This window comes from Streptomyces sp. NPDC059582 (genome assembly GCF_042735715.1).
Lineage (GTDB): Bacteria > Actinomycetota > Actinomycetes > Streptomycetales > Streptomycetaceae > Streptomyces.
This window is the reverse complement of the sequence record NZ_JBHWCC010000027.1, coordinates 1-57,671: the sequence shown is the minus strand read 5'-3', so window position 1 is coordinate 57,671 and position 57,671 is coordinate 1. Positions and strand designations below refer to the sequence as shown.

Below are 57,671 nucleotides of genomic sequence, written 5' to 3'. Positions count from 1 at the left end.
CCGCGCGCCTTCGCCGAGGACGGACCAGCAGCAGTTGGAGAGGCCGCCGAGGCTCTCCCAGTGCCGGGCCTCCAGGCCGAGGAGGCGGCCGATGGTGGTACGGATCGTGCCGCCGTGGCTGACCACGACCAGGGTGCCGTCGTCGGGGAGCTTCTCGGCGTGGTCGAGGACCACCGGAGCGGCGCGGTCGGCGACCTCGCTCTCCAGTTCGCCGCCGCCGCGGCGGACCGGCTCACCGCGCTTCCACGCGGCGTACTCCGCGCCGTGCCGGGCGAGGATCTCGTCGTGCGTCAACCCCTGCCAGACGCCCGCGTAGGTCTCGCGCAGGGCCTCGTCGTGGGTGACCTCAAGGCGGGTCAGCGCGGCGAGCTCGGCGGCCGTGTCGGCGGCCCGCCGGAGGTCGGAGGCGATGATCGCGTGGGGCTGCAGGGAGGCCAGCAGCCGGGCGGCGCGGCGGGCCTGCGCCACGCCGGTCTCGGTGAGCTCGACGTCCGTGGTGCCCTGGAAGCGGCGCTCCACGTTCCAGGCGGTCTGGCCGTGCCGCCAGAGGATGACGCGGCGGCCTCGGCCGGGCTCACGCCCGGCCGCGGAACCGGTCGCACCCGGCGTGGTCATCGCCACTCACCGTCCGGCTCGGCCTCCTCCTCGGCTGCCGCCAGCTTGGCGTGCTCCTCGGCCTTGCCGCGGGTCGCCTGCGCGTCGGCGGGCAGCTCCAGCTCGGGGCAGTCCTTCCACAGACGCTCCAGGGCGTAGAAGACGCGCTCCTCGCTGTGCTGGACGTGGACGACGATGTCGACGTAGTCGAGCAGGATCCAGCGGGCCTCGCGGTCGCCCTCGCGGCGCACCGGCTTGACGCCGAGCTCCTTGCTGAGCCGCTCCTCGATCTCGTCCACGATGGACTTGACCTGGCGGTCGTTGGGGGCGGAGGCCAGCAGGAAGGCGTCCGTGATGGACAGCACGTCGCTGACGTCGTAGGCGATGATGTCGTGCGCGAGCTTGTCGGCAGCCGCCTGGGCGGCTGTGCTGATGAGCTCGATGGAGCGGTCAGTGGCGGTCACTACATGGCTTTCCGTCGGCGGTCACTTGTCCTCAAGGGTCTCACGGACCGCCGACGCGCCCCACGTGATGACCGGATCACGTGGGGCTTCGCCCCCTGTCTAGGACGACGACGGCTTGTAGTCCTGGCCCAGGACCACCACGACGGTCGCGTTCGCGGAGACCTTGCCCTTGGTCACGGCGTCGGCGGGCAGTCCCAGGGTCTTGGCGACCTCGGTGGCGTTCTCCTTGTCGGCGGCGTCCGCGTAGGTGACCTCGGAGGTGGCCTCGGAGGTGGCCGCGGCGCCGCCGTCCAGGAAGGTGAAGCCGCCGTTGAGGAGCACGACCCGGGCCTTCTCGGTGTTGCCCTTGGTGCCGCTGGCGTTGCGGACGGAGACGCGGACCGCGGATCCCTGGTCGGGGCTCTTGGCGGTGCCGCCGAGCACGTCCTTGACAACGCTGTCGCTCGTCTCCGCGCTCAGCGTGCCGTCGGACTGGACGGGCAGCAGCGCCGTCTTGTAGTCGCCGCCCTTGGCGAGGTCGGCGAGCTTGGCGAGGAAGGTCCCGAGGTCCTTGTCGGTCAGCGACGGGTCGAGGATCTGCGCCAGCGTCTGCACCGTGACCGTCGCGCCCTGGGCGTCGGAGGACACCTTGCGCAGTACGCCCTGCATGACCTGGCCGAACCGCTCCAGCTGGGCGTTCTGGGCCTCGCCTGAGGCACTGTAGGTGGCGTACGCGACGGCCATCTTGCCGCTGAGGGTCTGGTCCTTGCCCTTGTGTACGAGGGGGGCGGCGCTCTTCTTGCCGGCGTCGGGGTCGGGAACGTCCGCGTCGGTGTCGACCTCGATGTTGCCGACGAGGTCGACGAGGTTCTGGAGGTAGGGGGTGTCCAGGCGCCAGGTGCCCTCGATGTCGGTCCCGAGAACCGTGTCCAGCGCGTCGCGCGTCCCGGAGGAGCCGTCGTCGTCGACCGACTTGGCGAGCGTCGTGGAGGAGCCGTCGTCGTCGGTCACCGCGAGGGAGTTCGGCAGCAGGACGGTGGAACCCTGCTTGGTGGTGGTGTTGTCGACGAGCAGCGCCGTGGAGGTGCCGCCCTTCTTGGTGTTGTGCAGGTGGACCACGATCACGTCGCGGTTCTGGGCGCCCGAGGCGGTCGTACCGCCGGTCTTGGAGTCCGACTTCGACAGGCCGGGCAGCTTCCCCGCGTGCCAGAGGTAGCCGACCCCGCCGGCCGCGACCAGGGCGAGGACCACCACGAGGGCGACGACGCGGCTGCGGGCGCGGCGGCGGGCCTCCTCGCGGCGCTCGGTGCGGTTCTCGGTGAACGCCATCCAGTCGATGACGTCCTCGGAGTCGCCGTCCGGCTCCTCGACGAAGGCGAACTGCTCGGTGCGGTAGTCCCGTTGCGACGGATCGGCGGCGTCGGACGGCTCCTGCCTCGGTGCCCCCGTGTCCTGGGCCGGGCCGGCCTGCTGCGGGATGTAGGCGGTCTGCTCGGCAACCCGGGACTGCTGCGCACCGGCGGCGGTCTGCCCGTAGGGGTCGTACGGCGCCCTGGTCCCGCCGGGCGCGCCCGCGCCGGGGCGCGTCGCGGTGCCGTAGGGGTCGTAGGCGTCGTAGGGGGGCACCGGGGGCTGCTGACCGGTGTCATAAGGGGACACCGGCTGCTGCTGACCGGTGTCGTAAGGAGGCACCGGTGGCTGCTGACCGGTGTCATAAGGAGGCACCGGCTGCTGCTGACCGGTGTCGTAGGGGTCGTACGGGGGCGCGGGCTGCCGGCCACCCGTGGCGTACGGGTCGTAGCCGTAGCCCTGCTGCTGCGGGTACGGGTCGTACGCCTGCCGCGCGGGCCGCGGCGCCTGTTGCGCCTGGACCTGCTGGTAGATCGGCCGGCCGTACTCGTCGTAACCGACGATCTCGTACTGGTCGCCGCCGTATTCCGCGTCGTATCGGTCGTTCACCGGTGCCCCTCTCGGCTCACTCGCCGCGGTACAGCTCGCGCTTGTCGATGTAGCGCACTACTCCGTCCGGCACCAGATACCAGACGGGATCGCCCTTGGCGACTCTCGCACGGCAGTCTGTGGAGGAGATGGACAGGGCGGGAACCTCGACCAGCGAGACGCCGCCCTCGGGGAGACCGGGGTCGGAGAGCTGGTGGCCCGGTCGGGTGACCCCGATGAAGTGCGCCAGGGAGATCAGTTCCTCGGTGTCCCGCCAGGTCAGAAGCTGGGCGAGGGCGTCGGCGCCGGTGATGAAGAACAGGTCGGTGTCGGGGTTGAGCGCGCGCAGGTCGCGCAGCGTGTCGACGGTGTACGTCGGACCGCCGCGGTCGATGTCGATGCGGCTCACCGAGAACTGCGGGTTCTCGGCGGTCGCGATGACCGTCATCAGATAGCGGTCCTCGGCCGGGGAGACCGCGCGGTGGGCCTTCTGCCACGGCTGGCCGGTCGGGACGAACACCACCTCGTCCAGGTGGAACTGGGCGGCGACCTCGCTGGCCGCCACGAGGTGCCCGTGGTGGATCGGGTCGAAGGTTCCGCCCATGACGCCGAGGCGGCGCTTGCCCGAGTGAGACGGCCCGTGGCCGGAGCCGCCGACCCGCAAGTACGCCGGGCGGGGCTGCGTCCCGCGCACGGTGCCGTGTTCCGTGTCGGACGTGTCGGTTGTGTCGGACGCGTCGGCCGTGCCGTTCGCCGGACCGGTAGGCATGTCCTGCTCTCCCATGCGTGCAGACCCTACCGGCCCGGTCTGAGTGCCTCGGCCGTGAGATCCCCGGGACGGCCCCGGGAGGGCGTCTGCCGGATTCAGCGGTCGCGGTTGAAGCGGGTGGTGATCCACAGCAGGAGCAGCAGGATGAGGAACGCGCTGCCGCCCGTGACCAGGGGGTCGAGACTGTTGTGGTTGCCGCCGTGCTCCTCGCCCTCGGCGGCGAGAGTGACCAACTGGGCTGCGGCGCTGTGGAAGCTCATCTTCAGCAGGACCTATCCGATGGGTGTCCCCCCGCTCGAGCGGAGCCGAGAGTGGGGAAGGGCGGGATAAAGACTTCGGCCCATCGTAAGCGGGCGACTCGGCGGCGATCACGCCGACTCCGCCGTTGGGGAACCTTCGGCGGCGCTCAGTCGTCGTTCCGTTTGTAGCCCCGCAACAGGAACCACGCCGTCAGTACACAGCCCAGGATCATCACGACCAGGATGATCCGGAGCAGATTGCCCGCTCCTTGCTGGCCGGCCGCGCTCGCGGCCTCGGTGAGCCGGGCGGCTGCGGGAATGTGCTGCATGGCGTTGGACTCCTTCGCTGTACTGCCCGTCCACGGTAACTCCGCCTAGGCTGGGCTCAGCCTCGGGGGCAGGCAGGGGCACCGCGCACGGCGGCACAGCACATCGTGCACCACCCACAGGGGACTCAGACGTACATGGGGGAAGACATGTCCGACGACGGCCGCCAGCACAACGGGCACGAGCAGGTGCCGAGCAGGCAGCGCAGGCGTTTCCCGGGGATCTCCTCGCGGGCGTACGAACACCCGGCCGACCGCTCCGCCCTGGTGGCGCTGCGCAAGCTCAGCGGCTTCGACACGGTCTTCAAGGCGCTCAGCGGGCTGCTGCCCGAGCGGAGCCTGCGGCTGCTGTTCCTCTCCGACTCGGTGCGGGTGTCGGACCAGCAGTTCAGCCACCTCAACGACATGTTGCGGGACGCCTGTTACATCCTGGACCTGGAGAAGGTCCCGCCGATGTACGTCACCCAGGACCCGCAGCCGAACGCGATGTGCATCGGCCTGGACGAGCCGATCATCGTGGTCACCACCGGCCTGGTCGAGCTGCTCGACGAGGAGGAGATGCGGGCGGTCGTCGGCCACGAGGTCGGCCACGCGCTGTCCGGGCACTCCGTCTACCGCACGATCCTCCTGTTCCTGACCAGCCTGGCCCTGAAGGTCGCCTGGATCCCGCTGGGCAACCTCGCGATCATGGCGATCGTGACGGCGCTGCGGGAGTGGTTCCGCAAGTCGGAGCTGTCCGCCGACCGCGCGGGTCTGCTGGTGGGCCAGGATCTGCGGGCCTCGATGCGCGGCCTGATGAAGATCGCGGGCGGCAACCACCTGCACGAGATGAACGTGGACGCGTTCCTCCAGCAGGCCGAGGAGTACGAGGCGGGCGGCGATCTGCGCGACTCCGTGCTGAAGATCCTCAACGTGCTGCCCCGCACCCACCCCTTCACCACCGTGCGCGCGGCCGAGCTGAAGAAGTGGGCCGAGTCCCGCGACTACCAGCGGATCATGGACGGGCACTACCCGCGGCGCACCGAGGACAAGGACACCTCGGTCACGGACTCGTTCCGTGAGTCGGCCGCCAGCTATGCCGGCACGGTCAAGAGCTCCAAGGACCCGCTGATGAAGCTGGTCACGGACATAGCGGGCGGGGCGGGCGACCTGGGCGGCAGGGTGCGGCGCGGCTTCGGCGGCTTCACCAGCGCGCCTCCGCCGAAGGACCGCCCGTCGAACGATCAGTCGTCGAAGGAGGGGGCGCCGAAGGACGGGTCCTCTTCCGACCGGCCGCACTCGGACGAACCGCCCACGGACACCCCGCCGCGCGGCGAGGACTGACGCGAGGAGAGGCGCAGGGCCGAGGCCGGCCGACGCGACGAGGACCTCGCGAGGAAAGTCCCAGGCGGCGAGGGCCGGCGCGACGACCGACGCGGGCGACGCCCGGACACAGCGAGGACCGGCGGGCGACGACCGGCGTGAGGGGACCGAGTCGGCACCGGCCGACGGCCGGGGTTCACACCCTCGGTTCGGCGCTCGGTGCCAGCGCCCCGCACAGCGCGGTCGCACTGTCCGTGGCGTACGGATCGGTGCCGGCCGGGCCGCCGCTCTTCGCGGTCTGGTCCGCGAGCAGCGGGTGCAGTCGGTTCGCGGAGTCCTCGGCGCAGGAGAGCGGGCCGGCCTGGACGGAGGCGACCACGAGCTGGGCCTGGTGCAGGCGCAGGTCCTCGCGGTCGAAGCGGAAGCGCAGCTGGCGCCGGACGGTGAACAGCGAGGCCTCGGCCTTGCCCGCGGAACCGGTCGGCCGTAGCGCGTACACGAACGTGTGGTCCGCGATGACCTCGAGGGTCGACGAGTCCGTCTCGGCGGCCGACAGCGAGCCCTGTGCCCGGATCTTGAGGTCGGCCAGCTCGACCTGGGCGGGGTCGAAGCGAACCAGCCATCCGGTCGGAGCGTGCCGTCCGTCCGCGGTGGGGCGGTCGAAGCTCTCGTCGAACTGGTCGAGTTGGGCCGGGTCGAGGAGGACGCGCACGGGACGGACCTGCTGCCCGGTGAGCACCTCGGGATAGAGGGAGGAGCGGACGATGTAGTCCTTCGCGGTGGTCAGGGCGGTGACGACCTGGCTGTCCGAGAAGTGCGCGGTGCGCCGGGCGGCGGGCAGCGGTATGCCCTCGGCGCCGACGCGGAACTGCGCGGCGGGGCTGTGCGCGTACAGGTACTCGGGGTCGGTCGCGCCGGGCACCTTGCCCTGCGGGGAGAGCGGGATCACGGTCATCCGCAGCGGCTCGGCGGGGTGCAGGGCAGCGGGGGTCTGATACGGGTTCCGTACGCCCATGTAGATCGCGGTGCCGAAGGCTACGGCGATCAGCAGGACCAGGATCAGCGCCTGCCGGGACAGGCCGCGGTGCAGGGGCGGGCGGCGGCGCACGGCGGGCGTGTGGTCGGTCATGCGCTCCTGCGCGGAGTACTCCTGGATGCGGGCAGCGCGGACGAACGACTCGTCGAAGACGACGGATCGGTACTCGTCCTCTCCACCCCCGGGAGCGCCCTCGGGTGCCCCCTCAGGTGGGTTCTCAGGCCCGCCCATACTTTCAGGGTAGGTCTCGCGGGGCCCCGGTAAACGCCCTGGTACACGACAAGTTCTGACAGGTTCTCACCAGGGCCGCCGACGGTGTCAGGGAGTGCGCGGGATCACCGGGACCGCTGGCTGGGAGTAGTCGGCGGAAGCGGAGGGCGCGGCCGCGCTGCCCTGTTCCAGGCCGGTCGAGGCGGGCGGCGGGACCCGGTCGCGGTTGCTGGAGGAGGCGCCGCGGTAGACCGCGGTGAAGGCCAGCGCGACCATGCCGATCCCCATCACCAGGGCCAGCATCCAGGCGACGGGACGGTGCCAGCGGACCTGCTTGCCGTGGCCCCAGATGGCGCCGTGGCGGCGGTCGAGGGCATCGGGATCGTCGGGGTCGGCCAGGTCGTCGAGATCCGGATCATGGCCGAAATCGCCGGGTCCGTCGGGGCCGTACCCGTCGTCGTAGCGCTCGCCGCGGGCGTGGGCGCGGCGGGTCTCGGCCTCGGAGGCCTCCGCTCGTGCCTGCGCGGCGGCCAGGAGGCGTTCGACGGCGGTCGGCTCGTGCACCACGGCCGCCCGTACGAAGGCCTCGTCGAAGACCACGGAGGCGAACTCTTCGTCCGACACCCCGCGGTCGTGGTCGTCGTCGGGCTCCCAGCCGTCAGGGAACGGCGAACCCCCCACGTCCTCCGGCACGGATCCAGAGTAGACCTGGGGGGTCAATTTGGGCAGACGGTATGGAAATTCGTCTGTCTGCCGGAGTCTCCGGGCCGTGGCACGAAGGTAGGCCGGGCGCACATGGCAGCCGCATATGCCCCGCCGTGCGCCTGCCCGCTCAGTGCCGGATGTGCCCGTCCCCGGTGACGATGTACTTCGTGCTGGTGAGCTCCGGCAGGCCCATCGGGCCGCGCGCGTGCAGCTTCTGCGTGGAGATGCCGATCTCGGCGCCGAAGCCGAACTCGCCGCCGTCCGTGAAGCGCGTGGAGGCGTTGACGGCCACGGTCGTGGAGTCGACCAACTGGGTGAAGCGGCGGGCGGCCTGCTGCGAGGTGGTGACGATGGCCTCGGTGTGCCCGGAGGTCCACAGCCGGATGTGCTCGACGGCCCGGTCCAGGGAGTCGACGACGGCGGCGGCGATGTCGTACGAGAGGTACTCGGTCTCCCAGTCCTCCGGCGTGGCCTCCACGACGGTCGCCTTGGAGTCCTTGGCGTGGGCCAGCACCCGTTCGTCGGCGTGGACGGTGACGCCGGCCTCGGCGAGGGCGTCCAGCGCGCGGGGCAGGAACTCGGCGGCGATGTCCTGGTGGACCAGGAGGGTCTCGGCGGAGTTGCAGACGCTGACCCGCTGTGCCTTGGAGTTGATCAGGATGTCGATCGCCATGTCCAGGTCGGCCTGGGCATCGACGTAGACGTGGCAGTTGCCGGTGCCGGTCTCGATGACCGGGACGATGGACTCCGTGACGACGGTCCGGATCAGGGAGGCGCCGCCACGCGGGATGAGGACGTCGACCAGGCCGCGGGCGCGCATCAGCTCGCGGACGCTCTCGCGGTTCTCGCCGGGCACGAGCTGTACGGCGTCGGCGGGCAGTCCGGCGCCGCCCACGGCGTCCCTGAGGACGCGTACGAGGGCGGTGTTCGACTCGTAGGCGGAGGCCGAGCCGCGCAGCAGCACCGCGTTGCCGGACTTCAGGCAGAGGGCGGCGGCGTCCACGGTGACGTTGGGGCGGGCCTCGTAGATGATCCCGACGACGCCGAGCGGGACCCGGACCTGCCGCAGGTCGATGCCGTTGGGGAGGGTGGAGCCGCGGACGACCTCGCCGACCGGGTCGGGCAGGGCCACGACGTCCCGCACGTCGGAGGCGATGGCGCGCACCCGTTCCGGGGTGAGCGTGAGCCGGTCGATGATCGCCTCGCTGGTGCCGGCCTCACGGGCCTTGGCGACGTCCTTGGCGTTGGCCTCGACGATCTCGCTCGTACGGACTTCCAGCGCGTCCGCGACGGCGAGCAGCGCGTCGTCCTTCACAGCCCGCGGCAGCGGCGCGAGATCGGCGGCGGCGGCCTTGGCCCGGTAGGCGGCCTGGGTGACCGGTGACATGGAGTCGTACGGGGAGAGCGTGGTCATGAGGGAAGGGTAGTGCGCGGGGCGGGGCAGTCCGGCGGTCATCCCACACCCCGAGACATCACCCGAAGGGTCCGCAGGGCGCCCAGTGCCGCAACAGGCAACGTGCGCCCCGTCGCGACGCCCGGCACGCACTCCCCGCCGCACCGGCCGAAAGCCCGAGTACGCCCAGTACGAGGACTTCCGGCCGGCCCGCCGGGAGCACGCACCGGACGCCGCTCCTGCACGGGCGAACGTTGCCTGCCACGGCACTAGAAAGGGTGCACGCCGACCGGGGTCGCCGGGAGCGGGCCGTAGCCCTCTGCGACGCGCTGGTGGTAGGTCTCGCGGTCGATGACCTCCAGGCCGACGATCTCCCAGGGCGGCAGGCCCGCCGTCTGGCGGTGCTCGCCCCACAGCCGCAGGGCGACGGCGGCGGCGTCGTGCAGGTCGCGGGCCTCTTCCCAGTAACGGATCTCCGCGTGGTCCTGCGCGTAGCGGCTGGTCAGCAGAAAGGGGTGGTCGTGGGCCAGCTGTTCGAGGGCCCGGCGGACCTCCTTGATCGGGGCCACGGCGCCGGAGAGACTCAGGGTGATGTGCCACAGGCGGGGCGGGTCCACCGGCTGCTCGCCCTCGTACCGGTCGCCGGCCGCGACGCTCGTCAGGGCGCGCTCCTCGCCGGGCGCGCGGGAGGAGGCGCCGCGGGTGCCACGGGCGCCGTCGGCGCCACCACGGGACGCCGTCGCCCCTGGGCGCACTCGTCTCACCACGGCCTCCTTCACGCCTGCGCACCGCTCCTGCGGATTGTGTCCCTGAGTCAAAGTTGAGCAGGCCGGACGGCTTCGCGTGGCGGTTTTCCGGAACGTCCCCCACCGGGAGTGGCCGTTCGACCCGGTTTACGGGTGCAGGATCACCAGGTCGTCCCTGTGTACGACCTCGCGCTCGTACTCCGGGCCCAGCTCGCGCGCCAGCTCGTGGGTCGAGCGGCCGATCAGCAGGGGGATCTCCCTGGCGTCGAAGTTGACCAGTCCGCGCGCCACCGCACGCCCGGTGGCGTCGCGCAGCTCGACGGGGTCGCCCGCGGTGAACTCGCCCTCGACGGCGGCGATACCGGCCGGCAGCAGCGAGGTGCGGCGCTCGACGACCGCGCGCACCGCGCCGTCGTCCAGGGTCAGCGAGCCCTGCGGGGTGGACGCGTGCTGGAGCCACAGCAGCCGGTCGGCGGAGCGCTTCCCCGCGGGGTGGAAGTAGGTGCCGGTGTCGCCGCCGGAGAGGGCCTCGGCGGCGTGGACGGTGCTGGTGAGCACCACGGGGATGCCGGCCGCGGCCGCGATCCGGGCCGCCTCCACCTTGGTGACCATGCCGCCGGTGCCCACGCCCGCCTTGCCCGCGCTGCCGATCTCGACGCCCGCGAGGTCGGCCGGCTCGCGCACCTCCGCTATCCGGGAGGTGCCGGGCCTGCCGGGGTCGCCGTCGTACACGCCGTCGACGTCGGAGAGCAGCACCAGCAGGTCGGCGTGGACGAGGTGGGCGACGAGGGCGGCGAGGCGGTCGTTGTCGCCGAAGCGGATCTCGTCCGTGGCGACGGTGTCGTTCTCGTTGACGACCGGGAAGGCGCCCATGGCGAGGAGCTTGTCGAGGGTGCGGGAGGCGTTGCGGTGGTGGGCGCGGCGGCTCATGTCGTCCGAGGTGAGCAGCACCTGGCCGACGCGGACGCCGTAGCGGGCGAAGGAGGCGGTGTAGCGGGCCACGAGCAGGCCCTGGCCGACGCTGGCGGCGGCCTGCTGGCGGGCCAGGTCCCGGGGGCGGCGGCGCAGGCCCAGCGGGGCGAGGCCGGCGGCGATGGCGCCGGAGGAGACGAGGACGACCTCCCGCTCTCCCCCGCTGCGGCTCTTGGCGAGGACGTCCACGAGCGCGTCGACCCGGTCGGCGTCCAGTCCGCCCGAGGCTGTGGTCAGCGACGAGGAACCCACCTTGACGACGATCCTGCGGGCCTCGCCCACGGCCTGCCTTGCCCCTGCCACCTTGCTCGACGTCCCCTCGCGTAGGTCCGGCGTCCCGCCTGGCAATCTACGCGAAGCGGGTCGGGCCTCGCGCATCGGTCCAGTCCCCGGACGGGCGCACCGTAGCCGTTCGCTCACGCTTTGCGTACGGCGAAAAGGTTGCATGAGTTGCTCATAGAAATTAAAGACAACCCAAATTTAATGTGAACTCCGTGCCACCTAAAGTTCACGCCGTGAAGCGTATTCTCCTGAGGTCAGGGAAGAGCCCCTACGACGTCGTCCCGTTGGAGGAAGCCCTCCACCGCGACGTGATCGCCACCAACTCCGGCAACCTGATCTTCAGCGACGCCGCCCACAAGATCCTCGAGACACCGGGCACCGAGGTGGTGTCCCACGGGATGCGGGCCGAGGTCGCCGCGGCCGGACGGATCAACGAGGAGTACGACGCCTTCGTCGTGCCGCTCGCCAACGCCTTCCGGCCGTCGTTCGAGTCCGGTCTGCAACGGCTGACCCGGCTCATCGGCAAGCTGCGGATCCCGGTGGTGGTGCTCGGGGTGGGCGCGCAGACCGGGGTGACCTACGACCCGGCGCGGCTGAAGTCCATCGAGCCCGCGGTGCGCGACTTCTGCGCGGCCGTGCTGGAGCGCAGTGCCTCCATCGGGGTGCGGGGCGAGTTCACCGAGACGTACCTGAAGGGGCTGGGGTTCCGGGACGTCGAGGTCATCGGCTGCCCGTCGCTGTTCATGTACGGCAAGGAACTCGCCGTGGACAAGCGGGTGGAGGCGCTGACGACGGACTCCCGGATCGCGGTCAACGGCTCGCACAGCGCGGTGCGGTCGCAGGGCCTGGACCGGGTCATCGACCACGCCCACGCCCGCTATCCGCGGCTGCGCTTCATCGGCCAGAACACCAGTGACGCACGGCAGTTGCACTGGCGGGACCTGACGCACCCGAACGCCCGGGTGACGACGATCCCGACCCACCCCGACCACCCGATGTACCGGGAGGACAAGGTCCGCGTGTACGTCGACCCGGTCACCTGGATCGACGACCTGCGGGCGTTCGACTTCTCGTTCGGCTCCCGTATCCACGGCAACATCGCGGCACTGCTGGCGGGCACGCCGGCGACCGTGCTGTGCGGGGACTCGCGGACGCTGGAGCTGTGCCGCTACTTCGGCATCCCGCACCGACTGCTGGACGGGCTGCCGCAGGACATCGACCCCGCACAGCTCTACGAGGAGGCCGACTTCGGTGAGCTGACCGGCGGCCACCAGGAGCGTTTCGAGCGCTTCACCGGCTTCCTGGACCGGAACGGGCTGGAGAACACGTTCACGCACGGCGACGGCGGCGCGGCCTTCGAGGCGCGGATGCGGTCGCTGGACTTCCCGGCGGGCGTGCGCCCCTGGAACGACGCGGACCTCGTCTCGCTCACCTCGCGGTTCGGCTGGCTCCAGCACCGTATGACCGAACTGGCTTCGGACAACGCCCAGTTGAAGCGGGACCTGGCGCGTGCCAAGGCCGCCGGGAAGCCCGCCGCGGCCTCGTCCGGCTCCTCGGTCTACCGCCGGGCCCGGCGCGCCGTGGGCGGACCGCTCCGGCGGGCGCTGCAATCCGGACGGCAGTAGCGCACCCGGGAACCCGACCCGCGAGAACCGACCGAGCCCGGCCTCCCCAGAAGGCCGGGCTCGGTTCGTGCGGACGGGCCGTGCCGGGACTGTCCGGGGTCAGACCGCCGCCGCGGGTCCCCCCGGCGGAACGGGACGGGACGGCAGGGCGCGGCGGACCTTGCGCAGGGCCCGGCGGAGGAAGGAGGCGGCCACGCCCTCGCGCCAGCCCAGGAAGGCCTCGGCCTCGCGGGGCTCGGCGAGGTAGACGCGGTCGGGTATCCCGGCCTTCCTGGAGCGGAAGTGGGGGTAGACCAGGTAGACCCGGGTGCCCCGCTTCTCCAGGATGGCAGCGGCCTGCCGCTTGGCCTTGACGAACTCGATGACGTCCTTGAGCAGGTCGGGGCGCTGCTGGGCGACCAGGTGCAGGCGCAGCCGCTCGTGGACCTTGAGCCGGTGGGCGACGCCCTCGTTCCAGTAGGCGTCCATCAGCGGCTTGGCCAGCTCGAACTTGTTCCGGCGGACCTCCTCGTCGTCCCTGAGGAACACCGGACCGAACTGCGGCAGCAGTGTGACCTGGAACGGGCGGACCATGAGCACGTCACGCTTGGAGCCGGCCGGGACCATGTCCGCGATCAGTTTCATCAGCGCCCGCGCCGAGTCGAAGCGGAGCGTGTAGCTCCCGCTCTTCGTCACGTGCTTGCCGTCGTCGCGGCCCACCAGGTAGTAGCAGGTGTGGTCGGCGACGACGGAGACGCCGTCGGCGCGCAGGTACGCCTCCATCGTGAACAGCGCGTCCTCGCCGGTCCACAGGGACTCGTCGAAGCGCATCCCGTGCCGTTCCAGCAGCGCGCGACGGAAGAGCTTCTGCGCGCTGAGCGTGAACTTGATGTTGGAGGAGTAGACGTCGGTGCGCTTGAGGGACTTGCCCCACATCGACTTGGGCGCGTTGCGGTTGACGCCCTCGACCTTGCCGAGCACGACGTCGGTGCCGTTCTCGTCGGCCATGGCGACCATGCGCTCCAGCGCCTCGGGGCCGAGCCGGTCGTCGGCGTCGAGGAAGAAGACGTAGCGTCCGGCGGCCTTGCCGAGGCCGACGTTGCGGGGGCCGCTGGGGCCGCCCGAGTTCTCCTGGCGGATCACCGTGACGGACATGGGGGCACGGGCGGCGAACTCCTCCAGGTAGTCGCCGGTGCCGTCGGCGGAACCGTCGTCGACCGCGATGACCTCGACGCGTGCCGGGTCGATGGTCTGCGCCTCGACCGAAGCCAGGCACTGGACCAGATACGGCATCGCCTCGTACGCCCCGATGATCACGCTCACATCAGGCTGCGCCACGGTCACATTTCCCCCTTGTCACGGAAAATTTCCCCCTATTGAGCTAATTGGCTACCCGGTAGACGATCGAAGGCGGCGGGTGGTTGCCTCACCCTCCTGTACTAGTGATGCACATCACAGGAATACAAGCCAGCCATCAGGTTAATACGCGACGGTAAGAGCGCGGGTAAAAACGCTTCGGCCCCCGGGGAGTCCCCGGGGGCCGAAGCGTCGCGTACGTGGGCCGGTCAGCCGGCCGCCGTCACGCCGTCCGCCTCACCGGCCGCCGCCACCCGCTGGCCGGGCACGGCCGGCGCCGGCCGCGCCTCGTCGAGCGCGACGTGCGAACGCTGGCCGACGTTGCGGGCCTCGGCCTTCCGCGCGAGGTTCGCGACCGCGGTGTTGAACTGCTCGATGGACGTCGGTTCGTCCGGCCCGAGCAGGTACCGCTTGAGCTCCGCCCGGTCCGCGGCCAGCGGGTCCGCGGCCGGATCGCGTACGGCGTCCAGCAGCTCGTCCAGCTCGGCCGCGCCGTTGGAAAGGATCACCGCGGCGCGCACCGCGGTGTTCTGCCGCTTGAACTCGTCCACGCCCAGCTCGGCGGAGTCCGTCACCGCGTACGGCTTGCCGCTGGCGATGAAGTCGGAGACCACGCTGGAGATGTCGGAGACCATCGCGTCGGAGACGTTGAAGCAGTCGTACAGGCGCGGCTCGGTGCCCTTGATCACCCGGTGCTCGGCGGTGCCGAAGGAACGCCAGTAGGCGTCGTCCCACTCGGCGCGCAGCCGGGCGATCTCCTCGTGCCTCCTGAGGTCGACCAGGCCGTCGCGAGCGGCCTCCGCCTCGTCGCCCCGGACGCTGCCAGCCCCGGACAGCGCGTCGAGCCGCGCCGCGATCCGGACCAGCTCGGCCTTCGCCCCGGCCTGGGCGGCCGGGTCGGCCTTGAAGCGCGGATCGGCGGCGCGCTCGGCGGCGGCCTTCTCCACCAGGGCGGTGATACGCCGGTGCGCGGCGCCGGCCTTGGCGCTGCGGGTGCCGGTGAACGGGTGCGGCTTGTACAGGACGCGGACCGGAGGATCGGCCGCGATCAGCTTCTTCACGATGTTCTCGCCGGCCAGGAGGAGCGAGGTGTTGCCGGGGCTGTCGTCCCAGCCCTCCCAGGTCGGCGCGTACAGGACCGTCGGGCAGCGGCCGGCGGCGGCCTCGCCCTGCCAGGTGCGGATCGGCGCCAGCTGCGGGCGGCCGACCTCCACGATGTCCTCGTCGCGTACGCCGACGTCGGCGATGGCGTAGCGGTCGCGGCCCGCGCGGCCCGCGGTCCACACCTCGTCGTACACCTTGCTGAACGGGTTGACGCTGGCGAGCTTGTCGCTGTCGCCGTGGCCGATGAAGACGTGCTTCATGGTGGGCACGCGCAGCATGTGGATGTTCTTGCCGACGTTCGCCGCGTAGAGCGTGACGCGCACGGTGGACAGGTCCAGGTTCATCAGGTGCACCCCTCCGGGCACGCAGATGACGGGGACCGTGGAGGGGGCCAGGTTCTCCAGGATGACGCGCTCGCGCAGGATGATCAGCGGCCGGCTGTCCAGCCGCTCCATCGTCTCCAGCCACATGTTGAGCTGGTAGGCGGAGTCCTTGGAGCCGGAGAAGTACAGCACCGTCTGCGGCCGGTACTCGCGCAGCCAGGCACTGATGGCGCCCAGCACCTTGTCGGCCTTCGGCGGGATCCGCGTGCCGCGCAGGTACGGCAGCAGCGCGGCGACGTACAGCGCGGCCAGGACCACGGTGACGCCGATGCCGACGGCGCCGGCCACGGCCGAGCCGGTGACCGCGGAGACCAGCAGACCGACGACCGCCGCGATGTCGAGGTGGAGCATCTTCTCGGCGGAGCGGTCCAGCAGGAAGCGCGGCGGGGCGTCCGGGATGCGCACGCGGGAGACCAGGTCGACGTTGCGGGTGACGACCGGCATACGGCGGCGGTTGCTGATCAGGGTCGCCAGCGCGCCGTGCGGGGCCTGGAGGCCGTAGAACACGATGAAGCAGGCGATGGCGCCGTAGAAGACCAGGTCTTCCGCGAGGTCCAGGCGGGCCAGCAGCAGGACCAGGAGCAGCTGCCGGATCAGGAAGCGGATCGACAGACCGGCCCGCACCTTGCTCAGGCGGCTGACGAGATAGCTGCCCTTGTGGTGCAGATAGTGGTCCGCCAGGTACGTCACGGCGGCCGCGGCCGCGAAGGCGGGCACGCTCGGGACGAGCGCGGCCAGCATGAGGCAGGGGAAGCCCAGCATCATGAGGGCCGCCGCGGCCAGCTCGGCCACGCTGCCCACCCGGGCGACGCGAATAGCTGTGGATATCACGGAGGAACCTGCTCTGGGAGGGGTGCTGGTTGTCTGGACCGAATCAGGAGTCCGGAAGGTACCGGAAATTCACCTTGTGAAGGATATGGGAGTTTTACAGATTCAGGCCTCTGCGAATGCCGGGTGAACGGGCAACCACAGAGGCCTGAATGGCAGAAGACTAATTGCCGCCAATTATGCCACGCCGTCCTGACGGTCCAGGACACTGGCCAACGCCTGCTCGAACCCGGACGCCTTGCCGGCCGGCGCCGTCGGGTCCTGCTGGCGGACGTCGATGACGTGTCCGGTCAGCTCGGACAGCAGTACATCGAGCGAGGTGCGGGCGACCGCCTCGGAGGAGAGCAGGGTGCCCGAGGGCTCCTGGCCGAAGGCCTTGGTGCGCATCGGGGTGGCGGTGCGCTCGGGGTTGACGCAGTTGACGCGGATGCCGTCGCCGGCCCACTCGTCGGACAGGGCCTGGGTGAGGTTCACCATCGCGGCCTTGGTGGAGGAGTAGAGGCTGTACTCGGCGCGGCCGCGGGTGTAGCTGCTGGAGGTGTACAGCAGCAGCTGGCCCTTGGTCTCGGAGAGGTACTTGTACGAGGAGCGGGCGATCTGCACCGGCGCCAGGTAGTTGACCTTCAGCGCCTCCTCGATGGTGGCGTTGTCGGTCTCGGCCAGCTTGCCGATGCGCAGCACGCCCGCGGTGTTGACGACGTAGTCGATGCGCCCGGTCTCGGCGTACGCCTTGGACAGCGCGTCGTCGACCTCCTCCGGGTTCTCCACATGGGTGCCGGTGGTGGAACGGCCCAGCGCGTACACGTGCGCGCCGTAGGCCCCGGCGAGTTCGGCGATGTCCTTGCCGATGCCGTAGGAGCCGCCGAAGATGACGATCGTCCGGCCGGTGAGCAGCTCGCGGTAGGCGTCCTCGTCCCGCTGCTCCGGCGCGGCGGTGGAGCCGAGCTGGAACAGCTTGTCGGCGATGAAGACGTCGACCGGCTGGGTCACCTTCATGTTGTACTCGTCACCCGCGACGACGTGGATCGGCACGTCCGGCAGGTACTTGAGCACGACGGAGCAGTCGTCGGTGGCCTGGAAGTTCGGGTCACCGGCCGCGACCTCGTAGGCCCGGCGGATGGTGGACAGCTTGAAGGCCTGCGGGGTCTGACCGCGGCGCAGCCGGGAGCGGTCCGGGATCTCGGTGATGAACTCGCCGTCCTCGCCGTGCGTGCGCGTGACGATGATGGTGTCCGCGGACGGGATGGCGACGTCGACGGCCTGGTAACGCTCCAGCGCCGCAACGCAGTCGTCGATCACGCGCTGCGACAGCAGCGGCCGGACGGCGTCGTGGAACAGGACGTTGGCGTCCTCGCCCTCGGCCAGTCCCTCGCCCAGGGCCGCGATGGCCCTTTCGGTGGTCTCGTTCCGCGTCGCGCCGCCCTCGATGATCCGCGAGACCTTCTTCAGGCCCGCCTTGGCGACGATCTTCTCGACGTCCTCGACGAAGCCCGGCGCCATCAGCACGATGACGTCGTCGACGGAATCGGCGTCCTCGAAGGTGGTCAGGGTGTGCTCGATGACTGCCTTGCCGGCGATCTTCAGCAGCTGCTTGGGGATCGACAGACCCACCCGCTGACCGGTGCCACCGGCCAGGATCACTGCGGTGGTACGGGGCTTGGCTATGTGCTGGGACACAGGTGACCTACCTTGGGGCGACAGGGAACTTCGAAATGGTCCCACTTTTGGTTACCGCAGTGCAAGGTGACCGACCACCGCTGCATATGTGCGCGCAACCTGTCATTCACCTTGCGCCCCTGGTGATTGGCGAGGTGCGGCGAAGGTTCCGTGATCCCTCTGGAATTGCTGTGAGTAACTCCACAGGGTACGGAACATTGCCGAGAGTGACCGGATCGAGGGTGCAGCGTCGCCGCAGCCGCTCGGGGAAGCACTGCCCGACCACCCGTACGAGCTCCTCCGACGAGGCCTGGCGCACGGTACGCGACCGGTCGGCGGCGGCCTCGGCGGCCCGGCGCGCGGTCGCAGTCTTCACTCCCCGTGGCGTCGGACTGCACGTGTTCTTCATATGCATGACGGCGCCGTTACGAACAAGCTTCGAATACGGTTCGGCGGCCAGGCCCATTACCGCGGAATTCCTAATGGAGATGCCGCAGCATCTCGGTCCGGTCGAGGATGAGCGACCGATTCGCGGTGTCCGGAACCATTTGCAGAAGATTTACCGGCAGCCCGGGCGGTGCCTCGAAGGTGCGCGTCCGCCGCAGTGCCGAAGCCGCCCTGTCGGCCGGCAGTCAGTTCCGGGCCCGGTCGTCGGCCACGACCACGGTCAGCGGCCCCGCTCATCCGGAGGAAGCCCTCTTACCGTCCGTCTCCATGGTCGACGGACGGTAAGAGGGCTTCCTGAGGTGCTGCCTGGAGGAGCCTGAAGGGGATGAGTCCCGGTCCTTTCCCCCTCACGTCACCCGCGGTGCGCGCTCACGACCGTGCGTGCTCGCGACCGTGACAGTGGCCGTCACGGTGGCCGCGACCGTGACAGGGTCCGCGATCACGACGTGTCTCACACGCGCCGCACGCCGGGCTTGCCGTCCTCGACCCGCAGCCGGGCCAGCGTCCTGGGCGCCGCCTGCTTGCGCAGGACCGTGTCCACCACCCTGACCTGTGCGTCGATGCGGTCGCGGCGGATGTCGAAGAGGTGGTAGCCGCGGTGCGCGTCGATCAGCTTCCAGTGCGGGTTGTCCGCCTTGCGCGGGTCCCAGTCGGCGTGGAACGCGGCCTGGTCCTGGTCGCCGCCGCTGGAGATGGAGGTGCCGACGAACTCGGCGCCGACGACCGCCGAGCGCGGGTCGGCGAAGTCCTTCTTCAGATCGCTGATCATCGTCAGATGCCGGTCGCCGCTGAGCACGACCGGATTGCGCACGCCCGCGAACTCCCCGAGCAGCGCGTTGCGTTCGACCTGGTAGCCGTCCCAGGCGTCGTAGTACCAGAGCTTGCCCTCGCCGAGCTGGAGATCGGTCTCGGCCATCATGATCTGCGAGGCGATGAGGTTCCAGCGCGCCGGGGAGCCGTGCAGCCCGTCGAGGAGCCACTTCTTCTGGGCGGCGCCGAGCATGGTGCGCGAGGGGCTCTGGGCACCCTCCTGGCTGGTCGCCTGGTCGGTGCGGAACTGCCGGGTGTCCAGCACGTTGAGCCGGGCCAGGAGGCCGAAGTCCAGCCGGCGGTGCATCCGGATGTGCGGACCGTTCGGAACGGCGCTCGCCCGCACCGGCATGTGCTCGTAGTACGCCTGGTAGGCCGCGGTCAGCCGGGCGACGAACACGTCGTGCGACTGCTTGTCGGGGTCCTGCGGGACCTCGCCGGCGAAGTCGTTGTCGACCTCGTGGTCGTCGAAGGTGACCACCCAGGGGGCGGCGGCGTGCATCGCCTGGAGGTCCGGGTCGGAGCGGTACTGGGCGTACCGGTTGCGGTACTGCGCCAGGGTGTACGGCTCCCCCGTGCCCTCGTGCCGCCGTACGGCCGTGGTGGCCGGCGCGGACTCGTAGATGTAGTCGCCGACGAAGACGACGAGGTCCGGGTCCTGCGCGCGCATGTCGGCGTACGGCGTGAAGTAGCCCTGTTGCCAGTTCTGGCAGGAGGCGAGCGCCACACGCAGGCCACGGGCGGTCCAGTTGGGTGCGGTGCGGGTGCGGCCGCGGGGCGAGATCTGCCCGCCGGCGCGGAAGCGGTACCAGTACGTGCGCCCCGGGCGCAGCCCCCGCACATCCACGTGAACGCTGTGCCCGTACTCGGGCCGTGCTTGGGCGGTGCCCCGACGCACGCCGGTGGCGAACCGGCCGTCCTCCGAGATCTCCCACTCCACCGGGACCGCACGGGCGGGCATGCCGCCGCCGTGCAGCGGGTCGGGGGCGAGCCGCGTCCACAGCACGATCCCGTCGGGCAGTGGATCACCGGAGGCGACACCGAGCCGGAACAGTCCTGCGGGCAGTGGGGGTTGGGCGGCGCTGGCGGTGGCCGGAAGCCACAGCTGCGCGGCGGCCGCGGCACCGAGCGCGGCGGCTCCGGCCGTCAACAGGCGGCGACGGTCGGGCGATACGGGTCCGGTCACATCGGTCATCGGGCGAACTCCCCTGCCTCGCCGGCCTCTTGGACATTCGGAAGCTCCCACGGGCGGCAGGTCGGTCCGCTGAACAGCGCACTGCACGTGCATGACAAGTAGGCAGACAAGAAGGACCCCGTTGCGGGGCGGCGAAGGCGAGACGAACGTGATCTTGCCGCAACGGGTCCTGCGGACCGTCGGTGGACAGTCCGGAGCGTGCTGTCAGCTCAGGCCGGACCCGACCGGCGCACGCAGGAGCCGTTCCGGAGGGACTCCGGAACGGCTCCTTGAACTTCTGGGAAGGCCTGGTGGGTGAAGCCGGGCCCGGGGGGTCTAGAACGGCTCGAAGTCGTCGAACTCCCTGGACGCCTCGTCCCGCTCCGCGTCCCGGTCCCGGCGCCGCTGCGCCGCGGGCCGCGGCTCCTCGAGGCGGTGGTCCTCACCGCGTCGGCCGAGCATCTCCGCGCCCGCGGTGACCGAGGGCTCCCAGTCGAAGACGACCGCGTTGTCCTCGGGGCCGATGGCGACGCCGTCGCCGGAGCGGGCGCCCGCCTTCATCAGCTCCGCCTCCACACCGAGGCGGTTGAGCCGGTCGGCGAGGTAGCCCACGGCCTCGTCGTTGTTGAAGTCGGTCTGCCGCACCCAGCGCTCGGGCTTCTCGCCCCGCACGCGGAACAGGCCGTCCTCCTCCAGGCTGACGGTGAAGCCGGCGTCGTCGACGGCCTTGGGCCGGATGACGATCCGCGTGGCCTCTTCCTGCGGGCGGGCGGCACGCGCCTGCCCCACCAGTTCGGCGAGCCCGAACGACAGCTCCTTGAGCCCCATGTGCGCCACCGCGGACACCTCGAAGACGCGGTAACCACGCGCTTCGAGCTCCGGGCGCACCATGTCGGCGAGGTCCTTGCCGTCCGGTACGTCGATCTTGTTCAGGACGACGATGCGCGGACGGTCGCCGAGGCCGCCGTACTGCCGCAGCTCCTCCTCGATGATGTCGAGGTCGGAGACCGGGTCGCGCTCGGACTCCAGGGTGGCCGTGTCCAGCACGTGCACGAGCACGCTGCACCGCTCCACGTGCCGCAGGAACTCCAGGCCGAGCCCCTTGCCCTGGCTGGCGCCGGGGATGAGCCCCGGGACGTCGGCGATGGTGTAGACGGTCGAGCCGGCGGTCACGACGCCCAGGTTCGGGACGAGGGTGGTGAACGGGTAGTCGGCGATCTTGGGCTTGGCGGCGCTCAGCACGGAGATCAGCGAGGACTTGCCCGCGCTCGGGTAGCCGACCAGCGCCACGTCGGCGACGGTCTTCAGCTCCAGGACGATGTCCCCGAGGTCCCCGGGCTCCCCGAGCAGCGCGAATCCGGGCGCCTTGCGGCGGGCGGAGGACAGCGCCGCGTTGCCGAGGCCGCCCCGGCCGCCCTGGGAGGCGATGTAGGACGTCCCGTGCCCGATCAGGTCGGCGAGCACGTTGCCCGCCTTGTCCAGGACGACCGTGCCGTCCGGGACCGGCAGGACCAGGTCCTGTCCGTCCTTGCCGGAGCGGTTGCCGCCCTCGCCGGGCTTGCCGTTGGTGGCCTTGCGGTGCGGGGAGTGATGGTAGTCGAGGAGGGTGGTCACGGACTGGTCGACGGTGAGGATGACATCCCCGCCGCGTCCGCCGTTGCCGCCGTCCGGGCCGCCGAGCGGCTTGAACTTCTCCCGGTGTACGGAGGCACAGCCGTGGCCTCCGTTACCCGCGGCGACATGCAGTTCGACGCGGTCCACGAAGGTGGTCATGGTGGGGTGCCTCCAGCACTTCGGTCATACGTACGGTCTTTTTCGGCGCCGGCCCGATGACGGCCGGCCTCTCTCCTGCGTAACACGCGAAAGGCGGACCCGCCTTCCCGAACGGGAAGTGAGGTCCGCCTCGCGAAAGCTTCCGATCAGGCGACCGGAACGATGTTCACGACCTTGCGGCCACGGAACGTCCCGAACTCCACCGCACCGGGGAGCAGCGCGAACAGCGTGTCGTCGCCGCCACGGCCGACGCCCGCGCCCGGGTGGAAGTGGGTGCCGCGCTGGCGGACCAGGATCTCACCCGCGTTGACGACCTGACCGCCGAAGCGCTTCACGCCGAGCCGCTGGGCATTGGAGTCGCGACCGTTCCGGGTGGACGATGCGCCCTTCTTGTGTGCCATGTCTCCTCAGTCCCTTACTTCGCAGCCGCGGGGATCTCAGTGACCTTGATCGCCGTGTACTGCTGGCGGTGGCCCTGACGACGGCGGTAGCCGGTCTTGTTCTTGTAGCGAAGGATGTCGATCTTCACACCCTTGTGGTGGTCCACGACCTCGGCCTGGACCTTGATGCCGGCCAGCACCCACGGGTCGCTGGTCACAGCGTCGCCGTCGACAACGAGCAGGGTCGAGAGCTCGACCGTGTCGCCAACCTTGGCAGTGGAAATCTTGTCAACCTCAACGATGTCGCCGACAGCAACCTTGTGCTGGCGACCACCGCTGCGCACGATGGCGTACACGCGGATCTCACTCTCTCGCTCGGGAACGGCACCCCCGCAGTCCAGTCACCCGGGAACGAACACGGACGACCTCTCCCGGCCACCTAGGTACCGGTACCCGGGAGGAAGAGGGTTTACGGGGATGTGGCGGGCCAGTCGACACGCCGACGGTCTAGGTTACGGGGCCCGGCTTGAGGGGTCAAACCGGGCCCCGTGGGGTATCAGTCTCAGCCGGTCGGTCCCGGCCTGTCGGTTCAGTTCAGCGCATCAGACGCGAAGGCACCGATGTCGTCCATCGCGTCCTCCGCCCGGCCGCCGAGCAGGGGATCTCGCAGCAGCTCCCGTACACGAGCGACCAGACGCGGGCCGATGTGGCCATGCAGCCGGGCGACGTGCCCCGCACAGGTCACCGCCAGCGCGGTCACCTGTGGGTCGACCGCGGGACCCGCGGGGTCGAGACACTCCAGGAGGAGCGCCTCGACCGAATCCCGGTCCGGATCGTCGTAGGTGAGAGCAAGCAACGCCCTGGTGGCCCGGCCGACGTCGGCTCCTGTGACGTCGGCAGTGAGGGCCGTGCGCCACGCGGAGGAGCCAGGCTTGGTCGGACCGGTCGGTGTCGACTGTCCGGAGTCGTCGTGCCTACTCAGTTTTGATGTCTCCGTTCTTGATTCCCCGGCGTAGTGCGCTCTTGGCCTTGGCCATACCCGGCTCCGTGTTGATGTCCGTCCGCACGTGGCCGTGGAAGACCTCGTTGGTTCCGCCCTTCACGGTGCAGCCGCACGGGACCTCACCGGTACGGTCGAGCACCACGCTATCGCCGGTGGTCCGGTCAATGCCCACACGGCGGGGCGACGTGTCCTTGATCTGCACAGAGTTGTCGAGCGCGTCCTGGCCGTTGGCCGGTTCGGCGCTGTTCTCGCCCCGAGAACTGCCACGCGCTTCACTGCCGTGCTTGCCGCCCGCCTCATAGATCCGCTCGCCACAGTTGTGGACGAGCAGTGGGGAGTCGCCCGCCAGGACGTAGTAGGTGTGGACGTCCTCGACCGTCAGGTCGTGCGTTCGCTGACGCCGGTCGAAGGACCGGACGGCCGTGATCTCGGCCGAGTCGCCATCAGCAGTGTGCAGTTGCATGCCCTGCACGAGGTCACCGGCTTCGACCCACTTCTTCTCGGAATCCGCCCAGAAGGGGTGGGTCGTCGTGGAGACGAGGGACTCGACCTTGCCCGACCTGCTCTTGACCGTGAGATCGACGAAGTGCTTGTCGGCCTCGGTGACGATCGTCCCGACGACTTCGCGAACCGTCGTTCTGCCCGTCTTCGGGTCGGTGACGATGATCTTGTCGCCGAGCTTCACCCGCTCGATCGGCTTGGTCTTGCCACCCGCGAGCAGTACCTTCGTACCGGGCAGGAAGCTGTGCTTCCCCTCGATCGGGCAGGAACCGCCGATGTCATCCTCGGCGCCCTTCCTCTTGCGGGCTGCCGCGGCCTTCTTTCTGACCTCCGCCAGCTTCTCCGCAGCCTTGGAAAGCCCGAGTTTCGCCCGGCCCACCGCCTTATTCGCGTTCCACAGGCCCTTGACGCCGCCGATCAGGTCGCCTACCAGGCCGGTCACCCGCTTGGCGAGCTTGATGCCCTTGGCCCACTTCCACGGCGCGCCGTACTTGGCGAGGATCTTGCCCGCCAGGCCGCCCGCGAAGCTGCCCGCGATGTTGAGCAGCGTCTCGCCGCACGAGCCGACGTCACCGGTGGAGATGCAGTCCAGGGCCGCGTCCACACCCAGGATGTCCCGGGCGATCTTGACCAGTGCCTTGCCCGCGGACTTGATGCGCTGCCTGGCGGACGCCTGCTGCTGCTGCGCCGCCGCCACGTCTCCGGACGCCTTGCTGACGTCCGACTGTGCCTTCGAGACCTCCGGGTCCGCGTTGGTGACGGGGATGCCACCGCGGCACTCGATCAGGCCTTCCCGGCACTCCGGGACGATCATTCCGCTGGGGTCTGCGTGAGTGACCGGGGAGTTGTTGGCGTAGGCGTAGCCGTTGATCTGCTGGGGTTGGGTGTAGTCGATGATCGGGTCGACCGAGATGAACTTGCCGATGGTCGCGTCGTACTCCCGCGCGCCCAGGTGGGTCAGGCCGGTCGAGGTGTCGATCGTGCCGCCGACATAGCCCTTCTCCCCAGGCCAGGTGCCGGACTTCTCGCCGCGCTCGACACCGAAGGGGTCGTAGCGCCGCTGGGAGATGGCCCCAGTCACGGAGTCGATCGCCAGCTCGCCCGTCCCGTGGTGGTCGGCGGCGATGAAGGAGAGCTTCGCCGCGGTACGGACCGCGACGGTCTGTCCGGCGTACTCGTAGTAGCGAGTGGCCTCCGTCCTGGTGCCGTCGGCCGACAGCTTCAGCTCGGTGCCAGGCAGGTAGACGGTCGTACCGGACGGGTCCTTGCGCTGTACGCGTTGGCCGTAGGCGTCGTAAAGGAAACTCGTCTCGGAACCACCGGCCTCGGTGGCCTTGGCCAGCGCACTGGTGTCGTCCCAGGCCAGGACCTGGGCGTTGCCGCCGAGGACGCGCTTGGTGGTGTTGCCCGCGTCGTCGTACTCGTACGTCGACTGCCTGTCCCCGGTCGGGGTCTTCTCGGTCACCTTGGTGACCTGGTGCGGTCCGTCACCGAGGGCGCCCGCCCCGCCGTACTCGTAGCTGCGGGTGATGTTGTTCGCCGCGTTCAAGCCGGTGTCGTGGCTGACGTCGGTCAGACGGTTGCCGATGGCGTCGGTCTCGTACGACTTCCAGTACGGGGCGGGACCGCCGAGCGCGCTCGAACCGGCGGCGGAGTCACAGGCCGTGGGGCCGGTGCCGTCCACCGGCGCGGTGGAGCCTCGGGTGCCGGAGCCTGCCGCAGTCGTCGCGGTGGCCGTGGGGGTCCAGGCGTCCTGGAGTCGCTGCCGGCTGTCGTAGGCGAAGCACTGCACGTCCGGCGCGGCGGAGTTCGCGGTGTCCGCGATGGACAGGACGTTGCCCGCCTGGTCGTAGGAGTAGTTCGACTCCTTGGCCGGGGCGGTCGCGCCGGAGACGTCCACCACCGAGCGGGTCAGCCGATCGGAACCCGTCTCGTAGCCAAACGTCTGCCAGACCTTCTTGCCACTGCCTGTGGACAGCTCCAGTTGCTGGAGCAGGCTGTTCTTGGAGTAGACGGTGTTGGTGACGTACGAGGTACTGCCCGTCATGGTCGTCGCGCGCTGCAACGCGTCGTACGTGTAAGTCACCGCCTCCGCCGGGAGGTCGGCGATGGCGGGCAGCCCGGAGCTCTGGAGGGTGCCGTCCCGGTTATACGTCGAGGTGTAGACGTACGTGCCGGCAAGCGCCCCCTGCGATGCAGGGACCTGGTACCCGGTCTTCAGCGGACGGTAGAACTCGTCCATCGACTGCACCGCGGTGGCGAAGTACTCGGTCGCCGAGGTGTAGCTCAGGTGGCCGTAGACCTGCCCCAGCCAGCCCGCCTTGTCGTACTTCGTCTCCGTCAGCTTGGTGCCGGAGACGGCGTCACCCAGCCAGGTCGTGGTGACTCGGCCGAGCTTGTCGTAGACCGTTGTCGCCTTCTTGTTCCGGCCGTCGTACGTGACCACCGGCCGGTCCAGTTCGTCGTACTCCGTGCGCGAGGTGCCCGCGTCCGGGTCGACCGACTTCGTCTTGCGGCCCAGCAGGTCGTACTCGTACCGCCACACGTTGCTCTTGGCGTCGGTGACCGTCTCCAGCAGGCCGGCCGTGTTGTAGGTGTACTTCGTCGAGTCGTAGGGCACACCCGCGTTCGGAGACGCACCGCGGTGGTGACGGATCTCGGAGACGTTGCCCTGGTCGTCGGTGATCGTCGTGGTGGGCACACCGCCGGCCGGCGGGTCGACGCGGGTGACCTCGCCGTCGTAGCTGGTCGTGGTGCGCCACTGCTCGGCGCCGCCGACCGCGAAGATCTGGGCGGTGGCACGGCCCAGGCCGTCGTACTCGAACAAGCTCTGCTGGCCGACCTGGCCGTTGCTCACGAGCTGAAGCTCGTCCGAGGCGGCGCCGGCCGCGTTGTAGGTCGCGTTGGTCTTCTTGACGTTGCCCGTGCCGTCGTACCAGGTGTCGGCGGCCATGTGCGTGCCGTCCGGGCCCTCGGTCTGGATCTGGCGGGGCCGCAGCATGCTGTCGTAGAGCTGGTACTCGGCCCCGTAGGAGCCGTCGTTCTCGATCTTCTCGGTCTTGATCGAGGTGACCTTGTCCTTGCGGACGTTGTAGGAGTACTTGATGCTCGGCGTCTGGGTCGAGGCCCGGTCCGCCAGCCAGACGGAGGTCAGCCGGCCCAGCGCGTCGTACGCGAGGTCCGTGCGCTTGCCGTTCGGGTCGGTCTGGCCCGCCGACATGCCCCAGGCCGGGACGTAGTCGGTGGTGGTGACGTGGCCGAGGGCGTTGGTGACGGTCGCCTTCGTCAGCAGGCCGTTGGTCTCGGTGTAGACGGTCTTCGTCTGGTCCGAGGTCCCGTACTGCTTGGCGTCCTTCTGGGTCAGCGGGCGGCCGTAGGTGTCGTAGGTCGTGGCGCCCGTGATCTGGTACGTCGCCGTGGTGCCGTCGTGCGCGGTCAGCCGCTCGGTCCTGGTCGCGTCGCCCTTGGTGGGCGCCGCGCCGAACGCGCCGTTGTCGTAGGAGGTGCGTTCGTCCGCCAGGACCTGGGTCTTACGGTCGGGCGTGGTGGCGCACTTGACCGACACGACCTCGCTGCGTGCGGGCAGCGACAGGATGTTCTTCGCCGTGCTGTCCGCGTACGTGGTGCGGGTGCAGGTGTCGTCCTTGGTGGTGGAGACATCGCCCTGGTCGTCGACGTTCAGCACCCGGCCGGTGCCGTTGGAGGTGTCGTACGTCGTCGTCGACTTCGTCTCGCTCCAGGTGCCGTCCGACTTCAGGCTGAAGCCGCGGCCGGTCTGGGTGCGCACGATGGCCGCGCGGGTGGTGCCCCAGCTGCGGGTCTGGGTGGCGGTGTAGTACTTCCACGGGGTGCTGATCGTCCTGCCGACGAGCTTGTCGCCGTCGTAGGTGGCGACCTCCAGCTGCTGGCCGGTGAACTCCTCCTCGTCGGTGTACGAGGTTCCCGTGGAGTCCTTGACGGTCACCGATCGGGTGTTGCCCGCCGAGTCCTTGTCGCCGTCCATTCCCTGGAGGAACGTGTAGTCGACGCGGGTGGTCTGCCGGTCGCCGGTGCCGCTGGTGACCTCGACCTTCCCGTAGCCCTGCCAGCCGCCCCAGGTGAGGTACTTGTCGTCGGAGATGCCGTCCGGCTTCGCCTTACGCCAGCCGGCGTCGCCCTGGTAGTCGTAGCGGGTGACCATGCCGTCGCTGCCGCCGGTGCGGTCGGTCTCGATGATCGCCGACACCACGTACTTGTGGAACCAGTCGGTGATCGGGTCGGTGTAGCCCGGCGGGGCCCACTTCACCGGGTAGCAGCGCTTGGTCGACTCGCCCGGCTTGGGCAGCGTGGCCTTGGTGCAGTCGGTGGGGGCGTAGTTGACGTCGAGCTGGGCGCCGGTCTCGCTGAGCACCATCGACAGGCGGAAGCGGTAGAACGGCGCGATGTTGTCGCCGATCGCGTCGACGCGGTTGGCGAGCTGCTCGCCGAAGAGGTCCACGGACGGCAGCTTGACCGCCGTGCCGACCCGGCCCTCGTTCTCGATCTTGGACAGCCACAGCGTCTTGGAGTCGTCGCCGTTGTCGGTGAACAGGTGCGTGAACGTCCAGGCGTCCACGTCCTGGTAGTTCGTGGCGTCCTTGCGCATCTGCGTGACGACCGACGTCAGCCGCTTGGTGGTGAAGAAGGTCGGCACGGGCGAGGTGCACTTCGTGCCCGACTTGCACTCCTGGTCGACCGGGACGTCCGGCCAGTGGGAGGCGTTCGCCTTGGTCCGCTTGCTCTCCGCGCAGTCGAAGTCGGCGGTGGGCAGGCAGCGTTCGGCCGTGTTGAAGACGACGCGGGCCGGCGCCTTCGCCGCATAGGCCTTGGTGTCCTGCTGGCCGTAGTCGATGCGCTTGAGGTAGCCGCCGCGGTGGTACGCGGTGCCGTTGACGTCCGTCTTCCCGTTGAGCGCGTAGTAGTTGGTCTCGCGGTCGTAGAAGTAGGACATCACGTTGCCGTGCGTGTCCTTGACGTAGTCGAGGCTCCAGCGCCAGGCCTGCTGGCAGTACGCGCTGGTGAAGGTGGCGTTGTAGCAGGGCTCACCGGAGTCGTCGCCGAAGACCGGGGCGGTCCAGACGGAGTTGGTCTCCTCGTTGCCCGTAGCCCAGCCCGGAAGGCGGTTGAGGCCGAAGTAGTACTCGGTGCCCTCGGGCGTGGTGACCTTCCAGTGCTCGCCCTTGTCGCCGGTGCTGCCGTCGTCGCCGTTGGTGGCTCCGGTCAGCTTCTCGACCTTGGTGCCGTCGTCGGCCGACATGTGCCACTCGCCGGTGGTGTCGTCCTTGACCAGCTCACCGGACGAGCCGTTGAGCATGATCGTGGCGTTGTCGAACGCCCAGCACTGTTCCGCGGAGCCGGCGTGGCCGTCGTCGGCGCACGGCTTGTAGCGGCGCTCGATGTAGCCGGGGTCGTACGAGAAACCCTCACCGACCCAGGAACCCTGGTTGTTGGTGGCCGAGGTACGACCGTCCGCCGACTGGGAGGAGTAGCCGAGACCTACGGTGGGGACCAGGCCGCCCGGGGTCGGCACCGTACGCAGCGGGTAGTTCCAGTTGAACCCGCCGGAGGAGGTGGCGACGCTCCAACTGGCCGACGGGGACAGGGCGGTCGCCTTGTACGTGCCCTGCGCGCTCGACGGGCCCGCGGCCACGGCCACGAGGGAGGTCGAGGTGGCCGCCATGGTGGAGACACCCTCGGCCGGGGCCGGTGCGGCGGTCACGTCGGCGGAGACCGTGCCCGTCTTCACGTCGTTCACCGTGGGCAGCGCCTTGGGCTGCTCGGGGCAGGCCTTGCTGCCGGGCAGGGCGACGGTGGCGCAGGCGGGGAGCTGGACGAGCTGAAGGCGGGAAGCGTAGGAGCCGCCGAAGCCCTCGGCGAACTCCGAGTAGTCGACGGTCAGCCGTACCTTCGCGGCCTGGTCCGAGCCGTCGGCGCGCTCGACGCCGAGCAGGACGCCGGCGCCGAGCTTCGCGGCGCGGGCCGGGTCGAGCACGTCGACGCGGACCTTACCGGCCGACTGCGCGGCCTTGACCTTGGCCTTCGCCTTGGTGACCTTGACCGGCAGGCCGCCCGCCTCCGCGGTGGCACCGAGCTTCACCTCGGCGCCGCCCCGCTTGGGCCACACCGCCTGGTCGAGCCCCTTGACCGCGGCCTTGCGCGCCGGGTCGGAAGGGCGGGACTTCGCTTTCGCGTCGGATCCCTTGGCGGGATCGCCGTCGTCCTGGACGCCGGGGCGGCTGGTGCGGCCCCGGTTCCCGTCGTCGAGCGCCAATGCCTGGACCGACGACGCGGACAGCGCGAGCGTGAGCCCGAGCACGGTCGCGACGACGGTCGGTCTGGGCATGCGGCGGCTCAGTGAGCGGCCACGGAAAAACATCGGTCTGCTTCCTGTTGAGAGGGACCGGACAGGTGTGCCGGGCCCGAAACGGAGCCCGGCACACAAAGGGATTGGCGGTCTGTCACATATCAGGCAGCGCTGTCAGCGCGGCCATCTGCTGCACCGCGACCGGGTCGGCCGCACCGCCGTAGACGCGGACCTCGTCGATGGCGCCGGCGAAGTACTCGCTCGCCCCGCGCAGCGAACGACCCACCTGCAGGCCGCCGGTGGCGGACCACAGGGTGTTGTCCGTGCCGTAGGCGCCGGCGACGAGCTGGCCCTCGACGTACAGCCGGATCGAGTTGGCGAAGGCGTCGTAGACGACCGCGAGGTGCTGGCCGGAGCCGCCGGTGTCGGGCAGTTCCTGGTCGTCGGTGAAGGTGACGACCTCGGGCGCGGCCACGTCGGTCTTCGCGACGGCCAGCTCCCACTGGCCGGTGGCCGCCTGGTAACGGACCTGGACGCGGTTGGCGTTGGTGCCGGGCAGGGACAGCACCGTCTGCGACTTCTCCGGGTCCAGCGAGGTGAGCTGGGCGCGGGCGGTCACGGTGAAGCTGGTGTTGCCGGTGACCGGGGCGGTGGCGGTGGACGCGTAGTCCCCGTCGCCGTCCAGGACCAGGTTGCCGTCGCCGACCAGGGCCGCGACGTCGAACAGCGGGTCGGCCGGCCGGTAGACGGAGGCGTTGCCCGCGAGGGTCAGCACCTGGCCGCCACCGGTCTCGGTGGAGGTGTTGCCGGTGGCGGTGTCGAGCTGCCAGTAGGCCTTGCGCTCCGGCTTGACGGTCATCAGCTCGGCGACCTGGGTGGCGGGCAGGACACGGTCGAAGACGCGGACCTCGGCGAGGTCACCCGTGAAGTGGTCGCGGTAACCGCTCTTGGCCGTGGCGCGGCCGATCTGCAACGGGCCGTACGACTTCCAGGTCGAACGGCGCTGGGAGACGCCCTTCGAGTCCTTGTTGATGTAGAGCCTGAGCTCGGGGCCGCCGGTCTTCTGCGCGTCGTACACACCGGTCAGCAGCACCCACTGGTCCTTGACCACGGACACCCCGGTGGAGACGGCCTTCCACTCGCCGAGCGAGTCCACGTCGTTGACCGGGACGGCGAACTTCCAGGTCGTCGCGGACGCGTCGTAGCCGAGAGTGAAGCCGGGCTCGCCGGTGCCGTCCTGGCTGACGACCGTCATGTCCCGGTCCAGCGCGGTGGGCCGTACCCAGGCGCTGACGCTGAAGCTCTTGGCGGTGTCGAGCACGGTCTCGCTGGCGTCGAGGTACCCGTCCACGCTGCCGTCGAAGCGGGCCGCCTTGTCGGCCTTGCCGCCCGGTCCGTCCACGCCGAAGGTGACGGCGCTGCCGGCCGTCGCCGAGAACTCGCCGCTCTCGTCGTGGGCTTCGGTGTCGCCCGCCTGGTCGGCGAGGTTCCACTGGCCGACGACCGGCGTGCCCTCGCTCACCAGGAATTCGTAGTGCGCCTTGCTGCTGCCGTGCTCGGCCTTGTCCACGGCGACCACGTCGACCCAGTGCCGCCCGGAGCGGGTCGGCATCCACGACACGGAGGCGGAGCCACCCGCCGCGGTCGGGGCGATGGTGGTCGTCGGGGTGGCGTCGCTGTCGAAGGCGTACCGGTACTTGACGACGTCGGTGTCCGGGATGGAGTCGTTCGGGTTGGGCGCGAAGGTGAAGGTGCCGTAGGTGCCCACGCCGTCGTGGTAGACGGTGTCGGACGGGTACTGCTTGGACAGCACGTTCGGCTTGCCGGGCCAGGTCTTGTCGTAGGTGAACTCGCAGCGCTGGGCGGGGTCGCCCTCCGAGCTCCACGGGCCCCAGCCGTCACCGTCGTAGGCCCGCGCACTCCAGTAGATGGTGGTGTTCTGCGGAATCGACGACTTGACGGTGTGCGTGAACTTGGTGTTCGCCGTCGGGGAGAGCCAGTCCGGGGTGGTGTACGAGTACGAGCCGGGGCTGGTACCGCCCCACTCCACCTTGAACTCGACCTTCACCTTGTCGGTCTGGCCGTTGCCGTGGTCGGGGTCGCTCGCGATGGCCTGGAGCTTCGGCGGGACGTCGGTGTACTCGCGGCCCGAACCCCACTTGCACAGGCCACCGGGGTCGGTGAACATGTCGGACGTCTTGATCTGGCGCGGCAGGTTGTTGTACTTGATCGACAGGTAGGCGTTGCCGCAGATCCGCTTCCACTCGGCGAAGCGGGACTCGTCGGCCGCGCGCAGGCCCAGCGTCATCGAGTTCCAGTCGCCTGCGGCGGCCGTCTTGATCTCGCTGGTCAGCTCGCCGGTCGCGCCGCTCTCGAAGTGCAGGTTGGCCTGGCTGGAGCAGGAGGTCGGGGAGATCGCCTTGTCGACGGTCTGGAGGTAGTCGTCCCAGTCGTCCGAGGTGTTGGACCAGTTGCTGGACGAGTTGATCGTGTAGTTCTTGCCGCCGATCCGGTAGAGCTGGATGGGCTCCGCGGTCGGGGAGGCGCTGTAGATGTGCTCGACCCGGGCGGAGAAGGTCGCGCCCAGGATCTGCTTCCCCTTGTAGAAGGAGAGCGGCATCGTGAACATCACGCGCCGGGTGCCGACTCCGTTGCAGGAGACCGGGTTGTAGTCGGTGGGGCACTTGCCGACGCCCGCGCTGCCGGAGTACTTCCAGTCCTGCTCGCTGGGCATCCCGGACATGACACCGGTCCAGGCGGTACGCGACGTGGTGCGCTGGATCGGGTCGATGACGACCGGGAAGACGGTGTCGGCGCCCTTGAGGAGCTTCTGGTCGGGGACCAGGCTCAGCTTGTCCTTGCCCACCTCGACGTCCAGGGGGGCGACGCGTCCGCCGCCGCCGGGGCCTTCGAGGGCCGGCTCGGGGGCCTCCGCGTTCGCACCGGAGGGAGCGGTGGTCGCGTCGGCCGTCGCGGCGGTCGTGTCGGCCGCCGCGGACTTCAGGGCCTTCGCCACGGCCTTGGGCCCCTGCCGCTTGGCGGACGCCTCCTCGACCGCGGCCGAGTCCCACATCGCAGGCTTGCCCGCCTCGAAGACCGTGCCGCCGACCTCGGCGTCCGTCGCGACGATCGCGCCGGAGGCGCCCTCCGCGACCTTCAGGCCGTCGGTCGTCATGCCCAGGTCGAGCCGGGCCAGCTTCGGGTCGGCCGCCGCCTCGGGCGTCTTGACGACCAGCAGGTGTCCGAAGCCGTCGGCCTCGGCACGCACGGTCAGGTCGACGCCGGGCAGGGCGTCGGCGTAGGTGGCGGTGTCCCCGTCGACGGTCGGCGCGGGCAGCTTGCCGTACGGCCAGCTCAGCGCGAACTCGCGGCCCGCGCGCTGCATGGTCACGAACGGCTTGCCCGCCTCACCGGCGGAGAAGGTCAGGTCGACGGTGGCGGCCTTGGGACCCCAGCTGCCGTCGGACCGCTTCACCAGTGTCGCGTCGACGTCGACCCACTTGCCGTCCTGGACCGTACGGACGGGCTCGGTGTACTCGCGGGCCGTGAAGGTCCCGTCGGGCTCCGCGAAGATCTCCCTGCGCTCGGTGCGCAGTCCGGCGACCTCGGTCTTCTTGCCGCTCTCCTTGGCTGCGGCCATGGCCTGCTGCTCGGTCTGCACGGTCTGGTCGGCGGCGACCGGCGCCTGCGCCGGGCCGGCGTCGCTGCCGGGCAGGACCGCCAGGCCGCCCGCGACCACCGCACCGGCGACGGCCGCCACGACGGCGGCACGCAGCACCGGGCCTCGCCGTATCGGTCTGTGTCTGTCTGCGGACACGCGTCCACTCTCCAGTCGGTTCATGTCTGTGTCGGAAGTCCGGTTGCCGGAGCGCGCTGTCCGGCGGGGCGTGTTGAGGCGAGACGAGGTCGATGAATCGACAAGTCGTCGGCGGATGGTGCGGGCGGGAGGGCAGGGGGGGCCTACCCCTGGGGCAGGGGCGGGTACAGGGCCGGGGAAGGGGGACGGCACGCCCCCGCTCCCCCGCTCCCTTGTTCTCCCGCTCCAGGGGGAGGGCGCTCAGCGAACGGTGGCTCCGAAGGCGACCCCGGTCGTGCCGGTCGCCGGGATGCCGCCCTCGCCGGGCTTGAACGTCTGGGTCGGCGCGCCGCCGGAGGCCACGTTCCACGGGAAGCCGTAGACCGCCCGGCCCTCGGCCGGGCCGTAGGGCACACCTACGTACAGCAGCGAGGGGGTGGCGCCGAGAGCGAGGCCGGTGAGCATGCGCGGCGCGGGTGCGGACGGAATGCCGTAGCCGGGGTCGATCCACTGGTCGGAGGCACCGGCCGCGCCGACCAGCGGGACGATCTGGACGCCGCCCTTCTCCTGGTGTTCCTCTGACGACTCCTCGCCGGGCACGCCGATCGCGAGCCGGGTCGTGGTGCCGGTGGAGGTGGCGTTCGGGGAGGTGTTCACGGCGGCGAGCTGGCGGCCGAAGAAGTCACCGGCCTCCGACTCCTGGTCCACGTCGGCGGTGTTCTGGTCGATCCAGGCGGTCTCGGTGAACGTGCCGTTCGCGGCGAGCTTGAAGACCTGCACGGCGCCCGCGTCGACGGTGGTCGACAGGTCCTCGCCGGGGACGCCGACCACGAGCAGCGACTCGGTGGTGGAGGTGGCGCCGGAAGCCCGGTAGGGGACCATGGCGAGCGCGGCGCCGAACTGGTCGCCGACCTCCTCGCCTCCGCTGATCACGTCCTGGTCCTGGCCGAGTCCGCCGAGCGGCTTGGGGTAGCCGGAGGTGAGCGTGTGGTTGAAGTAGGCCACGCCGCCCGCGAAGGTCGTGGTGCCGAGCGCCTCGCCGGGCGTGCCGACGGCGAAGTGGGTCGGGGTCGCGGCGAGCGAGGAGCCGAAGCGGTCGTCCTGCTCCGCGACACCGGCCACGGCGCCGCCGGTCTCGGTGTCCTGGTGGACGAAGACGACGGTCTGCGCGGTGCCGCTGACGTAGTAGAAGCCGCCGGCGTCCTCGATGGTGCCGATCGATTCGCCGGGGCTGCCGATCAACAGGAACGGCGTGCCGGCCGAGGTCTTCCCGGCCGCGATCGCGTATCCGACCCAGTCGTCGGTCTCCGGGGTGCCGCCCAACGGCTTGTCGGTGCCCTGGAGGAACTCGGTCACGGCCTTGCTGCCGGCGCCCAGTCCGGCGGTGGCGCCGTAGATGACGTGCACGAGTCCGGAGTCGGGCACGGTGCCGATGTCCTCGTAGGGGGCACCGACCACCAGGTCGCTGCACCCGTCGAGGTCGGCGTCGTAGACGGCCAGCGAGGAGCCGTACCGGTCGCCGGTCTCGGGCGTGCCCGGTATGCCGTCCGTGGCCTGCGAGAGGGCGAGGGTGCCCTTGCCGCCGCCGTAGACGACGTGCACCACACCCGCCTTCGCCACGCCGTCGACGACCGCCTCGGGGTCGGCGATCGCCGTGTCCCTGATGCCGTCGCCGTTGAAGTCCGACTCGGTCCCCGAGGGGCACGCGACGGCGGCCGCGGCGGGCGTGCCGCCGGCTCCGAGTCCCCATGCCAGTAGTGCTGCTGACAAAACGGCAACAGCACTGTGCCGCCCCAGTTTCCCCGCCCTTGACACAAGCACCCCGTAGATAAAGAGAGTCCAAAAAAGTTCAAGGGATCATCTCTTTGCTTGAAGTGCGCATGCAATACCCCTGATGTTCTCCTAGACATGACAAGGATCACAGGAGGCACACATGTCACGCATGGCGCCCGCATATATGCATGTCCGAACCGCCGTCCGCCACAACTGAACAGCCCCGCCCCGGCGTCTGACCCACCCGCCCCCCGTATGCTCCCCAAGCGAAGCCAGACACCGAAAGGCAACGAAGTGAACTACAGGGTCCAGCCCAGCGCCCAGGTCGACGAGACCGCCGAGATCGGCGCGGGAAGCAGCGTCTGGGACCTCGCGCAGATCCGTGACGGCGCCCGGCTCGGCGAGGGCTGTGTGATCGGCCGCGGCGCGTACGTCGGCTCGGGCGTCCGCATGGGCGACAACTGCAAGTTGCAGAACTACGCGCTCGTCTACGAGCCGGCCGAGCTCGGTGACGGTGTCTTCATCGGCCCGGCCGTGGTCCTCACAAACGACCACAACCCGCGCTCCGTCGACCCCGAGGGCAAGCAGAAGCGCGGCGGCGACTGGGAGGCCGTGGGCGTGAAGATCGCCGACGGGGCGTCCATCGGGGCGCGTGCCGTGTGCGTCGCGCCGATCAGCATCGGGCGTTGGGCGATGATCGCCGCGGGCGCCGTCGTCACCAAGGACGTGCCGGACTTCGCCCTGGTCGTCGGCGTTCCCGCGCGACAGGTCGGCTGGGTCGGCAAGGCCGGCGTCAAGCTGGTCGAGCACGCGGGCGAGGCCGGCGTGTGGGAGTGCCCGCGCACCGGCAGCCTGTACGACGAAAAGAACGGCACCCTCGTCGAGCGCGACGCCTGAGGTCAAGTCAGAGGAGCCGGCCGGCCGCGACCTCGTTCACCAGGACGGCAGAGCCGTCGGCCCACCGTCGGCCACGACCCCTGTTCCCCGGCCGGCGGCAGCGCGGGGCGGCCCGGTACGGGCACGGCGAGCCGCCATCGCCGGGGTCGTGGGTCCGATGGCGCGGCTCACGGTCGGCCGTCTCCGTGGTCGTCGAGCAGCAGCCGGTCGAAATCGTCGCGTACGACGGTCCAGTCCCAGGCGGAGAGGGCGTGTTCCGCGGCCGCCTGGCCCGCCTTCAGCCAGGCCTCCTCGGTGGCGGTGACCTCGAGGATCCGCCGAGCCGCCGCCTCAGGCGTGCCGACGACCCATTCCTGGGGGAAGAGGGTGCGGGCGCCGTGGTCCCCGTCCGCGAAGAACGGCCAGTCGCGGACGACGGGCACGGCACCGCTGGCCGCCCCCTCGACGAGGGCGCAGTGGAAGCTCTCCCGCACCGACGTGCTGAGGATCGTCCCGACCTCCTCCAGCGCGCCGGGCACGTCGTCGGTCTGCCCGACGCGCCGGACCGCGCCGGACGCCTCCAGCTTCGCCAGGTCCTGCTCCAGCCGGCCGTGGTAGTGCCGCACGGCCGGGCTGCTGTCGCTGTTGAGGCCGCTTCCGACGAGCAACAGCCGGAAGCGGTCGTCGTGCCGGCGCAGCAGCCGCAGGACCTCGACCGCCCAACGGGGATCCTTGGCGACCTGTCCGATGCCCACCAGGCCGAGAGTGAACCGCGCTTCCGGATGCTTCGGCCGCCGGTAGGAGGACAGGTCCATCGCGTTGTGGATCACGGACAGGCGAGGCGCCCCCTCGGCCAGCAGCCGGGGTACCGCGGCCGCGGTCAGATCCCGAACGTGGTCGCCGACGAAGACCAGATCGTCGACGCGCGAGAAGTCCATGACGTGCGGCCAGTAGCTGAACGTCTCGAAGCTGTGCAGCCGGATGACCACTCGGGTGGTGCCCGGATCCACCAGCGTCAGGAAGGCCGCACCGGCCGAACACCAGTCGACGAAGACCGTGTCGGCCCAGTCGAGGTGGGGTCGCAGTGCCTGTTCGACCGCCCGTCCGTAGGCGGCCTGGCCCCCCACCGCACGGGCCATCATCCGGCCCAGGCCGTTGGCCAGGGGGGCGAGATCCGGGTCGGCGGCCAGGTCCAGGGTCCGGACCTCGACGTCGGGGTGCCGCTCGTACCAGTCGGTGATGAGCGGGAGGAAGTTCGCGTTGGCCCGGTTGACGATGAGGAGCCGAAGCGGTCGGCCGGCGGGCGGCGGTGCGGCGGGCGGCGGTGCGGCGGGCGCCGTGCGACCGCGCGGCTTCGCCATCGCCCGCATGACGCGGCTGCGCTGGAGCGCGGCCGTGAAGCCCTGGGGGTCCTCGGCCAGCGGCGAGGTCAGCCCGTCGAGATGGGGGACGCGATGGAACGCCAGCATCAGCGCCTTGGCCGCCGACGCGGTCGCGGCGGCCTTGTTCCCCTCCTTCAACAGAACGTCGGCGCAGGCGAGTTCGGCCGCGTAGGCCGCCTTGAGGCGGCGGGGGGTGAGGCCGTGGGAGAGCTCCAGCTCGGCGGCCTCGACCAGCAGGTCGGCCTTCAGCCTGCGTTCCGGGACACGGTGGGCCAGAACGTTCAGCAGCCGGGCCCCTATGCTCGGCGCTCCCGCCCGGGCCAGGCCGGAGCTCAGCGGACGGGCGAGGCCGATCAACTGCTCAACGAAGATCCGTGAAACCGGCACAGCGTAGCTCCAGCTCTGTCACCGGATCCGATGCCGGGTGACGGTCGACGACGGGGGCAACCCCGGGACGGCGATCTCCGGGGTGTCGAAGCGATGGGCGAAGGTGACGTGACGACGACCTGTGGGGACGGCGGGCAGCGGGGCCACGGTCCGGCGATGGCAGGGCGGACCGTCTGCGGTGCGCACGGGCAGCGATCCGTGCCGCGGAGGGCGCGGTGGCGGCGGCGGTGAGGACAGCGGGCACGTGAGCATCCTGAGCGGTGAGCGGCCGACCGGGCGATGTGGCCAGGGCCGGATCATACGACGACTTTCATATGACTAGTTCCTGAACCGTTGATGAAAAAATCGCGCACCACGGGGCGTGCCGCACCGAGTACGAGGGGGCCGCCCGCGCGAGGATGCGCCGTTCCCGCACCGTATGCTCACCGGGCGCGGGATAACACCGCGAAGCAACCAGGTGACGTACACGGAAACGGTGTGCGCGGGCAGCAGCGAGGGGGAGCATGTCCCAGACCGATGTCACGGTGCCGGCTCAGCCGGAGGCGCCGGACGCACGCGGGTCCGGCGATCTCGGACCGGGCGCCTCGGTCGCGGCGCCGGGGCGGGAGCGAGGCACCCGGCTCTACGCACTGGACGCGCTGCGGGTCGTGGCGGCGCTCTCCGTACTGCTGTTCCACTTCACCGGCGTGGACGCGGCGACGAAGGCGAACTGGGGCACCAACCCCAAGGAGCTGTTCCCCTGGCTCTTCCCGATCACCTCGTACGGCTCGTACGGTGTCCAGCTCTTCTTCATCATCAGCGGCTTCGTCATCTGCCTGTCCGCCTGGGACCGGACGCCGGGTCAGTTCGTGCGGGCTCGCTTCCTGCGTCTGTTCCCCGCCTACTGGTTCTCGGTCGTCGTCGCCGTCCTCGTCTGGCGCGGACTGCCCGACGGGGCGCGCAAGGCCCCGAGCATCAGCGATTCGCTGACCAACCTCACGATGTTCCAGGTGCCGCTCTCCGCCCGGCATCTCGTCGGCGCCTACTGGACGCTGTGGGTGGAGCTCACCTTCTATCTCATCTTCCTGGTCGTGCTCTGGAAGGGGCTGAACTACGTCCGGGTCTCCGTCTTCTGCTGGCTGTGGCTGCTCGCGAGCGTCCTGGTGCAGCAGGACGACGTGCCGCTGCTCGGGATCTTCGCCCAGCCGCTGAACACGGCGCTGTTCGTCTCCGGCATCGCGATGTATCTGATGTACCGGTTCGGCCCGGACCTCAAGCTCTGGGGCCTGCTGGGCGCGAGCTGGCTGGTCATGCAGAGCGACCTGGTCCAGCACGCCGACCATCTGCGGCACGACAAGGGCATGGACCGTGACCCCTACATCGCGCTCGCCCTGGTCACCGTCTTCTATCTGCTGGTCCTGGCGGTCGCCCTGCACAAGCTCGACCGCATCGGATGGAAGTGGCTGGCCACGGCCGGCGCCCTGGTCTACCCGCTCTATCTCCTCCACGAGGAGCTCGGCTGGGCGATGATCCGCACGCTGTACGGGCACGTGGGGGCATGGGCGACGCTGGGCATCACCACGGTGGCGCTGCTCGTGCTGTCGTGGCTCGTCCACCGATTCGTGGAGAAGCCGTCTCAGCGATGGCTGCGCACGGCCCTGGAGAAGGAGTCCCGCAAGCAGGAGGCGGTTGCCCGCGTCTGACCGCGTACGCGGAAGGGCCCGTCCGGAACACCGGACGGGCCCTTCCGCGTACGAGACGGGCGTCAGCCGCCGATGACAACCCTCCGGACGCCCTTCCAGGCCTCCGGGTCGGTCGTACGGCGTCCGTCGACCAGGACCGTGACGTCCGGCAGGTCGGCCGGGGTCAGGGTGCGGTACTCGGCGTGGTCGGCCTGGAGGATCGCCGCGGTGACCTTCTCACCGGCGTGCGGGGTCAGACCGTGCGCCGACAGCTCCTCGGCCGTGTACATCGGGTCCGAGACGAACGGGACGGCGCCGCGCGCCTTGAGCGCCTCGACGGTCGGGAAGACGCCGGAGAACGCCGTCTCCTTCACGCCGCCACGGTAGGCCGCGCCCAGCACGAGGACGTTCGCGCCGGTCAGGTCACCGTAGGCGGCCGCCAGCAGGTCCACTGCGTACTCCGGCATCGCCGCGTTCGCCTCACGGGCGGAGCGCACGACAGTGGCGGACGGGTCGTTCCACAGGTACATCCGCGGGTAGATCGGGATGCAGTGGCCGCCGACGGCGATGCCCGGCTGGTGGATGTGGCTGTAGGGCTGCGAGTTGCAGGCCTCGATGACCTTCTTGACGTCGATGCCGTTGCTGTCGGCGAAGCGCGCGAACTGGTTGGCCAGACCGATGTTGACGTCGCGGTAGGTGGTCTCGGCGAGCTTGGCGAGCTCGGAGGCCTCGGCGGTGCCGAGGTCCCAGACGCCGTTCGGCTGGGGCAGGTCGGCTCGTTCGTCGAAGTCGAGGACCTGCTCGTAGAACTCCACGCCGCGGGCCGTCGACGCCTCGTCGACGCCGCCGACCAGCTTCGGGTAACGGCGCAGGTCGGCGAAGACCCGGCCGGTGAGGACCCGCTCCGGCGAGAAGACCAGGTGGAAGTCCTCGCCCGCGGTCAGGCCCGAGCCCTCGGCCAGCATCGGCGCCCAGCGGGTGCGGGTGGTGCCGACCGGGAGGGTCGTCTCGTAGGAGACGAGTGTGCCGGGCTTGAGGCCCTGGGCTATCGCCTTGGTCGCCGCGTCCATCCAGCCGAAGTCCGGCACGCCCTCGGCGTCCACGAACAGCGGCACGACCACGACGACGGCGTCGGACTCGGCGACCGCGGACGCGGTGTCCGTCGTCGCGCTCAGCAGACCGGCGTCGACGGCCTGCTTGAGCTTGAGGTCCAGATCGTGCTCACCGGGGAACGGCTCGGTGCCGGCGTTGACCAGCTCGACGACCTTCTCGTTGACGTCCGCGCCGATGACCCGGTGACCCTTGGCGGCGAACTGCACCGCCAGCGGAAGCCCGATCTTGCCGAGCGCTACTACACAGATGTTCATGAACGGTCGTTACTTCCTCTTGGAGCCGGGGCGGGACTTCAGACGGCGGGCGAGCGCCGACTTCACCCGGGACAGCAGTGGCTTGGCCGGCGGGTACATCTGGGCTGTGTCGATCACCACGCGCCCCTTGGGGTTCACCACGGCCGACGCTCGGTACGGGTCCTCGTAGGAACCCCACCGGCGCGCCAGCGGCATGGGCTCGCCCTTGCCCTTCACCGGGATCTCGTACGTCGAACCGGCGACGTCCAGGTACACCCGGACGCCTCGCTTGACGGTGCGCCGCTGGAGCGGCACACGTACGTGCAGCACGGTCGCTGCGCCGTCCTCGGCGAACTCCCGGGTGGTGGTGCCCTCCGGCTGCGGCAGACTGTGGCCGGCCGGCAGTCTGCGTGCCCCGGCCTTGTCCGCCGACTTGGGCATGGCGCCCTCGATCAGTCGCAGGACGGCGCCGTCCACGTCACCGAGGACGGGCACCCGCACCGACGCCGCGTAGACGAGACCCTCCCCCTCCTGCTCCCACGATGAGGTGAGCAGTCGGGTGCCGTTGGCCAGCCGCCCGGGGACCGCCTCGCCCACGAGTTCGTAGACCCGGTCGGGCACGTCGATCAGCGGGCTGCGGAAACCGGCGTAACGGGCGTAGGCGCGGTCGCCCTCGACAACGAACGGAGGTGCTCCGTTCTCCTTCTCCGAGGTGATCGCCTCGCACAGTTCGTCCACCGCGCCGGACCGCGCCAGGGCGATACGCACGCGGCGCTTGACGTCCATGGCGTCGCGGATGCCGTCGGTGAAGTAGGCGTCGGCGAGCTTCGCGACACCCGCGCAGATCTCCGTCTGCAAGGCACGCTCCAGCGCGGGGAAGTCGTCCTGGACGAGCTTGGCCAGCTCCCAGGTGAAGTGCCGGCGCAGTACGGCGTCTCGCTCCGGGCCCGCCTCCAGAAGACCGGCCGTGAAGTCCATGATCTCGGCGGTGCAGCGCAGCCGGGCCAGGTGGTCTGCCCGGTAGGTGATGTTGCTGGCGTCGCCGCGCTTCACGGCGTAATAGCAGATGTAGTCGGCCACCACCGAGATCTTCTTGGCGCGCACGCACGCCTCGATGGTGAACGGCTGGTCGCTGCCCACGGGCAGGTGCTCGGGGAAGCGCAGCTTGTGCGCCTCGACCAGTTCCCGCCGGAACAGCTTGGTGTTGGCGAGGGTCCAGGGCAGCGCGGAGTCGGTGAGGCCGACGTCCGGGTTGTTCTCCTTGTAGAGGGCCTGGTGGACGTAACGCCCGTTGGTGCCGACCATCTTGCCGACGACGACGTCCGAGCCGTGCTCGTCGGCGCAGGCCACCATGCGCTCCAGCGCCTCTTCGCCGAGGTAGTCGTCGGAGCCTATGAAGTAGACGTAGCGGCCCGTGGCGATGTCCAGCGCCCGGTTGCTGGGGGCTGCCGGGCCACCGGAGTTGGCCTGGTGGAGCACCTTGACGGTGTCCGGGTACCGCTGCGCGAAGCGATCGAGTTCGGCGCCGCTGTCGTCGGTGGAGCCGTCGTCGACGGCCACGATCTCCAGCCGGTCCAGACCGATGCTCTGCCCGATCAGGGAGTTCAGGCACTCCGTCAGGTAGGGCATGGTGTTGTAGACGGCGACGACGACGCTGACGTCGGGGGACGCACTCATGATCTCTCCTTCGGGGTCCCCGGGACCAGACGGGTGTAGAGCGCGTCCAGGACCTCGGCCTGCGCCTCCCAGGTCCAGGTGTCGAGCAGCCCCGGCTTGTCGTAGGCGGCCTTGTACTTCTCCGGGTCGGCGAGTACGGCCTTGACGGTGCGTACGAGGTCGTCGACGTCCTCGGCCCGGCAGACCTCGCCCTGACCCGTGGCGCGGGTCATCTCGGACATCGTCTTGACATCGCTCACCACCAGCGGCAGCCGAGCGTGCGAGTACTCGAAGAACTTCGTGATCAGTGCGATCTCGTGGTTCGGCCAGTGATGGATGGGGATGCAGCCGACATCGGCGGCGGACAGGAAGCGGACCACCTGCCAGTGCTGGACATAGGGAACGGCGTGCAGCCTGTCGCCGACGCCGAGCTCCTGGGCACGCTCCAGCAGACCCTGGATGTAGGCGGCCGCCGGGGACGGGACGACGAACGCCATGTGGACGCCGTCGAGCTTCGGCAGGGCCTCCACCATGTCGCCGAGGCCGCGCTGCGGGCCCGGCGAGCCGCTGTAGACGACCAGCGGTACGTCCTGACCGATACCGCACAACTCGCGCAGGTCCGGCTCCGGCTCGACGTCCTCGATCGCAGGGTCCCGCTCCACCGGGCGGTCGGGCGCGTTGAGAACGACAGTGGGCTGCTCCTTGAGCCCGTGCCGCTCCCGCAGCAGGTCGCCCAGCCCCTCGGAGACGGTGACCACGGCGTCGGCATACGGGGCGTACTCGCTCTCGTGCGCCGTGTTGCCGGGGATCCAGTGGGCGTTGTCCTCCCACGGTCGTACGCCGGGCAGGAACTCGTGAGCGTCCCACACCAGCTTGACCGAGCGGCCCGCGGCACGCGCGCGTACGGTCGCGCGGGCGCCCACCCCGAGCATCCGGAAGTCGTTGGCGTGAATGAGGTCGGGCTTGAGGGCGTCGATCTCCTTGCCGTACGTCAGCTCGTAGTCCCACAGCACGGGTTCGAGGCGGCGCCAGGCCCGCTTGCCCTTCACGCCCTTCCAGACGGCGGTGAAGGCGCGGTCGATCGGGCCGCGCAGGGCGCGGCCGGCCTGCTGCGCCTGGCTGGTCTGGCGGGCACGGAACTCGACCCACTTCTGCAGGAACCTGGAGACCGGTCCGGCCACCGTCAGGCGGAGCTTCTCGGCCTTCCGGAACAGCGGAGTGCCGACCGCGGCGGGTGCCACCCTGAGCGCCGCCCGACGGGTTGCCAGGTCGGCCCGCCACGCCTTGATCCACTGCCGACGGTAGGCGGCCATCGGGCCCGGCGGGTAGGCGAACGGGCGGCGCAGCGGCGAGCGGTGCCGCTCGGCATGCCGCTTGGACAGCGGGGTCTTCAGCGGCAGCAGCCGGACCTCGGCGTCCCCGAGCTTCCAGGTGCGCCCGCGGCCGGACCGGACGAGCCCGAGCAGCACCACGTCCCAGCCGGCCGCCGCGGCGGACTCCGCGGCCTTCTGCACCCGCGAGTCGCCGTCGACCTTGTTGTCGACGAGCATGACGACACGGCCCTTGGTCGGGCGGGACGCGTCGGCGCTCTGCGCTTCCATAAAAAGCCTTTCTGAACCGGTCACTTCAGGAAATCGCTCAGGACCTGCACGGTCCAGCTTCCGTCGTGGTAGGTGCGGGCGAACTCGACGGACCGCCGACCGATCCGTGCCGTGCCCTCCCGGTCGTCGACGAGGGACCGGATGACCTCACGGAGGGTGTCCGGGGTGGCGTTGACGATGGGCAGGGCCCCGTCCGTCGCGGCCTTCACTCCCTCGCTGATATAGGCGACGACCGGCTTGCCCGCGGCCATCGCCTCCACTGCGAACGTGCCGTAGCTGCCGGTCGTGAACTGGTCGAGCACCAGGTCACAGCTCTGCACCAGCTGGCGCATCTCGGCCCATGGGATGCCCTCGGCGAGCCTGAACTCGATGAGGCCCTCGTCGTGGAGTTCGGTGAGCACCGGCATGATCCGGTCCGTGCCCTTGGTCCACCGCTTCGACGGAGCGTGCAGGACCAGCGGGCGCTCGCGCTCCATGACCGGACGGTCGGTGGCCCAGCTTGCGACGTCCACGACCAGCGGCGCCCAGGTGGCGGCCGGCAGGTCTTCCAGGAGGTCGGGAGTGGTGACGTACAGCGGCAGCCCCGCCTCCGTCGCGATCCGCTTGTTGAGCTCGGCCTTCGCCTGAAGCTTCTCCGCGATGCCCTCAGGAGCGTCGTGGAAGAGCGAGAACGCGTGGCGCTCCATGTGCCGGGCCGGGTGACGGATGTCGCTGCCGTGGGCGAGCAGCGCCACCTTGATCCGGGCCTGCCTGAGCGCGTCGAGGTCACCGGCCACGGACTTGCCGTTGAGGTGGCCGAAGACGGGCATGAAGGCGTCGACCAGGAGGTGCGTGTAACGGCCGACGATGCGCTCCACCTGCTGGAGCTGGACGCCCAGCTCACCCATGCGGGTCGCGTCCACGTACACGTCGGCCGGGTAGTCGAAGGATTCCGGCCGCTTGTTCATCACGACCTCGACGGACACGTCCGGGTCGAGACGCGTGATCGCTTGGGCGTACGCCGCCCCCTGGCCCGCGTAGTTGGCCGGGCCGAGGCCCAGTCTGAGGCGGGTGTCGCCGAGCCTTCGCCACACCGGCTGCCCGTCGGTGCCGACGGGCTCCACGGTCCGCACGGCGTCGGGGGTCTCCTGAACAGTCCAGGAAAGCTCCGGCCGTGGGCCCGGCGGGGTCTTCTTCGACAGCTCGCGGTACAGCCGGAGCAACCTGCCGCTCTGCGACTCCCAGGACAGGTCCGTACGGACGTCCTCGGTGATCGCCTCGGCGAGCTTGTCGCGGTGGTCCATGGCCCGTGCAGCGGCCGCGGCGAAGGTCTTCGGGTCGTCCCAGGTCCACACCTCACCCAGGCCGTGCTCCTCGACGTACGCCTTGATGACCTTCACGTCGCTCGTCACCAGCGGCAGCCCCGCCTGAAGGTACTCGGAGACCTTCGTGGGCAGCGACACCTCGCAGTTGGGAACGCGCTTGAAGGGAGTGAGGCCGAGGTCCGCGGACGAGAGGTAGTCGGCGACCTCGTGCTGCGGCACGTAGGGCACCAGGTGGACCCGGTCGCGTACACCGAGGGACTCCGCCTGCGCGAGCAGTTCCTCGAGGAGCGGTGTCGTCCGCCCCACCACCAGGGCGAGATGGAAGCCCGGCAGCTCGGGCAGACCGTCGATGACGGCGTCCACCCCGCGTTCACGGCCGATCCAGCCCGAGTAGACCATCAGCGGCGTCTCGCGACCGAGGCCGCAGGCCTCACGGACCGACGCGCTGGACCGGCCCGCGCCGATCACCTCACGGACCGGCGAGTTGCCCACGACCAGCGGCAGTTCGGTCAGCTTGTGATCGTCCCTCAGGAGCTCCGCCATCTGCGTGGAGACGGTGACGACGGCGTCGGCACGGCCGATGAACTCGGCCTCCAGCGCGGGCAGCGCGTAGGCCTGGCGGGCGTTGGGCCATTCGACGCCCTTGATGTACTCGTGCGCGTCGTACAGCCACGCGCACTTGCGGCCCCGGGCCCGCAGCCGGGCGGCGCTCAGCGCGGCGGTGGCGATCATCGTCACGTCGTTGGCGTGGATGACGTCCGGCTCGATCTCCTCGATCACCGGGCCGAACGCGAGATCGAGATCGACGACCTGCGGCCAGTCGCGACGCCAGTCGCCCACCGGGGCCGGGTCCTTGGGCCTGCGCCGCTGCTCCCACTTGAACGCGCGGACCCGCAGCCGGTGCGCGGACCGGCGGGCGCGCAGCATTGCCTTGATGGACGTACGGCGGGGCGTACCCGCCCAGTTGCTCTCGGCGGACTTCTGGCGGACCCAGGCGCGGTAGGCCGCCGTGTAGCGGTTCAGCGCCGCCTGATCCTGGAGGTTGAACTGTGTCGCGGCCGCTCGCAAGGGGTGTGCCTTGCGAGCGTTCACTCCGCGCAGGTAATCCACACCGACCGGTACCCGGACCACATCGATCGGGCCCATCTTGGACCGCTGGACACGCTTGGTGTCACTGCGGCCGATCAGGGTCACGTCCCAGCCGTCTCGCGCCGCCGCGACCGCGGTCTTCTGGACGCGGGAGTCGCCCGTGATGCCGTTGGCGACGATGACCGCGAGCCTCGGCCTGCGGGCAGGGGATTCCATTGCTTGCTTCCTCCGGATGGGACAGGAATTCCGCCCCCTGCGCACAAGAGGGCCGGGGGCCATCGGCGACGTGCGTCGGGATGCTCAGAGAGCTCCGCAGCTGTCACGCTCGAGAAGGACGGTGCTGCCGTCCAGCGCCGACTCCAGCACCGCCGCCGCCACCTCCACCGTCCGCATGCCCTGGCGCAGGGTGCAGATGTCGGCGGGCTTGCCGAGCACGGCGTCCCGGAACAGTTCGTGTTCGACGAGGAGCGGTTCGCGCTTCTGGATGGCGTACCGGATCATGTCACCCTCGGAGACGCCCCGGAAGGCCTGGAGGGCCTCCCACTCCGTCGTCATCGCGGAGTTGGAGTGGAACGTCAGGTCCGCGGTGAGGGTGTCGGCGATGAAGCAGCCGCGCTCGCCGGTGACCGAGGTGAAGCGCTCCTTGAGCGGGCTCAGCCAGTTCACCAGGTGGTTGACCATCGTGCCGTCGTCGAGGCGGCCGACCGCGGAGACCATGTCCTCGTGCTCGCGGCCGCTCTTGGAGACGGTGTGCGCGGCGATGGAGACGTACTCGCGCCCGGTCACCCAGCCGGTGAGGTCGATGTCGTGGGTGGCGAGGTCCTTGACCACGCCGACGTCCGCGATGCGGTGCGGGAAGGGACCCTGGCGACGGGTGACGACCTGGTAGACGTCGCCGAGCTCGCCGGCCTCCAGCCGGCTGCGCAGCGAGCGCAGCGCCGGGTTGCACCGCTCGATGTGACCGACACCGGCCACCAGGCCGCGCGACTCGAACGCCTCGACGAGACGGCGTGCGCCCGCCACCGTGTCGGCGACCGGCTTCTCGACCAGTGCGCAGACACCGGCCTCGGCGAGCTGCAGGCCCACCGTTTCGTGCAGGCCGGTGGGGCAGGCCACGACGGCGTAGTCGACGCCCAGGGCGATGAGCTCCTCGACGGTGTCGAGGACCGGCGCGCCCTGGGCGGCGCCGAACTTGTCGCCCATCGGGTCGACGACGCCGACGAAGTCGACGCCCTCCAGGCCGGCCAGGACGCGGGCGTGGTGACGCCCCATGGAACCGAGGCCGACGAGTCCGGCCCGCAGCGTCTTCGCGGTGCTCACAGCTGTGCCCCCAGCGCGTTCACGGCGGACACGATGCGCTCGAGGTCCCCGGCGGACAGGGCCGGGTGGACGGGCAGCGAGACGACCTCGGCGGCCGCGCGCTCCGTCTCGGGCAGGTCCCAGGTGCGGCCGGCCTTCTGGTCCGGCTCCCAGTACGGCTTCAGCCGGTGGATCGGCGTCGGGTAGTACACGGCGTTGCCGATCCCGGCCTCGCTCAGGCTCGCCATGGCGGCCTCACGGTCGCCCCGGACGCGCACGGTGTACTGGTGGAAGACGTGGCGGGCGCCCTCGGCGACGCTCGGCGTGAGCACGGACGGCGCGCTGATGTGCTCCGTCAGGTACGCGGCGTTGGCGATGCGCTGCTCGGTCCAGCCGTGGAGCTTGGCGAGCTGCACCCGGCCGATGGCCGCGGAGACGTCCGTCATACGGACGTTGGCGCCGACGATCTCGTTGGCGTAGCGCTGCTCCATGCCCTGGTTGCGCAGCAGGCGCAGGGTGCGGGCGATCTCCGCGTCGGCGGTGGTGACCATGCCGCCTTCGAGGCTGTGCATGTTCTTCGTCGGGTAGAAGCTGAACGTTCCCGCGCTGCCGAAGGCGCCGACCGGCGTTCCGTGCAGGGCGGCCGCGTGCGCCTGGCAGGCGTCCTCGACCACGGCGAGCCCGTGCCGCCCGGCGATCGCCATGATCCGGTCCATGGCGGCGGGGTGGCCGTAGAGGTGGACCGGCATGATCGCGGCGGTGCGCGGCGTGATGGCCGCCTCCACCGCCGCCGGGTCCAGGCAGAAGCTGTCGGGCTCGATGTCGGCGAAGACCACGTCGGCACCGACGAGGCGCACCGCGTTGGCGGAGGCCGCGAAGGAGAACGACGGCACGATGACCTCGTCGCCCGGGCCGACGCCGAGGGCGAGCAGCGTCAAGTGCAGCGCGGACGTACCGGAGTTGACCGCGACGCAGTGCCGTCCGTCCACCACGTCCGAGAACTCCGCCTCGAAGGCGGCGACCTCGGGGCCCTGTACGACCCGGCCGCTGCGCAGTACGCGCACCGCGGCCTCGATCTCCGCCTCGTCGATCACGGGCCTCGCGGCGGGTATCAACTCTTGGGCGTCGGTCATCGACATCCCTTCCTCATCAGCGACCTCTAGGGCGCACCACGTCGTGCACGGGTCGGGAAGGGACGGTGTCGAGCGTGGCACGTCCGCAACCCTGGAAGTCCGCCCGCACCTTGCGTGGCGGACGGTTCCCGCAAGGCCCTGCCCCCTGGGGTACCTCGCGTGGTCTACGGCCCGCATGTCACCAGCTGCCGAGTCCACCGTCACGTTACCAGCAAGAGTGCAAAGCTTTTCTTCAGGGTTACGACAGGGAAACCCGGAGATGGCGTGCTGTCCGTCACAGGGCTCACTCAGAGTGCTCCCCGCGCCATCCGGCCGCGACCGAGCGTCACATGGGGAGGCGGGGACGACGAAGCGCGGGCAACGACGAAGCGCGGGACTCCGGTGGACCGGTGTCCCGCGCTTCCGGATGCGATCCGGAGGTCAGTCCTCCGTCGTCGCCGAGACGGACGGCCCCGTCTGCTCGGCGGCCACCGAGGTCTTCTTCGCGGCGGTCTTCTTCGCGGTCGCCTTCGTGGCCGTGGCCTTCTTCGCCGTGGCCTTCTTGGCGACCGTCTTCTTGGCCGCGGTCTTCTTGGTGGCGGCCTTCTTCGCCGTGGCCTTCTTGGCCGTCTTGCGCGCGGCGGCCTTCTTGGCCGGAGTCGCGTCGTCGGCTTCGGTGCCGGCCTCGGCCTCGGTGGCGACCGGGGCTTCGGCGGCGGGCGCCTCCTCCGCCGGGCCCGACGGGACGACCACGACGGCCCCCTCCGCGGACGCCGTCGGAGCGGTGGCCTTGCGCACCGCCCGGCGCCGCGGGCGGGCCGGAGCGGCACTCTCGGCGGGCGTCTCCGACTCGGACACGGGCGCGGGCGCCGGCACCGACTCGGGCTGTGCGGCGGCGGACTGCTCGGGTGCGGCCTCCGACGACTGCGACGCGGCCTCGGCGACCGTCACCACGGCGGCCTCCGCTCCGGCGGGCGAACCGGCCGGCGCGGACACCTTACGGGTCGCGCGACGGCGCGTGCGACCCTTGGGCGCGGCCTCCTCGACGGACGGAGCCTCGGCGACCCGCGCCTCGACGACCGGGTCCTCGACCGCGACAGGCTCGGCCTGCGCGACGGCAGCCGGCTCCGGCACCACCGGAAGCTCGGCCTCCCCCTCGGGCTCCGCGACAGCGGACGCCGCGGCCCGGCCGCCCCTCGGCTCCTCGCCGTGCGCGGCCCTGCCCCGCGGCGCACCGGCCGGGGCCGAAGCCCGCCGGCTCGTCCGGCGCCGGGAGCGACCACGACCGGCCGCGGCCTCCGCCTCGGCGACGCTGCTGTACAGCTCCTCGTCCGGCGCGAACTCCGGTACGGGCAGCGCGATCGGCTCCGCGACCTCGGCGACGACCTCGGCCTCGTCGTCCGCCTCCTGCTCGACGGTCACGCCGTTCTCGACGACGATCCCCGCCTCGTGCTCGTGCTCGTGCACATGCCCGTCACCGCCACGCCCGCGCTTCTTGCGCTTGCCGCCGCCTCCGGCGGAGGTCGGCTGCTCCATGTGCACGATGACACCGCGCCCGTTGCAGTGGACGCAGGTCTCGGAGAAGGACTCCAGCAGGCCCTGGCCGACCCGCTTGCGGGTCATCTGCACCAGCCCCAGCGAGGTCACCTCGGCCACCTGGTGCTTCGTACGGTCCCGGCCCAGGCACTCCAGCAGCCGGCGCAGCACCAGATCGCGGTTGGACTCCAGGACCATGTCGATGAAGTCGATGACGATGATGCCGCCGAGGTCGCGCAGCCGCAGCTGGCGCACGATCTCCTCGGCCGCCTCCAGGTTGTTCCTGGTGACGGTCTCCTCGAGGTTGCCGCCCTGGCCGGTGAACTTGCCGGTGTTGACGTCGACGACGACCATCGCCTCGGTCCGGTCGATCACCAGCGAACCGCCGCTGGGCAGCCAGACCTTGCGGTCCAGCGCCTTGGAGAGCTGCTCGTCGATCCGGTACGTGGCGAAGACGTCGACCTCGGAGGTCCACCTCGACAGCCGTCCGGCCAGGTCGGGCGCGACGTGCGAGACATAGCCGTGGATGGTGCCCCAGGCGTCCTCGCCGCTGACGACGACCTTGGAGAAGTCCTCGTTGAAGATGTCGCGCACGACGCGGACGGTCATGTCCGGCTCGCCGTACAGCAGGGTCGGAGCGTTGCCGCTCTTCGCCTTCTTCTGGATCTCCTCCCACTGCGCCTGGAGCCGCTCGACGTCACGGCGCAGCTCGTCCTCGCTCGCGCCCTCGGCGGCGGTGCGCACGATGACGCCCGCGTCCTCGGGGACGATCTTCTTGAGGATGGTCTTCAGCCGGGCCCGCTCGGTGTCGGGCAGCTTGCGGCTGATGCCGGTCATCGAGCCCTCGGGGACGTACACGAGGTAGCGGCCCGGGAGGGAGACCTGGCTGGTGAGACGGGCGCCCTTGTGGCCGATCGGGTCCTTCGTCACCTGGACGAGCACCGACTGGCCGGACTTGAGCGCGCTCTCGATGCGCCGCGGCCCGTGGGCCATCCCCAGCGCCTCGAAGTTGACCTCACCCGCGTACAGGACGGCGTTGCGCCCCTTGCCGATGTCGATGAAGGCGGCCTCCATCGACGGCAGCACGTTCTGGACCTTGCCCAGGTAGACGTTGCCGACGTACGAGGTCGACTGCTCCTTGTTGACGTAGTGCTCGACGAGCACGCCGTCCTCCAGGACGCCGATCTGCGTACGGTCGCCGTGCTGGCGGACCACCATCACGCGCTCGACGGCCTCACGGCGGGCCAGGAACTCGGCCTCGGTGATGATCGGAACGCGTCGACGGCCCTGCTCACGGCCTTCCCGGCGGCGCTGCTTCTTGGCCTCCAGCCGGGTCGAGCCCTTGATGGACTGCACCTCGTCGGACGGCTCGGCGGCCTTGCGCGGCTCGCGGACCTTGACGACGGTGCGCTCGGGGTCGCTGTCGCCGAGCTCGGCTTCGCCGCCGGAGTCACCGGCGCGGCGACGACGGCGACGACGGCGACGGCTGGTGGAACTGGAGCCACCGCTCTCGTCGTCGTGGGCGTCCTCGGCGTCCTCGGCGTCCTCCTCGGCCTGCTCGGCGGTGTCCTCGGCGTCCTGCTCGGCCTGTTCGGCGGCGAGCTCGTCGGAGTCGCCGTCCCCGGACTCGCCACGGCGACGACGTCGGCCACCACGCCGACGGCGCCGGCGCGAGCCGGTCTCCTCGGCGTCGTCACCCTCGTCCCCGTCGACACCGTCCTCGGCCGACTCGTCGGCCTCGTCGGTCTCGTCCTGCACGGCGGTGCCGGTGACCTCGGGCTCCTCGGCGTGGGCGGCACCCCGACGTCGGCGACGGCGCCTCGAACCGGCCTGCTCCTCGGTGGAGGCGGTGGTCTCGGCCGCCTCGGCGACCTCCGCGACGGTCTCGTCGGTCTCGTCGGTCTCCTCGACCTCCGCGACATCCTCCGCCGCCTCGGCGGCAGCCTGCGCGGCGGCCCGCTCGGGCGTCTGGAACCGGGGCTCGGTGAAGACGGGCGCCTGGAACACGGCGACCGCGGGCCGCGCGGGACGGCGCGGGGAATCGGACTCGGCCTTCGGCTTGGCGGGCTCGGAGAACCCGATCGCCGCCTGGCGCACGACCCGGCGGCGCGAGCGGCGCGGGGAGGTGTCCTCGTCGGCCGGCGCCGACACGGCGGGGGTCTTCGCCTCGGCGGCGGGAGCCTTCACCTCGGCGGCCGGTGCCTCCACGCCGGCCTGAGCACCCTCGGTGCCCGCGCCGGCCTCGGTGCTCTCGGCGCTCTCAGCGCTCTCATCGCTCTCGGTGCCTTCGGCAGGAGCGGAGACGCGGCGCGTGGCACGCCGACGGGCGCGGCGCGGAGCGGCCTCCTCGGCCTCGGCGGCGGGCGTCTCCTGCTCGGCACTCACCTGAGCCTCAGCGGCCTGCGTGGTCTCGACGGTCTCAGCGGTCTCGGCCGCCTCGGCGGCAGCCGCCGGTGCCTCGGAGGGCGCGGTCACCCGGCGGGTGGCACGACGACGCGTACGAGGGGCGGGCGCGGCCTCGGGCTCGGCGGCGGCAGCCACAGGCGCCTCTTCGGTCGCTGCGGGCTCCGCGCTCTCCTCGGTCGCCACCGCCTCGACAGGTGCGGCCGCACCGCGCGTGGCCCGACGGCGGGAGCGGCGCGGCGCGGGCTCCTCGGCGGCCGCGGAGTCACCGGCTTCGTCGCCGGAAGCGGCGATCTCGGCGGCGGGCTGCACCGCGGCAGCGGCGGACACCACGGTCTCGGCGGCCTCAGCGGCAGCCGGTGCGCCGGCGGGCGCGGAAGCGCGGCGGGTCGCACGACGTCGCGAACGAGCGACAGGCGCGGCCTCGGCGGCCTCGCCGGTCTCCACAGCGTCGTCGGTCTCGGTCTCGATGTCCTCGTCGGCCACGAGCTCGGCGGCCTCGGCGGCCGCCACAGCCGGTGTGGTCACCTCGACCGGGGCCTCGGCGGCGACCGGCGGGCCCGCCGGTCGGGAAGCGGCACGGCGCCGACGGCGCGGCGGCAGGGTGTCGCTGGGGGTGTCGGATGTGGAGTCCTGCACGGACTCCGTCGATTCGGTCGGCTCGAGCATGCGGGCGTTTCTCCCGTCAGGCTCCCGGGCGCCGCGCCTGGTCCGGCGTCGATCGATGTCGATCGCCGTTGACGTCCGCGGCTCGCGCAGTGCGCGATGGCCGCCGTCCGGGGCGCGGGCGCCGCACGGGAGCTCTCTAGTGTCCTGTCTCACCGGTTCCGTACGCCGAATGCGTACGGCCTGGCGAAAGTCTTGTGGTTGGTGCGCTGCCCGACCCAGGTGGCTCCCGAGTACGAGGGCGGCGCTACGACGTCCGTCCCTTCGCGGGACCTTCCCTACGCCGGCGCCTTCGCGGCGGCAGTGGCGCCGGCCGTGGGGGGCTCGGTCGCTGCTGCCTCGCGGTCGGGCGCGAGCGGGTCGGTCACCGTGCCGGTCTCTTCATCGAGCAGCCCCTGCGCCAGCCTGGTCACCGCTACGGGGACCGGCGGCGCCAGGTCGGCCACGGCGCGGAGACCGGACAGGACGTCGTCGGGTCGTACGGCAGGCGTCACGTGCCGAACAACCAGCCGCAGTATCGCACAGGGCTGGTCGATAGGCCTATCAGCCTGTGCATTCTGTGATTCCGCGCTCTCGAAGCTCTCGAGACCCGCGACCGCCGAGCGGGCGTCGAAGGTGCGCATGCCGTTCTTGGCCATGCGCTGGACCTCGACGGTCTCGGCGGTGTTGAACGCCTCGACCGCACGCCGGGCGTCCGCCGGATCCACGCCGTCGAGCCGCAGCTCCCACACGGAAGCCGTCAGCCGGTCGGCGAGACCCGAGGTACGCGCCTCGACCGCGTCGACGACGTCGAGCCCGTCGGGCAGCGACTCGTCGAGGAGGGCACGCAGCTTCTCCGGATCGCGGGGCGCGGCGAGCGCGATCTCCAGGTACTCCGCCTCACTGCCCGTGCCGGTGGGTGCGGCATTGGCGTACGACACCTTCGGATGCGGCGTGAAGCCGGCCGAGTACGCCATCGGCACCTCGGCACGGCGCAGCGCACGCTCGAAGGCACGCTGGAAGTCTCGGTGGCTGGTGAACCGGAGGCGGCCGCGCTTGGTGTAGCGCAGTCGGATGCGCTGCACCGCAGGTGCGGGCGGCGGGCCTTCGGGCTGTCGCTTGCCCAGGGGAACTTCTCCTTGTGTACGGCGGACGGACCGCGGCACCACCCCCGCCCGAGCGGGGGGCATCCCGGCTGACGCCTGTCCGGCGTCGCTTCCGGTCCGGATCATCCCCGCGTCGGCGGGGACACTTCGCGCCTGGTCCTACCGTCAAGGGTACGCGCCTTCTCCGGCACCGGTTCCCGTCGGGCCACGGCCTCCGGCTGCCGGGGCTCGCCGAAAAGCATCCGCCGGAAGTCGGCACGGGCCTGCCGAGCGGACTCGCGGGCGGTGGCGAGGGCCTGCCGAGCGGTCCGGCCGACAGCGCGCGCGACCTCGGCGGCGGGCCGCAGCACGGTGTCCCGGACGACGTGCCCGACCGGCGTCAGCACCGTCCGGTACACCCACCGCACCGGCTCCACGAAGATCCACCGGAAGAGGGTCCCGAGGAACCGCCCTACGGCGAGGGAGATGTGCCCCGCCACCCGCCAGGCGTGGCCCAGGGCGTCCCCGACCTCGCGCGCGACGACGGCGAGCACCCGTCCGACCGGTACCAACACCCAGCGCCACAGGGCCAGGGCGGGCAGCACGACAAGGACGCGGGTGATCCAGTACAGGCCCAGACCGATCCCGCCGGCGACCACGCCCACCAGCCATGCGATCGCCCGCCCCACGGGCGCGAGGACCCACTCGTACGTCCACACGGCCGGTACGACGACCAGATACCGCGCCAGCCACGCCAGGCCCCTGTACAACCCGATCCCGAGGCCGGCCAGCAGGAACCCGACGCTGCGCAGGACCCACAGCAGCGCGTGCCCGGCCGGGGTGAGCACGCGCGCGTACACCCAGGCGAAGCCCGCGCCGACCCCCCGGGCCAGCCATGCGAGGGCGTGTCCGAGCGGCGTCAGCAGGTGGCGGTAGCACCAGACGGACGGCACGACGACGAGTACGTTGCCCACCCAGGCGAGCGCGACCCCGAGGGGTACGACGACGTACCGCCACAGCCCCACCCACGGCCACACGAACAACGCCCGCCCCACCCACGCCAGGGCACGTCCGAGGGGCCGTCCCAGGGGGCGCAGCACCGTACGGTGCAGGAACCGCCCGCCCACGACGAGGGCGTCCCACACCATCCGCACCGGGACGACCAGCACGAGCACGACGATCCGCACCGGGACGCGGATCACGACGGCGAGGCACCCCTCGGGGTCCTGCCGCCGCGGCGGCACCTCGCGTGGAGCCTGCTTCTCGAGATCCATGTCCAGGTAGACGCGTCAGCCGCCCGTGCGGATGCGGTACCGCGGCTTTTCGCCCGGCGACCGGGGTGGTGACCTGTCGTCCGACAGCGGACGACGGTGTACCCCGCCTGGCTCGTGCGAGTCGGCTCCCCGGCGCGGGATCGACCGCTCAGCAAGCCGGGCCCGGTGCGGCGTAACTATTTCTGGTGACAGGGATGGCTCCCGTTTTTTACGCGCACCGGGACGGAACGTTTTCCCCTGAAGTATTTCTTCGACGGCCGGACCCGGGACGCCTTGAGCCGGGCCGGTCCCTGTGGTGCTTTTAGGCGACAAGCACCGGGGCTAGATCGTCTCCGGGTCCGCTACCTGAGTTGACCCGATCGAAACATGCGATGAGGATGGTAAATGAGTCGCCGTGTGGCGCACAACGCCTTAAGACCTGATTGCGAGTATGTACCTGGCTCCGCAGGTCAGCGACAAGCGACATCATTTCACCCTCGACTTGGACCGAACAAGTGCGTGCGGTGAGTTGCGCATTCATCTCGACCGAACACGAAAAGCATGCGGGACAGAAAAACTCGAAATCCGCGGCAACACCGCGACCTCAAGATGGCCGGACGTATTGCGTGGGATCCCGCGCCCCGAATCGTCACTAGTGAAATTCGATGAGCAGAAGAGAGGACGCGACCATGCGGTACTGCGGTCGGAAGCAGCAGATAGCGACGGCTATAGCGTCGGCGGCGATGGTTGGAGGCCTTGTCACCATTGGGACTCCCGCTTCGGCCACGTCTGCACCGAATGGCACAGTTCCCAGCGCTCAGGTGCAGGCCGGGAGGGCCGCATCGCACCTGCTCCCGGAAAGGCCGTGCAAGCAGAAGAATTGCGGGACTAAGAAGCCCAGCTACAAGAGGCCCGGCGGCAACACCCAGGGCGGCACGCAGGGCAGCGGTCGCGGCAACACCCAGGGCGGAACCCAGGGCAGCGGTCGCGGCAACACCCAAGGCGGAACCCAGGGTGGCGGCGGCGGTGGCAACACCCAGGGCGGGACCCAGGGTGGCGGCGGCGGCAACACCCAAGGCGGAACCCAGGGCAGCGGTCGCGGCAACACCCAAGGCGGAACCCAGGGTGGCGGCGGCGGTGGCAACACCCAGGGCGGGACCCAGGGTGGCGG

The 57,671-nt window shown here is 70.6% G+C and carries 37 protein-coding genes (1 of these 37 running past the window's edge); 5 read left to right on the top strand and 32 right to left on the bottom strand.

Features of this window, described 5'->3' with window-relative positions:
* From ACFV0T_RS23015 to ACFV0T_RS22990, 6 genes are all read right to left on the bottom strand, one after another.
* A protein-coding gene (locus ACFV0T_RS23015) for a histidine phosphatase family protein (RefSeq protein ID WP_385782082.1) crosses the window boundary here: on the bottom strand, positions 1–615 show its 5' portion. Its footprint begins 66 nt before the window's first position; only the first 615 of its 681 coding nucleotides appear in the window; it begins with the start codon at positions 613–615; the stop codon falls past the left edge of the window.
* Entirely contained in the window at positions 612–1,058 is a 447-nt protein-coding gene (gene rsfS / locus ACFV0T_RS23010; protein WP_385782079.1) for a ribosome silencing factor, read from the bottom strand. The genes ACFV0T_RS23015 and rsfS overlap by 4 nt, the downstream gene beginning before the upstream one ends.
* Before the next feature lie 99 nt (positions 1,059–1,157).
* On the bottom strand, positions 1,158–2,996 hold the full coding sequence (locus ACFV0T_RS23005; protein ID WP_385782076.1) for a LytR C-terminal domain-containing protein: 1,839 nt from the start codon (positions 2,994–2,996) through the stop codon (positions 1,158–1,160).
* A gap of 16 nt (positions 2,997–3,012) precedes the next feature.
* Positions 3,013–3,759, bottom strand: a complete 747-nt coding sequence (nadD, locus tag ACFV0T_RS23000) for a nicotinate-nucleotide adenylyltransferase (RefSeq protein ID WP_385782074.1) — start codon at positions 3,757–3,759, stop codon at positions 3,013–3,015.
* Between the two features lie 80 nt (positions 3,760–3,839).
* On the bottom strand, positions 3,840–4,004 hold the full coding sequence (locus tag ACFV0T_RS22995) for a hypothetical protein (RefSeq protein ID WP_385782071.1): 165 nt from the start codon (positions 4,002–4,004) through the stop codon (positions 3,840–3,842).
* Between the two features lie 146 nt (positions 4,005–4,150).
* The gene (locus ACFV0T_RS22990) at positions 4,151–4,312 is read right to left on the bottom strand and encodes a hypothetical protein (RefSeq protein ID WP_385782068.1); all 162 of its coding nucleotides are present in this window, start codon (positions 4,310–4,312) and stop codon (positions 4,151–4,153) included.
* A gap of 147 nt (positions 4,313–4,459) precedes the next feature.
* Between ACFV0T_RS22990 and ACFV0T_RS22985 the strand changes: the two genes are divergently transcribed.
* Complete coding sequence (locus ACFV0T_RS22985) at positions 4,460–5,632, top strand: M48 family metallopeptidase (RefSeq protein WP_385782065.1); 1,173 nt, start codon at positions 4,460–4,462, stop codon at positions 5,630–5,632.
* Between the two features lie 175 nt (positions 5,633–5,807).
* On the opposite strand, the gene ACFV0T_RS22980 is transcribed toward ACFV0T_RS22985, so the two are convergent.
* The 5 genes from ACFV0T_RS22980 to proB form a co-directional block, all read right to left on the bottom strand.
* Positions 5,808–6,878, bottom strand: a complete 1,071-nt coding sequence (locus tag ACFV0T_RS22980) for a hypothetical protein (protein ID WP_385782062.1) — start codon at positions 6,876–6,878, stop codon at positions 5,808–5,810.
* An 87-nt stretch (positions 6,879–6,965) separates the two neighbouring features.
* On the bottom strand, positions 6,966–7,577 hold the full coding sequence (locus ACFV0T_RS22975) for a hypothetical protein (RefSeq protein ID WP_385782060.1): 612 nt from the start codon (positions 7,575–7,577) through the stop codon (positions 6,966–6,968).
* Positions 7,578–7,689: 112 nt separating this feature from the next.
* On the bottom strand, positions 7,690–8,976 hold the full coding sequence (locus tag ACFV0T_RS22970) for a glutamate-5-semialdehyde dehydrogenase (RefSeq protein ID WP_385782057.1): 1,287 nt from the start codon (positions 8,974–8,976) through the stop codon (positions 7,690–7,692).
* A gap of 248 nt (positions 8,977–9,224) precedes the next feature.
* On the bottom strand, positions 9,225–9,710 hold the full coding sequence (locus tag ACFV0T_RS22965; protein ID WP_385782225.1) for a hypothetical protein: 486 nt from the start codon (positions 9,708–9,710) through the stop codon (positions 9,225–9,227).
* A gap of 138 nt (positions 9,711–9,848) precedes the next feature.
* Positions 9,849–10,955: a glutamate 5-kinase gene (proB, locus tag ACFV0T_RS22960; RefSeq protein WP_385782222.1), complete on the bottom strand. Its 1,107-nt coding sequence runs from the start codon at positions 10,953–10,955 to the stop codon at positions 9,849–9,851.
* A 233-nt stretch (positions 10,956–11,188) separates the two neighbouring features.
* Here proB and ACFV0T_RS22955 point away from each other — a divergent pair, with 233 nt between their 5' ends.
* Positions 11,189–12,580 (top strand): polysaccharide pyruvyl transferase family protein, encoded by a 1,392-nt coding sequence (locus ACFV0T_RS22955; RefSeq protein ID WP_385782054.1) that lies wholly within the window; start codon positions 11,189–11,191, stop codon positions 12,578–12,580.
* Between the two features lie 99 nt (positions 12,581–12,679).
* Here ACFV0T_RS22955 and ACFV0T_RS22950 read toward each other — a convergent pair whose 3' ends face one another.
* The 11 genes from ACFV0T_RS22950 to ACFV0T_RS22900 all read right to left on the bottom strand — a co-directional run bounded on the left by ACFV0T_RS22950 (position 12,680) and on the right by ACFV0T_RS22900 (position 35,862).
* A complete protein-coding gene (locus ACFV0T_RS22950) occupies positions 12,680–13,903 on the bottom strand; it encodes a glycosyltransferase family 2 protein (RefSeq protein WP_385782052.1) in 1,224 nt (407 codons plus the stop codon).
* A 221-nt stretch (positions 13,904–14,124) separates the two neighbouring features.
* Positions 14,125–16,233, bottom strand: coding sequence for a hypothetical protein (locus ACFV0T_RS22945; RefSeq protein WP_385782050.1), 2,109 nt, complete (start codon positions 16,231–16,233; stop codon positions 14,125–14,127).
* A 174-nt stretch (positions 16,234–16,407) separates the two neighbouring features.
* Positions 16,408–17,907: a D-ribitol-5-phosphate cytidylyltransferase gene (locus ACFV0T_RS22940; RefSeq protein WP_385782048.1), complete on the bottom strand. Its 1,500-nt coding sequence runs from the start codon at positions 17,905–17,907 to the stop codon at positions 16,408–16,410.
* A gap of 877 nt (positions 17,908–18,784) precedes the next feature.
* Positions 18,785–20,338 (bottom strand): alkaline phosphatase D family protein, encoded by a 1,554-nt coding sequence (locus ACFV0T_RS22935; protein ID WP_385782046.1) that lies wholly within the window; start codon positions 20,336–20,338, stop codon positions 18,785–18,787.
* Between the two features lie 315 nt (positions 20,339–20,653).
* Positions 20,654–22,090 (bottom strand): GTPase ObgE, encoded by a 1,437-nt coding sequence (obgE, locus tag ACFV0T_RS22930; RefSeq protein WP_385782044.1) that lies wholly within the window; start codon positions 22,088–22,090, stop codon positions 20,654–20,656.
* Positions 22,091–22,236: 146 nt separating this feature from the next.
* A complete protein-coding gene (gene rpmA, locus ACFV0T_RS22925; protein WP_150470959.1) occupies positions 22,237–22,491 on the bottom strand; it encodes a 50S ribosomal protein L27 in 255 nt (84 codons plus the stop codon).
* A 14-nt stretch (positions 22,492–22,505) separates the two neighbouring features.
* Positions 22,506–22,826, bottom strand: a complete 321-nt coding sequence (rplU, locus tag ACFV0T_RS22920; protein ID WP_007381993.1) for a 50S ribosomal protein L21 — start codon at positions 22,824–22,826, stop codon at positions 22,506–22,508.
* Positions 22,827–23,059: 233 nt separating this feature from the next.
* Positions 23,060–23,326 carry a hypothetical protein gene (locus tag ACFV0T_RS22915; protein WP_385782040.1) on the bottom strand — a complete coding sequence of 89 codons (267 nt, stop codon included), beginning with the start codon at positions 23,324–23,326 and terminating at the stop codon, positions 23,060–23,062.
* Between the two features lie 118 nt (positions 23,327–23,444).
* Complete coding sequence (locus ACFV0T_RS22910) at positions 23,445–30,335, bottom strand: polymorphic toxin-type HINT domain-containing protein (RefSeq protein WP_385782037.1); 6,891 nt, start codon at positions 30,333–30,335, stop codon at positions 23,445–23,447.
* A gap of 115 nt (positions 30,336–30,450) precedes the next feature.
* A complete protein-coding gene (locus tag ACFV0T_RS22905) occupies positions 30,451–34,113 on the bottom strand; it encodes a LamG domain-containing protein (protein WP_385782034.1) in 3,663 nt (1,220 codons plus the stop codon).
* 240 nt (positions 34,114–34,353) lie between these two features.
* Positions 34,354–35,862 (bottom strand): FG-GAP repeat protein, encoded by a 1,509-nt coding sequence (locus ACFV0T_RS22900; RefSeq protein WP_385782031.1) that lies wholly within the window; start codon positions 35,860–35,862, stop codon positions 34,354–34,356.
* Positions 35,863–36,159: 297 nt separating this feature from the next.
* On the opposite strand from ACFV0T_RS22900, the gene ACFV0T_RS22895 reads away from it, so the two are divergent.
* Positions 36,160–36,762 carry an acyltransferase gene (locus tag ACFV0T_RS22895; RefSeq protein ID WP_385782028.1) on the top strand — a complete coding sequence of 201 codons (603 nt, stop codon included), beginning with the start codon at positions 36,160–36,162 and terminating at the stop codon, positions 36,760–36,762.
* A 167-nt stretch (positions 36,763–36,929) separates the two neighbouring features.
* Here ACFV0T_RS22895 and ACFV0T_RS22890 read toward each other — a convergent pair whose 3' ends face one another.
* On the bottom strand, positions 36,930–38,510 hold the full coding sequence (locus ACFV0T_RS22890) for a glycosyltransferase (RefSeq protein WP_385782025.1): 1,581 nt from the start codon (positions 38,508–38,510) through the stop codon (positions 36,930–36,932).
* A 503-nt stretch (positions 38,511–39,013) separates the two neighbouring features.
* Here ACFV0T_RS22890 and ACFV0T_RS22885 point away from each other — a divergent pair.
* Complete coding sequence (locus tag ACFV0T_RS22885; RefSeq protein WP_385782023.1) at positions 39,014–40,192, top strand: acyltransferase family protein; 1,179 nt, start codon at positions 39,014–39,016, stop codon at positions 40,190–40,192.
* 62 nt (positions 40,193–40,254) lie between these two features.
* Here ACFV0T_RS22885 and ACFV0T_RS22880 read toward each other — a convergent pair whose 3' ends face one another.
* The 9 genes from ACFV0T_RS22880 to ACFV0T_RS22840 all read right to left on the bottom strand — a co-directional run bounded on the left by ACFV0T_RS22880 (position 40,255) and on the right by ACFV0T_RS22840 (position 56,521).
* Complete coding sequence (locus ACFV0T_RS22880; protein WP_385782020.1) at positions 40,255–41,538, bottom strand: nucleotide sugar dehydrogenase; 1,284 nt, start codon at positions 41,536–41,538, stop codon at positions 40,255–40,257.
* Between the two features lie 9 nt (positions 41,539–41,547).
* Positions 41,548–43,194: a glycosyltransferase family 2 protein gene (locus ACFV0T_RS22875; protein WP_385782018.1), complete on the bottom strand. Its 1,647-nt coding sequence runs from the start codon at positions 43,192–43,194 to the stop codon at positions 41,548–41,550.
* A complete protein-coding gene (locus ACFV0T_RS22870; RefSeq protein ID WP_385782015.1) occupies positions 43,191–44,774 on the bottom strand; it encodes a glycosyltransferase family 4 protein in 1,584 nt (527 codons plus the stop codon). The genes ACFV0T_RS22875 and ACFV0T_RS22870 overlap by 4 nt, the downstream gene beginning before the upstream one ends.
* Before the next feature lie 20 nt (positions 44,775–44,794).
* Complete coding sequence (locus ACFV0T_RS22865; protein WP_385782012.1) at positions 44,795–47,383, bottom strand: glycosyltransferase family 4 protein; 2,589 nt, start codon at positions 47,381–47,383, stop codon at positions 44,795–44,797.
* Positions 47,384–47,467: 84 nt separating this feature from the next.
* Complete coding sequence (locus tag ACFV0T_RS22860) at positions 47,468–48,439, bottom strand: Gfo/Idh/MocA family protein (RefSeq protein WP_385782219.1); 972 nt, start codon at positions 48,437–48,439, stop codon at positions 47,468–47,470.
* 44 nt (positions 48,440–48,483) lie between these two features.
* Complete coding sequence (locus ACFV0T_RS22855) at positions 48,484–49,599, bottom strand: DegT/DnrJ/EryC1/StrS family aminotransferase (protein ID WP_385782009.1); 1,116 nt, start codon at positions 49,597–49,599, stop codon at positions 48,484–48,486.
* 420 nt (positions 49,600–50,019) lie between these two features.
* The gene (locus ACFV0T_RS22850; protein WP_385782006.1) at positions 50,020–54,186 is read right to left on the bottom strand and encodes an Rne/Rng family ribonuclease; all 4,167 of its coding nucleotides are present in this window, start codon (positions 54,184–54,186) and stop codon (positions 50,020–50,022) included.
* A 275-nt stretch (positions 54,187–54,461) separates the two neighbouring features.
* On the bottom strand, positions 54,462–55,247 hold the full coding sequence (locus ACFV0T_RS22845; protein ID WP_385782003.1) for a TIGR03936 family radical SAM-associated protein: 786 nt from the start codon (positions 55,245–55,247) through the stop codon (positions 54,462–54,464).
* 143 nt (positions 55,248–55,390) lie between these two features.
* Complete coding sequence (locus tag ACFV0T_RS22840; RefSeq protein WP_385782000.1) at positions 55,391–56,521, bottom strand: hypothetical protein; 1,131 nt, start codon at positions 56,519–56,521, stop codon at positions 55,391–55,393.
* 800 nt (positions 56,522–57,321) lie between these two features.
* On the opposite strand from ACFV0T_RS22840, the gene ACFV0T_RS22835 reads away from it, so the two are divergent.
* A partial coding sequence (locus ACFV0T_RS22835; RefSeq protein ID WP_385781997.1) for a hypothetical protein occupies positions 57,322–57,671 on the top strand: 350 nt, incomplete at its 3' end.

What these genes read in the sequence shown, in the direction of transcription:
- ACFV0T_RS22910 (WP_385782037.1), bottom strand. Translation starts at nt 30,335, where the DNA reads ATGCCCAGACCGACCGTCGTCGCGACCGTGCTCGGGCTCACGCTCGCG.
- rpmA (WP_150470959.1), bottom strand. Translation starts at nt 22,491, where the DNA reads ATGGCACACAAGAAGGGCGCATCGTCCACCCGGAACGGTCGCGACTCC.
- ACFV0T_RS22980 (WP_385782062.1), bottom strand. Translation starts at nt 6,878, where the DNA reads ATGGGCGGGCCTGAGAACCCACCTGAGGGGGCACCCGAGGGCGCTCCC.
- ACFV0T_RS22850 (WP_385782006.1), bottom strand. Translation starts at nt 54,186, where the DNA reads ATGCTCGAGCCGACCGAATCGACGGAGTCCGTGCAGGACTCCACATCC.
- ACFV0T_RS22935 (WP_385782046.1), bottom strand. Translation starts at nt 20,338, where the DNA reads ATGACCGATGTGACCGGACCCGTATCGCCCGACCGTCGCCGCCTGTTG.
- ACFV0T_RS22840 (WP_385782000.1), bottom strand. Translation starts at nt 56,521, where the DNA reads ATGGATCTCGAGAAGCAGGCTCCACGCGAGGTGCCGCCGCGGCGGCAG.
- obgE (WP_385782044.1), bottom strand. Translation starts at nt 22,090, where the DNA reads ATGACCACCTTCGTGGACCGCGTCGAACTGCATGTCGCCGCGGGTAAC.
- ACFV0T_RS22990 (WP_385782068.1), bottom strand. Translation starts at nt 4,312, where the DNA reads ATGCAGCACATTCCCGCAGCCGCCCGGCTCACCGAGGCCGCGAGCGCG.
- ACFV0T_RS22880 (WP_385782020.1), bottom strand. Translation starts at nt 41,538, where the DNA reads ATGAACATCTGTGTAGTAGCGCTCGGCAAGATCGGGCTTCCGCTGGCG.
- ACFV0T_RS22855 (WP_385782009.1), bottom strand. Translation starts at nt 49,599, where the DNA reads ATGACCGACGCCCAAGAGTTGATACCCGCCGCGAGGCCCGTGATCGAC.
- nadD (WP_385782074.1), bottom strand. Translation starts at nt 3,759, where the DNA reads ATGGGAGAGCAGGACATGCCTACCGGTCCGGCGAACGGCACGGCCGAC.
- ACFV0T_RS22875 (WP_385782018.1), bottom strand. Translation starts at nt 43,194, where the DNA reads ATGAGTGCGTCCCCCGACGTCAGCGTCGTCGTCGCCGTCTACAACACC.
- ACFV0T_RS22860 (WP_385782219.1), bottom strand. Translation starts at nt 48,439, where the DNA reads ATGGGGCGTCACCACGCCCGCGTCCTGGCCGGCCTGGAGGGCGTCGAC.
- ACFV0T_RS22985 (WP_385782065.1), top strand. Translation starts at nt 4,460, where the DNA reads ATGTCCGACGACGGCCGCCAGCACAACGGGCACGAGCAGGTGCCGAGC.
- ACFV0T_RS22970 (WP_385782057.1), bottom strand. Translation starts at nt 8,976, where the DNA reads ATGACCACGCTCTCCCCGTACGACTCCATGTCACCGGTCACCCAGGCC.
- ACFV0T_RS22995 (WP_385782071.1), bottom strand. Translation starts at nt 4,004, where the DNA reads ATGAGCTTCCACAGCGCCGCAGCCCAGTTGGTCACTCTCGCCGCCGAG.
- ACFV0T_RS22885 (WP_385782023.1), top strand. Translation starts at nt 39,014, where the DNA reads ATGTCCCAGACCGATGTCACGGTGCCGGCTCAGCCGGAGGCGCCGGAC.
- ACFV0T_RS22865 (WP_385782012.1), bottom strand. Translation starts at nt 47,383, where the DNA reads ATGGAATCCCCTGCCCGCAGGCCGAGGCTCGCGGTCATCGTCGCCAAC.
- ACFV0T_RS22870 (WP_385782015.1), bottom strand. Translation starts at nt 44,774, where the DNA reads ATGGAAGCGCAGAGCGCCGACGCGTCCCGCCCGACCAAGGGCCGTGTC.